At 56.3% G+C, this 54,490-nt stretch carries 64 protein-coding genes and 3 tRNA genes (2 of these 67 running past the window's edge); 17 read left to right on the top strand and 50 right to left on the bottom strand.

What is annotated here, in order from left to right:
• The 26 genes from CQ011_RS12175 to CQ011_RS17840 form a co-directional block, all read right to left on the bottom strand.
• Positions 1 to 740, bottom strand: partial view of a hypothetical protein gene (locus CQ011_RS12175; RefSeq protein ID WP_105677979.1) — the 5' portion only. The gene continues 31 nt to the left of window position 1, outside the view; 740 of the gene's 771 nt are visible here — the first part of the coding sequence; it begins with the start codon at positions 738 to 740; the stop codon falls past the left edge of the window.
• Positions 740 to 1,111, bottom strand: coding sequence for a hypothetical protein (locus CQ011_RS12170; protein WP_105677978.1), 372 nt, complete (start codon positions 1,109 to 1,111; stop codon positions 740 to 742). Before CQ011_RS12170 ends, CQ011_RS12175 begins: the two co-directional genes overlap by 1 nt.
• Positions 1,112 to 1,200: 89 nt before the next feature.
• Positions 1,201 to 2,412 (bottom strand): phage major capsid protein, encoded by a 1,212-nt coding sequence (locus CQ011_RS12165; protein ID WP_105677977.1) that lies wholly within the window; start codon positions 2,410 to 2,412, stop codon positions 1,201 to 1,203.
• 95 nt (positions 2,413 to 2,507) lie between these two features.
• Positions 2,508 to 3,227, bottom strand: coding sequence for an HK97 family phage prohead protease (locus tag CQ011_RS12160; RefSeq protein WP_181148098.1), 720 nt, complete (start codon positions 3,225 to 3,227; stop codon positions 2,508 to 2,510).
• Positions 3,224 to 4,381 carry a phage portal protein gene (locus CQ011_RS12155; RefSeq protein WP_105677975.1) on the bottom strand — a complete coding sequence of 386 codons (1,158 nt, stop codon included), beginning with the start codon at positions 4,379 to 4,381 and terminating at the stop codon, positions 3,224 to 3,226. Before CQ011_RS12155 ends, CQ011_RS12160 begins: the two co-directional genes overlap by 4 nt.
• A complete protein-coding gene (locus CQ011_RS12150) occupies positions 4,378 to 4,569 on the bottom strand; it encodes a hypothetical protein (protein ID WP_105677974.1) in 192 nt (63 codons plus the stop codon). Before CQ011_RS12150 ends, CQ011_RS12155 begins: the two co-directional genes overlap by 4 nt.
• The gene (locus tag CQ011_RS12145; protein ID WP_105677973.1) at positions 4,547 to 5,992 is read right to left on the bottom strand and encodes a terminase large subunit domain-containing protein; all 1,446 of its coding nucleotides are present in this window, start codon (positions 5,990 to 5,992) and stop codon (positions 4,547 to 4,549) included. The genes CQ011_RS12150 and CQ011_RS12145 overlap by 23 nt, the downstream gene beginning before the upstream one ends.
• A gap of 17 nt (positions 5,993 to 6,009) precedes the next feature.
• The gene (locus CQ011_RS12140) at positions 6,010 to 6,531 is read right to left on the bottom strand and encodes a hypothetical protein (RefSeq protein ID WP_146112611.1); all 522 of its coding nucleotides are present in this window, start codon (positions 6,529 to 6,531) and stop codon (positions 6,010 to 6,012) included.
• 613 nt (positions 6,532 to 7,144) lie between these two features.
• Positions 7,145 to 7,825 (bottom strand): hypothetical protein, encoded by a 681-nt coding sequence (locus CQ011_RS12135; protein WP_105677971.1) that lies wholly within the window; start codon positions 7,823 to 7,825, stop codon positions 7,145 to 7,147.
• 77 nt (positions 7,826 to 7,902) lie between these two features.
• Complete coding sequence (locus tag CQ011_RS12130) at positions 7,903 to 9,300, bottom strand: HNH endonuclease (protein ID WP_105677970.1); 1,398 nt, start codon at positions 9,298 to 9,300, stop codon at positions 7,903 to 7,905.
• A gap of 81 nt (positions 9,301 to 9,381) precedes the next feature.
• Entirely contained in the window at positions 9,382 to 9,666 is a 285-nt protein-coding gene (locus CQ011_RS12125) for a hypothetical protein (protein WP_105677969.1), read from the bottom strand.
• Positions 9,663 to 9,950, bottom strand: coding sequence for a hypothetical protein (locus tag CQ011_RS12120; protein WP_105677968.1), 288 nt, complete (start codon positions 9,948 to 9,950; stop codon positions 9,663 to 9,665). The genes CQ011_RS12125 and CQ011_RS12120 overlap by 4 nt, the downstream gene beginning before the upstream one ends.
• Entirely contained in the window at positions 9,943 to 10,077 is a 135-nt protein-coding gene (locus CQ011_RS18070; RefSeq protein ID WP_286161180.1) for a hypothetical protein, read from the bottom strand. Before CQ011_RS18070 ends, CQ011_RS12120 begins: the two co-directional genes overlap by 8 nt.
• Positions 10,074 to 10,352 carry a hypothetical protein gene (locus CQ011_RS12115; RefSeq protein WP_105677967.1) on the bottom strand — a complete coding sequence of 93 codons (279 nt, stop codon included), beginning with the start codon at positions 10,350 to 10,352 and terminating at the stop codon, positions 10,074 to 10,076. Before CQ011_RS12115 ends, CQ011_RS18070 begins: the two co-directional genes overlap by 4 nt.
• Before the next feature lie 85 nt (positions 10,353 to 10,437).
• Entirely contained in the window at positions 10,438 to 10,695 is a 258-nt protein-coding gene (locus CQ011_RS12110) for a hypothetical protein (protein WP_105677966.1), read from the bottom strand.
• Positions 10,692 to 10,916: a hypothetical protein gene (locus CQ011_RS12105; RefSeq protein ID WP_105677965.1), complete on the bottom strand. Its 225-nt coding sequence runs from the start codon at positions 10,914 to 10,916 to the stop codon at positions 10,692 to 10,694. The genes CQ011_RS12110 and CQ011_RS12105 overlap by 4 nt, the downstream gene beginning before the upstream one ends.
• The gene (locus tag CQ011_RS12100; protein WP_105677964.1) at positions 10,913 to 11,206 is read right to left on the bottom strand and encodes a hypothetical protein; all 294 of its coding nucleotides are present in this window, start codon (positions 11,204 to 11,206) and stop codon (positions 10,913 to 10,915) included. Before CQ011_RS12100 ends, CQ011_RS12105 begins: the two co-directional genes overlap by 4 nt.
• Positions 11,203 to 11,646: a hypothetical protein gene (locus CQ011_RS12095; protein WP_105677963.1), complete on the bottom strand. Its 444-nt coding sequence runs from the start codon at positions 11,644 to 11,646 to the stop codon at positions 11,203 to 11,205. Before CQ011_RS12095 ends, CQ011_RS12100 begins: the two co-directional genes overlap by 4 nt.
• A complete protein-coding gene (locus CQ011_RS12090; RefSeq protein WP_105677962.1) occupies positions 11,643 to 12,455 on the bottom strand; it encodes a Rha family transcriptional regulator in 813 nt (270 codons plus the stop codon). The genes CQ011_RS12095 and CQ011_RS12090 overlap by 4 nt, the downstream gene beginning before the upstream one ends.
• Before the next feature lie 52 nt (positions 12,456 to 12,507).
• Positions 12,508 to 13,245, bottom strand: coding sequence for a hypothetical protein (locus tag CQ011_RS12085; RefSeq protein WP_105677961.1), 738 nt, complete (start codon positions 13,243 to 13,245; stop codon positions 12,508 to 12,510).
• 1 nt (position 13,246) lies between these two features.
• Complete coding sequence (locus CQ011_RS12080) at positions 13,247 to 13,567, bottom strand: WhiB family transcriptional regulator (protein ID WP_105677960.1); 321 nt, start codon at positions 13,565 to 13,567, stop codon at positions 13,247 to 13,249.
• Positions 13,561 to 14,004, bottom strand: coding sequence for a hypothetical protein (locus CQ011_RS12075; RefSeq protein ID WP_105677959.1), 444 nt, complete (start codon positions 14,002 to 14,004; stop codon positions 13,561 to 13,563). The genes CQ011_RS12080 and CQ011_RS12075 overlap by 7 nt, the downstream gene beginning before the upstream one ends.
• Complete coding sequence (locus CQ011_RS12070; protein ID WP_181148097.1) at positions 14,004 to 15,512, bottom strand: ParB/RepB/Spo0J family partition protein; 1,509 nt, start codon at positions 15,510 to 15,512, stop codon at positions 14,004 to 14,006. Before CQ011_RS12070 ends, CQ011_RS12075 begins: the two co-directional genes overlap by 1 nt.
• A 44-nt stretch (positions 15,513 to 15,556) precedes the next feature.
• Positions 15,557 to 15,784, bottom strand: coding sequence for a hypothetical protein (locus CQ011_RS12065; RefSeq protein ID WP_105677957.1), 228 nt, complete (start codon positions 15,782 to 15,784; stop codon positions 15,557 to 15,559).
• Entirely contained in the window at positions 15,784 to 16,092 is a 309-nt protein-coding gene (locus CQ011_RS12060) for a hypothetical protein (protein ID WP_105677956.1), read from the bottom strand. The genes CQ011_RS12065 and CQ011_RS12060 overlap by 1 nt, the downstream gene beginning before the upstream one ends.
• Positions 16,089 to 16,235, bottom strand: coding sequence for a hypothetical protein (locus CQ011_RS17840; RefSeq protein WP_181148096.1), 147 nt, complete (start codon positions 16,233 to 16,235; stop codon positions 16,089 to 16,091). The genes CQ011_RS12060 and CQ011_RS17840 overlap by 4 nt, the downstream gene beginning before the upstream one ends.
• 155 nt (positions 16,236 to 16,390) lie before the next feature.
• Here CQ011_RS17840 and CQ011_RS12055 point away from each other — a divergent pair, with 155 nt between their 5' ends.
• On the top strand, positions 16,391 to 16,972 hold the full coding sequence (locus tag CQ011_RS12055; RefSeq protein WP_105677955.1) for a hypothetical protein: 582 nt from the start codon (positions 16,391 to 16,393) through the stop codon (positions 16,970 to 16,972).
• Positions 16,973 to 16,983: 11 nt separating this feature from the next.
• Here the strand turns inward: CQ011_RS12055 and CQ011_RS12050 are convergent, their stop codons facing one another.
• From CQ011_RS12050 to CQ011_RS12040, 3 genes are all read right to left on the bottom strand, one after another.
• Positions 16,984 to 17,169 carry a hypothetical protein gene (locus tag CQ011_RS12050; RefSeq protein WP_105677954.1) on the bottom strand — a complete coding sequence of 62 codons (186 nt, stop codon included), beginning with the start codon at positions 17,167 to 17,169 and terminating at the stop codon, positions 16,984 to 16,986.
• Positions 17,169 to 17,375, bottom strand: coding sequence for a hypothetical protein (locus CQ011_RS12045; protein WP_105677953.1), 207 nt, complete (start codon positions 17,373 to 17,375; stop codon positions 17,169 to 17,171). Before CQ011_RS12045 ends, CQ011_RS12050 begins: the two co-directional genes overlap by 1 nt.
• Positions 17,376 to 17,474: 99 nt before the next feature.
• A complete protein-coding gene (locus CQ011_RS12040) occupies positions 17,475 to 17,738 on the bottom strand; it encodes a helix-turn-helix domain-containing protein (protein ID WP_105678053.1) in 264 nt (87 codons plus the stop codon).
• A gap of 248 nt (positions 17,739 to 17,986) precedes the next feature.
• On the opposite strand from CQ011_RS12040, the gene CQ011_RS12035 reads away from it, so the two are divergent.
• The 6 genes from CQ011_RS12035 (at position 17,987) to CQ011_RS12010 (ending at position 22,930) form a co-directional block, all read left to right on the top strand.
• The gene (locus tag CQ011_RS12035; protein WP_105677952.1) at positions 17,987 to 18,625 is read left to right on the top strand and encodes a hypothetical protein; all 639 of its coding nucleotides are present in this window, start codon (positions 17,987 to 17,989) and stop codon (positions 18,623 to 18,625) included.
• Positions 18,625 to 19,167 carry a DUF6932 family protein gene (locus tag CQ011_RS12030; RefSeq protein WP_105677951.1) on the top strand — a complete coding sequence of 181 codons (543 nt, stop codon included), beginning with the start codon at positions 18,625 to 18,627 and terminating at the stop codon, positions 19,165 to 19,167. Before CQ011_RS12035 ends, CQ011_RS12030 begins: the two co-directional genes overlap by 1 nt.
• Complete coding sequence (locus CQ011_RS12025) at positions 19,164 to 20,147, top strand: hypothetical protein (RefSeq protein ID WP_105677950.1); 984 nt, start codon at positions 19,164 to 19,166, stop codon at positions 20,145 to 20,147. The genes CQ011_RS12030 and CQ011_RS12025 overlap by 4 nt, the downstream gene beginning before the upstream one ends.
• A 93-nt stretch (positions 20,148 to 20,240) precedes the next feature.
• Positions 20,241 to 20,642 (top strand): ImmA/IrrE family metallo-endopeptidase, encoded by a 402-nt coding sequence (locus CQ011_RS12020; RefSeq protein WP_105677949.1) that lies wholly within the window; start codon positions 20,241 to 20,243, stop codon positions 20,640 to 20,642.
• Between the two features lie 69 nt (positions 20,643 to 20,711).
• Complete coding sequence (locus CQ011_RS12015; protein WP_105677948.1) at positions 20,712 to 22,157, top strand: recombinase family protein; 1,446 nt, start codon at positions 20,712 to 20,714, stop codon at positions 22,155 to 22,157.
• A gap of 17 nt (positions 22,158 to 22,174) precedes the next feature.
• The gene (locus CQ011_RS12010; protein WP_105677947.1) at positions 22,175 to 22,930 is read left to right on the top strand and encodes an MFS transporter; all 756 of its coding nucleotides are present in this window, start codon (positions 22,175 to 22,177) and stop codon (positions 22,928 to 22,930) included.
• A 70-nt stretch (positions 22,931 to 23,000) separates the two neighbouring features.
• Here the strand turns inward: CQ011_RS12010 and CQ011_RS12005 are convergent, their stop codons facing one another.
• On the bottom strand, positions 23,001 to 24,833 hold the full coding sequence (locus tag CQ011_RS12005) for a phosphoenolpyruvate carboxykinase (GTP) (RefSeq protein ID WP_105677946.1): 1,833 nt from the start codon (positions 24,831 to 24,833) through the stop codon (positions 23,001 to 23,003).
• 319 nt (positions 24,834 to 25,152) lie between these two features.
• Here CQ011_RS12005 and CQ011_RS12000 point away from each other — a divergent pair.
• Positions 25,153 to 25,226, top strand: a tRNA-Arg gene (locus tag CQ011_RS12000).
• A gap of 277 nt (positions 25,227 to 25,503) precedes the next feature.
• Positions 25,504 to 25,580, top strand: a tRNA-Arg gene (locus tag CQ011_RS11995).
• A 53-nt stretch (positions 25,581 to 25,633) separates the two neighbouring features.
• Here the strand turns inward: CQ011_RS11995 and CQ011_RS11990 are convergent.
• The 6 genes from CQ011_RS11990 to CQ011_RS11965 all read right to left on the bottom strand — a co-directional run bounded on the left by CQ011_RS11990 (position 25,634) and on the right by CQ011_RS11965 (position 33,891).
• Entirely contained in the window at positions 25,634 to 26,653 is a 1,020-nt protein-coding gene (locus CQ011_RS11990; RefSeq protein WP_105677945.1) for a LacI family DNA-binding transcriptional regulator, read from the bottom strand.
• A gap of 82 nt (positions 26,654 to 26,735) precedes the next feature.
• Positions 26,736 to 28,154: a GH1 family beta-glucosidase gene (locus CQ011_RS11985; protein ID WP_105677944.1), complete on the bottom strand. Its 1,419-nt coding sequence runs from the start codon at positions 28,152 to 28,154 to the stop codon at positions 26,736 to 26,738.
• Positions 28,154 to 28,969 carry a carbohydrate ABC transporter permease gene (locus tag CQ011_RS11980; RefSeq protein WP_286161187.1) on the bottom strand — a complete coding sequence of 272 codons (816 nt, stop codon included), beginning with the start codon at positions 28,967 to 28,969 and terminating at the stop codon, positions 28,154 to 28,156. The genes CQ011_RS11985 and CQ011_RS11980 overlap by 1 nt, the downstream gene beginning before the upstream one ends.
• A gap of 61 nt (positions 28,970 to 29,030) precedes the next feature.
• Positions 29,031 to 30,080: a carbohydrate ABC transporter permease gene (locus CQ011_RS11975; RefSeq protein ID WP_105678052.1), complete on the bottom strand. Its 1,050-nt coding sequence runs from the start codon at positions 30,078 to 30,080 to the stop codon at positions 29,031 to 29,033.
• Between the two features lie 169 nt (positions 30,081 to 30,249).
• Positions 30,250 to 31,581, bottom strand: a complete 1,332-nt coding sequence (locus CQ011_RS11970; RefSeq protein WP_105677942.1) for an ABC transporter substrate-binding protein — start codon at positions 31,579 to 31,581, stop codon at positions 30,250 to 30,252.
• 384 nt (positions 31,582 to 31,965) lie between these two features.
• Complete coding sequence (locus tag CQ011_RS11965) at positions 31,966 to 33,891, bottom strand: ExeM/NucH family extracellular endonuclease (RefSeq protein WP_105677941.1); 1,926 nt, start codon at positions 33,889 to 33,891, stop codon at positions 31,966 to 31,968.
• Between the two features lie 219 nt (positions 33,892 to 34,110).
• On the opposite strand from CQ011_RS11965, the gene CQ011_RS11960 reads away from it, so the two are divergent.
• Genes CQ011_RS11960 through CQ011_RS11950 form a run of 3 tightly spaced genes read left to right on the top strand, consistent with a single transcriptional unit; the run spans position 34,111 to position 38,021 of the window.
• A complete protein-coding gene (locus tag CQ011_RS11960; protein ID WP_105677940.1) occupies positions 34,111 to 35,076 on the top strand; it encodes an ABC transporter ATP-binding protein in 966 nt (321 codons plus the stop codon).
• A gap of 3 nt (positions 35,077 to 35,079) precedes the next feature.
• Positions 35,080 to 37,410: a YhgE/Pip domain-containing protein gene (locus CQ011_RS11955; protein ID WP_105677939.1), complete on the top strand. Its 2,331-nt coding sequence runs from the start codon at positions 35,080 to 35,082 to the stop codon at positions 37,408 to 37,410.
• The gene (locus CQ011_RS11950; protein WP_105677938.1) at positions 37,407 to 38,021 is read left to right on the top strand and encodes a TetR/AcrR family transcriptional regulator; all 615 of its coding nucleotides are present in this window, start codon (positions 37,407 to 37,409) and stop codon (positions 38,019 to 38,021) included. Before CQ011_RS11955 ends, CQ011_RS11950 begins: the two co-directional genes overlap by 4 nt.
• A gap of 27 nt (positions 38,022 to 38,048) precedes the next feature.
• Here CQ011_RS11950 and CQ011_RS11945 read toward each other — a convergent pair whose 3' ends face one another.
• From CQ011_RS11945 to CQ011_RS11930, 4 genes are all read right to left on the bottom strand, one after another.
• Complete coding sequence (locus tag CQ011_RS11945; RefSeq protein WP_105677937.1) at positions 38,049 to 39,704, bottom strand: ABC transporter transmembrane domain-containing protein; 1,656 nt, start codon at positions 39,702 to 39,704, stop codon at positions 38,049 to 38,051.
• Between the two features lie 8 nt (positions 39,705 to 39,712).
• Positions 39,713 to 40,849: a DUF1611 domain-containing protein gene (locus tag CQ011_RS11940; RefSeq protein WP_146112608.1), complete on the bottom strand. Its 1,137-nt coding sequence runs from the start codon at positions 40,847 to 40,849 to the stop codon at positions 39,713 to 39,715.
• A 235-nt stretch (positions 40,850 to 41,084) separates the two neighbouring features.
• A complete protein-coding gene (locus CQ011_RS11935; protein WP_105677936.1) occupies positions 41,085 to 41,606 on the bottom strand; it encodes a SixA phosphatase family protein in 522 nt (173 codons plus the stop codon).
• Positions 41,607 to 41,689: 83 nt separating this feature from the next.
• Entirely contained in the window at positions 41,690 to 42,481 is a 792-nt protein-coding gene (locus CQ011_RS11930) for a winged helix-turn-helix domain-containing protein (protein ID WP_105677935.1), read from the bottom strand.
• Positions 42,482 to 43,094: 613 nt separating this feature from the next.
• Here CQ011_RS11930 and CQ011_RS11925 point away from each other — a divergent pair.
• Both CQ011_RS11925 and CQ011_RS11920 read left to right on the top strand, forming a co-directional pair.
• Complete coding sequence (locus CQ011_RS11925; protein WP_105677934.1) at positions 43,095 to 43,835, top strand: response regulator transcription factor; 741 nt, start codon at positions 43,095 to 43,097, stop codon at positions 43,833 to 43,835.
• Positions 43,832 to 45,334 carry a sensor histidine kinase gene (locus CQ011_RS11920; protein ID WP_105677933.1) on the top strand — a complete coding sequence of 501 codons (1,503 nt, stop codon included), beginning with the start codon at positions 43,832 to 43,834 and terminating at the stop codon, positions 45,332 to 45,334. Before CQ011_RS11925 ends, CQ011_RS11920 begins: the two co-directional genes overlap by 4 nt.
• On the opposite strand, the gene upp is transcribed toward CQ011_RS11920, so the two are convergent.
• Positions 45,331 to 45,978: a uracil phosphoribosyltransferase gene (upp, locus tag CQ011_RS11915; RefSeq protein WP_105677932.1), complete on the bottom strand. Its 648-nt coding sequence runs from the start codon at positions 45,976 to 45,978 to the stop codon at positions 45,331 to 45,333. The two genes, CQ011_RS11920 and upp, sit on opposite strands and share 4 nt — an antisense overlap.
• A 199-nt stretch (positions 45,979 to 46,177) precedes the next feature.
• Here upp and tadA point away from each other — a divergent pair, with 199 nt between their 5' ends.
• Together tadA and CQ011_RS11905 are read left to right on the top strand one after the other, a co-directional pair.
• A complete protein-coding gene (gene tadA, locus CQ011_RS11910; RefSeq protein WP_105677931.1) occupies positions 46,178 to 46,654 on the top strand; it encodes a tRNA adenosine(34) deaminase TadA in 477 nt (158 codons plus the stop codon).
• 94 nt (positions 46,655 to 46,748) lie between these two features.
• Positions 46,749 to 46,839: transfer RNA gene (locus tag CQ011_RS11905), tRNA-Ser, on the top strand.
• A gap of 150 nt (positions 46,840 to 46,989) precedes the next feature.
• On the opposite strand, the gene CQ011_RS11900 is transcribed toward CQ011_RS11905, so the two are convergent.
• The 7 genes from CQ011_RS11900 to modA form a co-directional block, all read right to left on the bottom strand.
• The gene (locus CQ011_RS11900; protein ID WP_105677930.1) at positions 46,990 to 47,532 is read right to left on the bottom strand and encodes a YaeQ family protein; all 543 of its coding nucleotides are present in this window, start codon (positions 47,530 to 47,532) and stop codon (positions 46,990 to 46,992) included.
• A 170-nt stretch (positions 47,533 to 47,702) separates the two neighbouring features.
• A complete protein-coding gene (locus CQ011_RS11895; protein WP_286161179.1) occupies positions 47,703 to 48,221 on the bottom strand; it encodes an NUDIX domain-containing protein in 519 nt (172 codons plus the stop codon).
• Between the two features lie 69 nt (positions 48,222 to 48,290).
• Positions 48,291 to 49,169 carry an NTP transferase domain-containing protein gene (locus CQ011_RS11890; RefSeq protein WP_105677929.1) on the bottom strand — a complete coding sequence of 293 codons (879 nt, stop codon included), beginning with the start codon at positions 49,167 to 49,169 and terminating at the stop codon, positions 48,291 to 48,293.
• Positions 49,166 to 50,413 (bottom strand): molybdopterin molybdotransferase MoeA, encoded by a 1,248-nt coding sequence (locus CQ011_RS11885; protein WP_105677928.1) that lies wholly within the window; start codon positions 50,411 to 50,413, stop codon positions 49,166 to 49,168. The genes CQ011_RS11890 and CQ011_RS11885 overlap by 4 nt, the downstream gene beginning before the upstream one ends.
• A complete protein-coding gene (locus CQ011_RS11880; RefSeq protein ID WP_105677927.1) occupies positions 50,410 to 51,159 on the bottom strand; it encodes an ATP-binding cassette domain-containing protein in 750 nt (249 codons plus the stop codon). Before CQ011_RS11880 ends, CQ011_RS11885 begins: the two co-directional genes overlap by 4 nt.
• The gene (locus tag CQ011_RS11875) at positions 51,156 to 51,962 is read right to left on the bottom strand and encodes an ABC transporter permease (protein WP_105677926.1); all 807 of its coding nucleotides are present in this window, start codon (positions 51,960 to 51,962) and stop codon (positions 51,156 to 51,158) included. The genes CQ011_RS11880 and CQ011_RS11875 overlap by 4 nt, the downstream gene beginning before the upstream one ends.
• Complete coding sequence (gene modA / locus CQ011_RS11870; RefSeq protein ID WP_105677925.1) at positions 51,955 to 52,719, bottom strand: molybdate ABC transporter substrate-binding protein; 765 nt, start codon at positions 52,717 to 52,719, stop codon at positions 51,955 to 51,957. The genes CQ011_RS11875 and modA overlap by 8 nt, the downstream gene beginning before the upstream one ends.
• A 133-nt stretch (positions 52,720 to 52,852) precedes the next feature.
• Between modA and moaA the strand changes: the two genes are divergently transcribed.
• Positions 52,853 to 53,893: a GTP 3',8-cyclase MoaA gene (gene moaA / locus CQ011_RS11865; protein ID WP_105677924.1), complete on the top strand. Its 1,041-nt coding sequence runs from the start codon at positions 52,853 to 52,855 to the stop codon at positions 53,891 to 53,893.
• On the opposite strand, the gene CQ011_RS11860 is transcribed toward moaA, so the two are convergent.
• Positions 53,890 to 54,450, bottom strand: coding sequence for a DUF6036 family nucleotidyltransferase (locus tag CQ011_RS11860; protein ID WP_105677923.1), 561 nt, complete (start codon positions 54,448 to 54,450; stop codon positions 53,890 to 53,892). The genes moaA and CQ011_RS11860 overlap by 4 nt on opposite strands.
• Positions 54,447 to 54,490, bottom strand: the 3' portion of a protein-coding gene (locus CQ011_RS11855; RefSeq protein ID WP_105677922.1) for a helix-turn-helix domain-containing protein. 553 nt of this gene lie beyond the right edge of the window; the window shows 44 of its 597 coding nt (coding positions 554-597); its start codon lies off the right edge, out of view — the gene reads right to left on this strand; the stop codon is at positions 54,447 to 54,449. Before CQ011_RS11855 ends, CQ011_RS11860 begins: the two co-directional genes overlap by 4 nt.

The following is a 54,490-nucleotide window of genomic DNA, read 5'->3' as shown; positions in this document are numbered from 1 at the left end:
GCGCACAGCTCGACGACGCGTCGCGGTACTGCGAACCCTGACGGGGTGAACACCTCATCGGCGGGATCTTGACGGACGGAGGAACCGCCGCCGTTCTGCTTACCTATCTGAACCCAGTGACGCACCAGCTCGCGAGCGGCCAAACGGACGTTGGGCGGGATCGCCCGGAACCCGGTTTGAATGGTTGCGGTCAGCGTGCCCGATGGGAAGATGCCCGGTGACTGGCGAGTGCCGGCGTAGAGAATCCCATGCTCGACATACCATTCGGTCACAGGCACGCCATCGACTTCAACCAGTGCCACGTCCTGCGTCGCCCACGAGAGGACTACCGAAGCAGTACCGCCGCCGGCTTGGGTGGTGTTTGTCGAGAGCAGCATCGGACCGGTGATGTCTTCGATGACCGGAGTCGCCGCGGCAATGTATAAGCGAAGATCATCGATGTACTGGGAGTTAGCGCGGGAAGCGCTGAGCCCTTCGATTGCGTCATCGATGCTGATGATGAACCGCGGATCAGCTGGCCACACGTCGAAGATATCCGTGTAGTTCACTTGCTCGGCAGACCAAGAGATAAGCCAGCGACCAGCCATGTCGGCCAGCACTGTCGCTTCTCCCCGAGCCTGATCGACTTCTGCGGTTCCGGGGGTGCCATCGGGGCGGGTGACCTCGGCCGTCAGCGGTACACCTTCGGGGCGAGTTTTCCATTCGATGGTGTGCATTGAGCCGAGATCAACCGATGACATTAGTCAGCCTTACCCTTCGGCGCTGGCTTAGCCTTAGCTACTTCGGCCCTGGCTTTAGCTTCTGCTTCCTCGACTTCGGCCTTAGCCTTAGCTTCTACTTCCTCAGCGTCAGCCTGCTTCTTAGCATCCTCAGCTTCGGCCTTGGCCTGTCGAGCTGCAGCTAGCGAAACATTCCCGGCCGGCACAGTGGCAGTCTCAGTCACGGTCTCATCCGTGGCTTTCTGCGCAGCGGTAGCCAGTTCCGCGATGCCCTGGGCAATGAGCTGATTAGCTTCCGCTGCCGGAACCTTGAGAGTCTGCCCGGGCTTAGGCCACTTCTTACCGTCACGCGATCCGGAGATCAACGCTCGCATACGAATTGTTGGTGCCATGATCATTCCTTCCAAACAAAGATTCGAAGATGGGACCTGATGGCCGTCCCCGCTTGGGGTCAAGGACGGCCATCAGGAGTATCTGACTGCTAAGCAGCAGGCAGGAGAAGGTGCTTCACAGCACCGGACTGATCCATCAGCAGACCGTCACCACGCACTAGCGCACGGAAGGTCACCACATCGCGGTTGAATGCGAAGTGCTCCGAGGATTCGAAGCGGATCCCGTTGACCAGGCGAACCACGTATGATGCCAGATCACCGAACAGCAACGGCTTGGTGCTCGCACCCATGACCGGCATGTACGGATCGGTACGCACTGGCTTGCCTTCGATCATGTCCGGAGTACCGGCGATGACCGATGACTGCCAGATGTAGTTGTTGTTGGCATCCTTCAGCTTGCGAAGGTAACCAGCGGTGGTGTCTTCCATGAGCCAGGAAGCGGCTGGACGGTTACGGTACGGGCCGGTCACCGAGTAGAACAGATCGATGACGTCATCGAAGGTCGGAGTCAACGTTGCCGCAGTCTTGCCCAAGGTCGAGCTACCCACGATGCCAGCAGGCTCGCTGGTACCGGTACCGGAGATCAGCTTCTGACCCAGTGCGTTACCGATAGCCCAACCGGCAGCACGTGCCAGGTAGCCTTCCAGATCCACACCGGTGTCGGTGAGCAGCTCGTTCGGTACCTCGATCAGGTCGCCGTACTTGTACGAACCCAGAGTCCGCTTGCCGAAGACCGGATCAGACTGCGGGATCACGCCACCCTCGGACACCTGAGCGCCCGTAGGGTGAGTGATCGTCACCGGTACTTCGATGTTCTCGCCGCTGGTGGTGGTCCAGGTGGTGGCTCCACCTGCCAGCATGGTGGCTACCTCGATGGCGTGTTCCATGAGCTTGCCGTAGAAGGTCGTTGGCACCGTTGCGCCACCGGCTCCCAGAGTGCCCTTAGACAGGGCACGGGTCTCTGACTCGGAACCCTTGGCTTCGAAATCCTTCGACTTGCCGGTCAGGAAGTTACGGAGTTGAACCTCAACATCGGAGGTCTCACCACGCTTCTCCTGATGACCGGTCACTCCGGCCTTTTCGAGGGCATCGCCCGCGGCGCGGTTACGCTCCTCGGCTTCCACCAGCTTGTCCGCCCGTGAACGCAACGAGTCCATGTCGGAGCTCATCTTGTCGAACTGGACGGTTTCCTCGGCGTTGAGCATACGCTCTTCCTTCTCCGCCGAATCCAAGAGGGCGCGCATTTGGCCCTCAACGTTCTTGCGCTGCTCCATGAGCAACTGGGCCATAGTCTTGGCCATCTAAATCATTCCTTTCAAGAAATGACGAAAGCCCGGCAGGTGCCAGGCTTTGGTGACATTCGGAATGCGGGTGGTTTGCTACCTGCCCACGGTGTTTAGAGCCAATGCTCTGAGAGAGAAGCTCGACGCGACTGCGCATCGAGCTTCGCCCGAAGTTCGCTAATCGAAGGATGGGTTTCGCCCTGTCCCTCAACTTGCGATTCCTCGTGCCCGTGGGCGCGGGAAGATTCTTTGTCGTGCAAGAACGTGGCCAGCTTGTTCGCCTCGGCTGCCTTGCGCGTCTCGTCCAGATCCAACTCGAACCGATCAGCCAAAGAACGCAGGCCGGTCGTGGTGTCCCGATAAGCAGGAGACACCACCGGAGCTACATCGACCAGCTGAACGGCCTTGAGCGTGCGAAGCGGGAAGTCCTCGTTGGTATATCCCCAGTCATCCTCCATCGTGCGGAACGCGAAGGAACTGAACCGAAGATCACCACGCTCGGCGAGCGCTTTGACGTCGCGTCCGTGGGTAGTGTCTGGGAGGTCTACTTCGTAGGCGAGGCCGGTGCCGTCTACGAGCAGTCGCAGGGTCTCTGCGCTGAGGGTTCCGAGCAGTGCTCCGTCTGAGTGGTTGAAGCGGGCGAGTACTTCGGTGCCGTCTGCGATGGATTTGTTGAAGGCGGTCGGATCGACTTGTTCTACGAAGCCACCGAGGTTCTGGGAGTAGCGGTTGAATACCGCCGCGTAGCCGAACAGTATGCCGATGCCGTTGGTTGATGCGCGGAGCTCGATCTTCGAGGTGTGGAAGCGGCGTTCGATGTCTTTGACGGTCACGATGTTTCCTCCTTTGCCGGGGTTGGTTTGTTCTTGCCGTAGTGCTTCTGCCATTCCTGCTTTTGTTTGTCTGTCAGGATTGGTCGTTCTTCCAACTCGCGGCCTTCGTCCTGGGTGAGCAAACCAATTTCTATGTTGGTCTTGTTCACTTCGGTGCGGGTCTTGATGTCGGTTCGAACTAGGGCATCCGGGTTGAACTTCATGTAGTGGGATTCCGGAAGGAGCCGTGTGATGTGGTGTTCCAGCCGGGTGAAGATTGGTTGCAACGCCCGGGTCTGGAATTTGATCTGGTTCATTTCCAGAGTGGAGTAGGTCAGTGAGTTACCGGCTTCGCCACCAATGTCTGATGGGTCTACGCGGTAGATCGCGGCGATCTGGTTGGCGGTTGCTTTGATGGTTTCGAGGAACTGGGCTTCATCCGGTGCGACGGATAGTGCTGCCCAATCCCAGTCGCTACCGGAGACGAAGATATCGTTGCCGGCCACGGCCTGTTTGAACCTGCTCTTGACCTTCGCAGCGTCACTGGCTTCCAGCGATCCCTTGTTGTATTTCAGGTGGCCGGACGGCGTGCTCCCGTTGCTGAACCATTCCTTGCCGTAGCGTTCGGCCATGCTCCCGGTTTCCAGCATCTGCCGGAACTGGGATATAGGAGAGAGCCCCACGACTGTGCCGGGCATCGGATACCAGGGAATGTGTATAACGGTGGTGGAATCCAGCGCTTCACCTTTGTACCGGTACACCGGGAAGAAGCCTGACTCGTCTACCTGCACCGAGTCAGGATGCAACCAGGCGATCTTAGACGGCGTGCCAGCGTCGTCGATTGCGGTGATCAGCCCGTATGAATTACCTCGCAAGAGGAAGCTACTAGTGAACTGATGCAACCATTCGATTCGGGTCATCGTCGGCGCGGGATGCGGATCCAGCAACAGCGTTGACTGTTGCTTCGCTTTCATCGTCGAACCGCCAGCGGATTCGTACTCATTGACCGGCATGATCGAAATCGAGTCGGCGATTAAGCTGGTCGCTGCATAGAGCGGAACCAGTCGGAGCGCTGACTTCATCGACCCGTCCAGGCCTTTGCCGGTACCGAAGACGCTGAGCCAGCCATCGGAACTAGATCGCGTTTCCATGCTGGAGCGTCGGAATAGGCTCATGTGCGAGACCTCCGATCAACCAGCCAGGACAGGCCGAGTAGCAGGATGCCGGCCGAAGCGATCGCGCCCGGGAGCGTGTAGACCGCCACGGCCAGCACGATAGCCACGATGACCAGCAGAGAACCGAGTAAATCAAGCAAACTTGTCAGCCCTACAGGGCGTAGGTCAGAGGAAGGTTTCTGACGCATTGTAGTCATCCTCTCGTTTCTCGATGTATAGCCAGCGCGCGAATGTCACCGCGTACAGCGCGGTGATGTCTTTCAACTCCCGGCCACGCGCAAACACGAAGGCCTTATCGCCGATGATGCGTTTCACTGCGTTCCCCATGGACTCGTTGAGTAACGAGTCGTCTATGAATCGGAGATCTCCAACGAGTGCTTTGTCGTAGAAGTCGCCACAGGCAGCCACTCGGTTAGGACCAGTCACCGTGATGACTTCAAAGCCTTCATCTTCCAGCTCCTGCTTGAGAGACACAGCGGAACCGTTACCGTCGATTGCGACGAGGTTGCCGCCTAGTCCATCGCGAAGATTACGAAGCTCTGAGACGACGTTCCTGGTGCCTTCCATCCGGTCGAACACCTCGACGTAAGCATTAGCTTTCGTATCAACAGTTCGGCCGGCCATGGCTATCGTGGCGAAGTCACGTTCCGGTGATACGTCGATCGCCCAGAATGGCGTCCCGGTCCAAGACTCCTCGTCGGACGAAACGAAGTTCTTCTTCCAAGCACCCTCGGGGATGATCTTCGGAGGCCCCTTGGCAGCAGGCCACCAGCCCAACCAGGCACGTTCCCAACCGGTCTTGTCTGTGGTGTTCGCTCGCTGGCTCATCACACGGTCAGCGGGGATTGTGTAACCCACCGCGGGGTGCGTGCCAAGTAGCGTCTCTGGGTCATCAGGATCAGCGTCAGTCGGTGCGGAGTACTCGATGTAGCAGGTCCGTGATTCCACACCTGCGTCAATCAGAGCACGGCCGATATCTACCTTGTCCCGAAGATACGTCGAGGACGTATCCCCCGCAGCGGACAGCACCCACATCTGCGAGCCCATGATCGTGATCATCGTCGGCTGCACACCGTCTTCCAGCGTGCTGTCCCGGTGAACGTATGCCTCGTCAATGTGAACCTCGTGGTTCGCGTCGCCGTGACCCGATTCGCGCTTCACCGCATCGATGGCCAGCTCGGCACCATTGATGAAACGTAGAGCTTCCTCGCCACCACGCCAACGCGGTTTGCTCAGGAACATTTCCAACGGCGAGCGCTTGAGTGGAATGTAGTAATCATCCTTCAAACGCTTGAGTGCCTTGATGCGGTTCTGAGCGGTGTAAATCATTCGTGCGTCCTGAGTGAGCAGGGCGCGGTGTGCGAGCTTGCCACGGCTGATTGTGGTCTTCCCAGCACGACGCAACACCACGATGATGACTGTGTCGTAGTAGTAGTCGCCGGTGCGGGGATCGATCTCGCATGCAATGTCTAGCGCGTCCTGTTGCCAAGGCATCGGGGTGTTGCCCATGACGGTCATGATCTTGCCAACCTGCCGGCCACGAGTGGCTCGTTGAAGGTTGCGTTTTGTTCCGTACAGGGGCGGTGGGTTGCGGGGCGCTAGGTCAAGCATTCAACACCTCCGGAGGACTACGAGCTGGACGCGCCTGGCTCGTCATCTAGCAGGCCAGCGAGGAACGCCTCGGGGGTCTCGACCGGACCACCAGCACCATCGGTGACCTTGCGTAGGCGGTCGAAGACGTTGAACAGTCTGGACTCCATGCCACTGATCAGATCGGGGCGATCGATGCGCGGGATCTGATCCAACACTCGGGCGTTGTACTTGGCCAGTACTAGGAGAGTCTTCTTGAACGGCGGCTCACCAATGAGCTTGGACAGCTCGCCATCAAGCACCGTCTCAATATGACCAGGCTCTGCGTGCCAGTCCAACGAGACACTGGACGGCTCAATCTCCGGAGCGGTCTCGGGAACCTCTGAGAGCTCAACCTCGCCACCATCTTCTCGGAGCTTACGGCGAGCGCGATAGGCTGCCATGTCCTCACGCTTGGCCTTCCTACAACCTGCGCAGCGGCAACCTTTACGGTAACCACCGAGCCCGGCACCGGCGCCACCATGACGATAAGGAATTGATGGGATCTGAGTGTCTTCCATACTCTCTACCGCCTCTCAATCTGACTCGTGAAAATTCGGCCAATTCGTCGGTTGACCTGCCTACATGTGTAGGGCGCTACCCGGGAAATCGGGGAGAGAGAAAAAATGGAACATGCGAGGGTCGCCCGTACGCGGGTTGTCTAAAAAACCGGGCTTCGTTTGGGACGAATGATGCTCAACGGCGACGAAATGAAGATAATTTCGTATGAGGTCTTGGCTTGGGCTTGTTCTTGAGCCGACGCCTTACTGCTTCCTTCTTGGAGTTGCATCCAAGGTGCATCGGCTGAAGGTTCCATGGTGCGGTGGGATGACCGCCATCTATCAGCGCGATGATGTGGTCCAATGACGGGCCGAGTGAATGTCGAGGACGAAGACCGAAGATGATCTCTTGATTGCACCAGGCACAGATGGAACCTGGTGGGCAATGCTGAGCAACCAGCCTGCGCCATGGCCTGCCATTCCTGCCACGCTTGGGGTCCCACTCGCTGAGCATGTCCACCTCACCGCGTCTGGATACGACGAAGCCCCGAACCGATGGGGCGGTCCGGGGCTTCATCTCGACACGAATGTCATTACACCAATAATTTAATCATGCTATGTCAAACATCTAGATTCACCCGAGTTTCCGGGGCCTTGCTCGTCTAGGCTTACGGGCTGCCATCTGCTTCTGCCAATTCGCGAACGGCATCCAATGCGAGGAATCCTTGACGCACTGTACGACAGCATCACCGCGACCATCCAATTGGCGTACTGCCTTCACCTCACCACCACACACTGCCTGCCCTTGTCCCTCGGTGTTGATGACTGCACGGCACTGATCAGGAGCAACCACTGTCACCGTTGCTCCTTCGGTTACTTCACAGATCTCTTCCACCGCCTCAGCCACCCACCAGTAACAGCGCAGTACTTCCTCAGCCGATGGGATGCTGGCCAGCTTTGGAACCATCCACATGCTCAGCCATTCAGCTAAGCCCGGGGTGGTCTGGTCATCAGGTAGCCGGACGTCCGCATAATGATCCACCACGGCCACCACCAACTTCCACACCCGATCACTCGTGACCTTCAACGCATCCACCACTTCAAGACGAACAGGCGCCGGCGGATCAAGCCGTGGAGTACGGCGCTCACTGCCGCCTCCACCACTTCCCGGATGCAATGCCTCCTGAGCCTCAGCCCACCGATTCACCACTGTACGCAAATCACTCTGGATCCTGTCCTGGCATTCCAAGCAAATCAGCGAACCCGAACCAACTGTCGGCGCAGCCAAATCACCACGAGCCACAGCATGCACCACGCACACTCCAACCCGCTGAGCATCCATCGAGACGCAACCCCAACAAACGCAATCCGAAGAATCAACATGATCAGGCACTATCTCACTTCTCCATCCAAGTACTCGGCACTGTCCTGGCATTTCCGGCAAGGCAGCTGCAATCCATGAATCTGGCATGACGTGTTCGGTTCATCGACCTGTTGACCCTTGACCCCGTAGTACCTCGATCCATAACGGCCACCAGTAGATACTTCTGGAGCTTCCCCTGCATCGTGAGAGACAGAAGAGTTACAACCAGAGCTTTGATTGTTAGGTACCTGGTTCAAGTCAGGATTCCTCTTTCCTCGTTTACGTCTGGATCTGGATCTTCGAGGCTTAGAGGGATCAGTGGTTACTTCGGGCTGACCTTGGCCAGACCCTGCCCCTAACCCATCCCTGCCCTGCCCTGCCCTGCCAGCCCGTGCACGCGTAGGCGCGCGCCCGTAGATAGCGTTTTGCTCTTTGACCATCGATGCTGGACTCTGCTGACCATCGATGGTCAGCATTTTGGTCATTGCCGCCGGAATATCGGGGTTTTCCTCGGACAGCCAGGCGGGCAGCGATTCCTCATCGTCAGCTGGCTCATCGGCTTCTACAGCTGGTTCCGGAGCGACGTTCTGCAAACCCGAAGGTGAGATCGTCGAGCTCAACGGAGCCGAGGTAGCTGGAGCTGAGATGCTAGCGAGATTGAGCCCAAAGCTTGAGGCAAGATCCTGCGACCCCTGCTCAACAGTCGGTGCCACTGGTTCAGCGTCCGGAGCGACGGTCTGCAAACCCGAAGGTGAGATCGTCGAGCTCAACGGAGCTGATGCAGTTTCACGGACCGGAGCGGGACGCAGGGTCTTGCCTGCTTGCTCTGGGTTTCGTCTGCCCTTTTCCCGGTTGCACTCGGCACAGGACAACACAATATTCCTGACGCCAACAGCAAGGGTTGGGTCGATATGATCCATTTCAGGGCGTTTGTCGCCCTTGCTGGTCTTCTTGAAGACCATATCGCCGCAGTAGCGGCACTTTCCTCTGGAACACTTCGGGAAGTCCTCGGCGTCACGTGCCCACACGGCAGCTCTGATCTTTGGATCGTTGAGCTCCTTGCGTTTGGCTCTCGCCAGGCGCACGTCTTTGCCTTGGTCATAATCGAATTGGAACCAGTCGTGGAAAAGATAATGCCCTTCCTTGACGGGTGGACATTGCTCGCAAGTATGCCCAGAAGCATGCCAGAGATTCACCTCTACCAGCTGACGGGCCAAGAGATCCACTGCTTTATCGTTCAGCAGGATTTTCATTAGCCCGATGCGAGAGATAACTCCATCTGACAACGCCGACTGGCACACACTTCCGGCCATCGTCCACAAACCCAGCGCAGCCACACCTAGCAGGTCATCACTCAGCGCACGCTCGGCGAGCGCGGTGGCTTTCTGATTGACGTGGAGCTGGTCGTCTATTTGGAAAAACGGCATTTCTTTCCCTCCTTTCATGGATCATTAGCAACTTGGTCGGGGCAGGGTTGGCTGGTGGGGCTCTGGGTTGGTGTGTGGTGGTCATGCGGTGACCTCGATGCGGATGATCTGGTCGGGGTGTGCGGAGCGTTCTTCGTATTGGCCGTGCCAGCGGACGCCGATTTTCGTGACGTTGTCGTGGTGGGAGGTGAAGACGATTTGTCCGTAAGCTTTTTTGCTTTTGTTTGCGACGTTCATTTCAACGTGGAGCCCGCGGTGGTCGTAGCAGATCTGACCCATGCGGATCGGTTCCATGTCCCGGACCGGGTCCAGGCGTTGAGGTGCCCCGGTGTAATCGAGTGGACGTACGTTAGGCTGCTCGGTCATTCCGACACCGCTTCGTAAGTTGCTTCGAAAATGTCAGGCTTGCACGGGTAGAACTCACCTTGCACCCCTCGAATGATCCAATCTCCAACCTCTGCTTTCATAGTGCCTTCGAGTGTATGGATGAGCATTCGAGCAGCGGTACCGTCTTCTGGGACGCAGGGAATTACACGGGCAAGTGGCGTGCAAGCCTTTGCCCAGTTGAAAATGTCGTTTCGGTTGGCAACGGATAGCTGCTTGGCTTCAATTTCAACGGGCAGCTTGCGGAACATCTTTGGGTTACTCATGGTTCCTCATCATTTCTTGGTGTCTGGTTTCGGTGTAGCGGAAGAATCGGCCGAGGCCGAGCGCGAAGAGAACGATGATCGCGCAGTACACGGCGACGATGAACGCGATGATTGCTAGGTTGCTCATGGTTTACTCCCATCAACGCCCAAGGCTTCGAGAATGTCTCCAACGGTGTTCACAGTTTCCTCGTTGTCGAGATAGTCGCCGTCAGTGGTCATGCAGAGCGCCCGCACCTTATGCAAGATGGTTGCAGCGGCCATCGTGAGTACGCGCTCATCCTTTAGTTCCTGCTCCGCTACTTCCAACCGTTCAATCAGTGACTCGCTGGTCACGAAAGCGAGCGGGATATTCTTCGCGAGCTGCTCTTTCAAACGAGCTAACGGAATGTCACCGATGATCATTACAAACCCCCAAGAAGTGCTTGAGTGAGTAGCCAAACTGCTGTCAGGCCAGCGAGTACTAGGTCAAATTTCAGGTAGTGGACTTTCATCGTCCGGCCCGGCAGTCTTCGGCAGCCTGGTACTGCTCGGCTATGTGGTGTTGGAAGGACTCTGGGACGTCTTTACCGTCTACCCATGCTTCGCCAGCGATACGGACTGCTGAGTCTGTCCAGTCCATTGCGGTGAGGCAGGATGCTGGTGGCGGGTTGGTGGTGTCCTGGTAGATCACGCCACCGAGGAAACCGCCGGCTATCGCACCGAGGGCTAGCATCGCGGTGGTGATGTGTTTGCTGAGCTTGCTCATGGCTTGCTTTCCTTTCCGGTGATGGTGACTTTGTCGCTTGGTTCGAGGACCTGATTCTCGCCGTCTACGATGACGCAGACATACCGGTTGACGAAGGTCTCGGTCTTGTGGCCGAAGTAGCCGTGGATTACTCCGCACAGGACGCCTTCGGTCTCCGGGAAGCTGATCGTCTTGCCTAGGTCGGTGTTATTTAGCCGACGGGCTTCAATCACCGTGCTCATGCTGCACTCACCAGGTAGCCAGCGAATTTGATTCGAGACCCGCTGTACTCACGGTGGACAAGTAACTTTTCTCCATGCTGTATGGAGACCCACGCCCAGTCCGTACGGTGTTGGAATGCGAATTCGACCAGCTCGTCTGCATCCGTCAGAGCCTCAATGGTTTCTCCGGACTCATGCTCGACATGCTGGCGTACAGCTTCATCAGCACTGTGAGCGTCGGTGGTGCCGGTGACTAGCCACTGGTCGCCGTCTTCGCCCATGGTTTGAACGGTGATGGTTTCGGTGCTCATGATGCGCCTCCTTGCGAGTTAGTGATCTTGCCTCTGAGCTCCCGGATCTTGTCCGGCAGATACCCGAACCAGGTGTCGGTGTCCTCGGTGTTCGGATCGTAGACTTCCACGCAAGGCAGCTGCACTTTCACGCCAAGTTCCGCGGCCGCAAGTTTGAACTCGGCCGGGAGTACTCCCTGCCCGGAGACAACCTCGACGATCCTGTGCGAGATGTCCATGCGTTTCAGTGCACGGAGTGTGTCCGCTGATTCAGCGTTTCTCAGTGGTTCGACGTAGACCCACACTTGGATCGGATCGACCGGCGCCACGACTACTTCCTCCGGTTCGTGGCAGTTGCACTGGCACTCCCCCTCGGAATCCGTGGCGTCGTTCCAGGCACGGCCGTAGCAGGTCTGGTGCTTCATTTCCCGGCAGTCTGCCGAAGTTTCGAAGATGCTCATGATGTTGGCCCCTTTGCCAGTTGGATTGAGTGCATGTCTCTTCTGAGGCCGTTGAGCAGCCTGGTGATGGCCACGGCACCCTGCGCGGTGGCTTTGAGTGTGTGCATCACTTCGCCCTTGAACCGTGGAGCATCATGAGCGAGTACTGCATGGAAGTACTTCTTCTTGTCCGCGGTGGCGCTGTACCGGTAGACCGGCACCGTGCGCCCCTTCTTCTCCGAATACCGTGAAGACTCCTGCTTGTAAATCCACTTCTTATCCACAAGCAGCGCGCGGAGCTGGGTCTCACCGATCTTCAAATCAGATGCGAGCGTGCGCAGACTGATCAGGTCCTCGTCGGCGACGAAGGTATCCACGTAATCAACCTTCGGCGCGTCCTGCTCCACCTTGGACTCCAACGCTTTGACTCGCGCACTGGTGATCTGCAAAGCCTGCGCGACAATGTCATCCTCAGACATCGGCGAGCGCTGGTCGGTGAGCTGCTCGGCCATCTCGTAGAACGCTTGGACGAGTGCGACCTTGAAGTTGACTACTTGTGCCGTGTTCTTCATGAAAGTCATGATGAGTGTTGCCTGTGGTTCATTCAGGAGCGCGACGTTCTTCGATTGTGGTCCTCCGGCGGTTTCGAAGGTACGCACTTCAAATGCGACCCTTCCGAACCTCTCGATTCCATTGGTATGCGTTTTGAGCAGTTGGAGCACTGCGCGGTGCTCGATGCCTGCGCCTTGGGCGATGGTTTCTGATGTGACTGCTAGACCGGAGCCTCTGCTTTCGATGACTGGTCTTCTTGTTTCAAGGGCGTTGTCCATGGTTTCCTCTCACAACGTGGTGGGTTTGTTTTGGGATTAACAAGGTTCGGGTTTAGCTGACGGTGGTCATGCGTGCCGGCAACTCGGCAGCCCAATGCTTTTTGCTCGCCTGGTACTGTTTGGAACTCGCGTTGTCCACGTCCACTGGTTCCGCGTACATGAAGCCGATGAAATATGCCCCGCAGATGACCAGCAGTGAACCTCCGGAGGGAACCGCGGATGCCACGGCCAACTGCTCGCCATAGGTGGTTTGAGCAGACTTGAAAGCACCGAGGCGTTTCAAGTCGAACTTCGTCGGTGGCAACTTCATTGACTCGCGCCGGGCAGACAGTGAGACGCGCTGCCAGATCGCGTCGATATCCTTGCGGATCTGCACCGGAGTGGTGACGCGGAGCGAGTCACCTCCAAAGAGTTGGCCGAGACGGCGGAAGTTGATCGTCGCGACGGTGATATCCTTTTCGCCTGGGCGTTGCTCGGTGGTGAAGCTGACCGAGATTTCAAGCCAGACCTCAATGTCAGCCTTGCCAGGGGCGAACATGCTGATGACGTTGGAAGCGATCTCCGGAGTGAGCGAGAACCGGCCAAGCTCACCGAGCCAATCGTCACGGTCAATCGGGACCCTTGCGATACCGATAGTCAGGCCATCGGATGCAGTGCAGAGCACTTCGCCCTGCTCAAGGATTGACAGGTCGATCGATCTCCCAATCTCGTCATCCTTAGAAGTGACGGTGTGCGTCTTCGTTGCGGCCAACGCTGACCGGAACAAATCCATGGGGACTTTGAATTGCATGTCACGCTGCTTTCTTCTTCTTGAGCATTGCTCTTCGCTGACTCGGGGTAGTTCCCCCGTAGATGCCGTCCTTGAGTTCACGCTTTTCGAGCGCCCAGACCAGACAGTCCAGAGCGACCGGGCAGGCAGCGCAGTACTTCATGCCCTCACTGGTGACGTCCTGAGCCTTACCCGTCTTCGGGAACCACGGGTTGAACACTTCGCCCTTGTCGTCACGCTGGAACTTGTAGTCACGACACTGCGCCTGCTCATGCCAGTCATCCACCTTGGACACCGTGTCCGGCTGATGCTTCACCGTGCTCTCAGAGCTACGAGTTAGCACGGCGGTTCATACTGCGGTCTGCCCTCCAACCGGAGCCGAGCAAGGTTAGACCAACGCATCGCCTCCACCCGCTCACGCGCCTCGTCGATCGCCTCATCACGGTCGTGCATCGTGAACGCGTTCAACATGCCTGCACGATTACGAGCTGGTACCTCGGCCGACTCCCAGATCTTCACCGCCCACACATGCTCACCACGAGCCATGCCAGGCATCATCCTGATCACCGCACGAGGCCACGAAACACTGCCAGCGTCGGCATGCTCGAACGGTTCATAAGCTCGGCTACGATCCAGAAGACGCGGAGACGACGGCACTGAGGTGGGATGCGCGGCCATGGTGGTCTGCCGGCGGATCTCTTCACCGGACAGATGACGCTTGCGCATCACTGCCGTGGCGCCACCGTTGACCGGACCGAGATCAGTTTTTAGGAACGGCATTAGTCGTCACCGCCATCGCAGGTAGGGCACGGTGTGGACTCGTCAGCCGCGATCACCTGATGCTGACCGCAACCACCACAGACCACCTCGGCGCCGACCGGCAGTTCAACATCAATCTCACGGTCTGACTGCTTCGCAGCGAGGCGCATAGCGTCTACTTCGTCGCGATCCGGAATGTAACCGAAGAAGTTGATGAGACGTCGGTACCAGGTGGCCATCGGAGCCCACCGAGCCTGCTTCTCATGCGAGTCACGCTGGTACAGGTTGAATTTATTTGACATGTCCTCGGACACGGCCGCCTGAATCAACGCGTACAAGCGGACTTGCTGACCGAGAGTCAGCCTGAAGACGATGTCATAAGCATTGTTATCCCACTTCTTGCGTCGGTCACTCAGCGTTCCGGACCACTCTCGCTCTTCGCCCTCGGGCTCAGGGAACTCCAACGAGATCACCTCGGCGATCAACCGACGCTGTTCGTGCCGAAGATCCCCCGATTCAAAAATGATCGACGCGAACAGCTCGCGATCCTCGTTATCCGTGAGCGCTTTCTTGTCGCGGATCTTCGACAAAGCGAATACTTGCCGGACTCGCTTTGACTCCGGCAGAGTTCCAGTGAGCCGCCGGAGTAGTTCCTTCTCGGCCTTCTCCGCATCGGAGAGTGCTGCTCGCTTCGGCTTCAACGTCTTAGCCCACCAGGTCACCCCATCGGCATCAACGTCATACAGGTGGCCGGCGGCCACATGCTCCTCGGCCGTCGAATCGGTCGGATCTGTCGTGATCTTGGAGTACTTCCCCGAGTAGCGGTGCTCGTTGTCCAGCTCCACCGCCCCAACCTTGGAAAGCACACCACGGAGTTTCTCACGCTTAGATGCCGCCTGTTCCTGGACGATGACCCGCTCCACCGTGGCTTCGTTGAATCTGTTCCAGTCCTGCGCCGTAGCGATCTGCTCGGTCACCTTCTCGACCAGAGTGGTATCACCGGTTGACTCTTCGAAGTCCTGGAGCTTCTTCATGGCCAGCAAATCCAGCTTGCCGTTGTCGAAGCGTTCCGCCAGCTTCGGCTTCGACGCGAACCCGGCGCGCGGCTTCACTTCGGCCTTCGGAATTGAGAAGTTCCGGGCAATCCATGCCTCGGACTTCCCCTCCGTTAGGAGTCCCTGAATGTTGGTTCCCTGCTCAGCCGTCGTCAGCTTCTTGTGGTTTGTTCCCGTGGTCAAAGCCTCCGAGAACAGTGCTACCTTGGCATCCTTCGGGGTCTCGATGACCCGGCAGATAATGGTTCCCATATCCCCGCGAAGTGCTGCCTGGTATCTTCTGTGCCCACCGAGGATGCGGTACTGACCATCCAACTCAGGATGCGGGTACACGGTGATCGGGTCCATCTGACCCACCGACTTCATTTCCTTCGCCAACGATTCCAAATCACCCATGTCTTCACGCGGGTTAAGTTCGTCCGGATGGACCGCCGATAACGGCAAATCTTGAATGTCTCCCAGATTTTTAGACAAGAGAGCTCTCCCTACTACTTGAAAAGAATGTGAACTGCCAGCGCTCAGCTGGCAGGAGTACGACGTGTGGCGCGGTTAGCTGCGGTCTCGGCGCTGAACCAGTCCAGGCAAGCCACGAGGACCAGCGCCCCGGCGATGATTGCGGTCAGTCCGCTCACGCCGTTACTGAACTGCGCAGTGATACCTGAAACCAAAAGTGCGAAGCCGATCAGTGGAGCCCAGAGAAGCCACATGCGACGGGATGCCAGGCGAAGAATCAGTTCGGCGCTCATCAGCGTCCACCCCCAAGGTGGGACGTTGCTGGCACCGGTGCCGGAATCTCCACGGCAGTGAAGTACGCGCGGTCCGTGCCATCGACATTCAAAAGACCGCGGCCTGCCTCACCCAAATCGCGGAGGTTACCCTTGTCCGCGACGAGCTTCTCCGTCTTATACACCCGACGCATCACTCTGAGCACTGCTTCTGCAGCGACTCTCGGACGGTCAGACTTCGGATACCGAGCCCACTCGACATCGATGACTTCCGATGCACGCAACTGCTTTACCGGGTAAACGCTGACGCGACCCTTCACCTTGCTCACGCTGCCACCTCGGATACATCTGGCTGGGCGACGGTCAACCGCGCACGGGCATAGGCATACTGTTTCCCGGCCTTGTTGATGCAGTCGTCCTTGATCTTCTGCGCCTCGGCGCTGAGTTCTACAGGGTTAGATACACTGGACATTGAAATCACTTCCTTGCTTACCGTTTGATTTGGTTTCACCGCACCCAGCAGCTGTAACTGCTGGGTGCTTCTTATTTGCCCGAAATACGGGACGTAGACCCTCCGCCGATAGGATTCGAGTACCCCTACACGAACCACCTACTAACGGAGGAAACTTGATATTCGCTGCCACGCCAGAGAAGCCCGACGACAGCTGGGTTATCCCAGACTTCGTTCTCCCGATATTCATCGCGTTGCTCATCAGCTTCCTAGTTCCGGCCTTTGTCTCCTGGCTAGGCGAGAGAGCAAAGGGCAAGGCAGATTCCCGAAAAATCCGAATGGAACTCGTCCGAGACTTCATCCGCTCGCTTGCCGAGTACGAAGCCGCGTTCACCCTCGACTCAATGGAAAATGACAAGGCGTCTGAGGAGGCATTCAATTCTGGAGCAAAAAGGTTCAAGGGATACTTCTTCAAGCGTGTTCCTGCGCAAGCCAACGTAAGATCCTGTTGGCGAAGCATCCTGGCACAGACGCAAAATCTAGAAACTGACGTTGTCGAACGCAAAGAACAACTCGCCCTGTTCAGTCGATCCATAGCTTTCATGGACAAGATCACGAGAGAATTAGACCCTAGGGATGTTGAGCATTTCCCAGACGTACTGGGAGATTGGATCAAGAAGGGCCACATGGACTTTGCCCGGCTCGAAGCAAACCTCGACGCCATTACTCCGACTTCGTCTATCCAGCCTGTTGTTTGAGTTCGCATGGGCTACTTTCCCGCCAACCATAGGAAATAAAAGCCAAGCCCAAGGATTGTTAGCAGTAACCCAGACGCGAAGACGGTCAAAATCCAGATGGTCGGAACCAACGTAGCGACCCATGCTGATCCACCGATGCCTACGGCGACGATCACTACCGCTCCAAGAAAACCGAAGAACGCTTCCAAACCACTCACTACGCCACCTCCTTTTCTATTTCTTCGTTCCATGCGTCGTACGCCTTTTCATAGGCCTCGGCCGCTTCCCATCGAGCTTCGAAGAGTTCTCCGTAGCCCGGATCACCGCGCTTAGTGCCATCGAGCTTGGCTATAGCCGTGTCGAATTCCTCTAAGCGGAGTTTCATAGCTGCGTGGAGACCGGCGAGCGCTGGTTGTTGGGTCATGGTGTTCTTTCTTCTTTTTGTCTTTGGTGTTGCTGGTTTGGTGCACCCCCAGTTGGTTGGACCGTTTGGGGAGTTGTTGTTTTTTGCGACCCTCTCGGGTCAAGCAACCTCCAAGTTGCCAGTAATACTTTCCATGCGTACTGGAATATCTTCCACCTTGGTCAAAAAAAGATCGTCAACCCCGACGCCCAAGAATTTTGCAATCCTTAGTGCTGGCTCCGGCTTCAACGTGTCTACATCTCCATTACAGAGACGATTCATGTAACTGTGAGATCTCCATCCAGCCGCATGCGCTACATCCCTACGGGACTTTTCCTGAATCTCCATGATCGTCAGGAGCTTCTTTCGATCTTTGAGTTTCATCCAAAGATCTCCTAACTGCGTTGGGAACTTTACGACCTTCACTGTACTTCCTTTCTTTCCAAGTGTCCAGACAATCATTACATTAAGTGTTCTCTAGTGTCCACTTATCTTTTACAGTTTTCTCATATTCCGCGTGGACTCGGGAATAAGTGGAAGAAAAAAGCTAGAGTTCTTAGTGTCCACGCCTCCTGTTGTCCAAGTGTCCGCGACAGTTGCACTCCGAGTACTCATCCCGAAGGATTACCTCCGTGAACGAATTGCATCCGCTCGGCGAAATGATCCAGGCCGCACAAATGAAGAATGGCTGGTCCACTCGCGATCTGGAACGTGAAGCTGAACGGCATGGCTTGCCGATGAAGCATTCAAACTTCTCGCGGTTGAAGCTTGAACCAGTGATTGCCATCAAGGCGAGCCAGATTCAAGTGCTTTCAAAGGTGCTCAGGCGATCCCCTCAGCTGGTTGCGAAGGCAGCAATGGCCAGCATGGGCGTCGACATGGACAGTCCTGCGATTGATGTGCCGGATGCAATACGTTCCTCAGGTAAATTCAGCGCTCGCGACCAACGGATACTCCTATCCGTAATTGACGTGATGCGCGGGGACGAAAGCGAACACATTGACAGCACAACGATTCTCCACAGCATCCGAGAGCAAGGCCTCGCCAAAGCAGGCGACTGGCATAAAGCCGTACGCCCAGTGGCGCCCACGAGTGACACTAGCCAGGGACAGAAGATCGAGCCCGAGGGCAGCATCACTGAACTCCACGGTGCCGACGCTGAGAAGTACCCGGCGCCACCTATTGAATCTTTAGCAGCACACCCGAAGGTAAAGACCGTCCGTGAACAGCTCGACGAAGAAACCAACGAACGCGACGGTGGGGATCAATAATGTCATTCGGCCTCACTAGCGAATCACTCCGCGACCTGCTCAATGACTACGACGAGCTCCCAGCTGATGACTCCCCCTACACTTCGACACTGGATCAGCTGGAGAAGGCGTTCGTACTCGATGCACCATTCGAAGAAAAGCGACGCTTAATTTTCAAAGCTCTCGCTCTTTACTGCGAGCTGCTCTGGCTGTCCTTCCCCCACGCTAAGCTGTGGGTTAACGGTGGATTCACAACTCATAAAAGATGGGGAGCTCCTGACGATGTAGATGTTTTGGTAGTAATCCCAAATGAAGATTTGGAATTTCTCTCAACTAAATCAATCGCGCCTTTCCTCACACTTGAGAATGCGTCCGCCCCTGGTCTCGAAAAAAGAGTCGACGTCGTTCGCCCTTTTGGTGGTTATGTAGATGGGTATTTCGCGATTGAGTCGAATTCGTACTCGATCAACCAGTGGCATAATCAGTGGAGCCAAGTGAAGATGCCAGACGGTTCGATTCATCCGATCAGGAAAAAAGGATTTGTGGAGGTTGTAAAGCGATGAAGCACAGCGTTGATGAAATCGAGCAGCTCCGCGCTGCCTTGCGATTCTCTTCTGGCAATGAACTCGCCGATTCTATGGCGCGGGGCAGCCTCCTGTCTGGCGTCATACGTGATGATGAAGAACTCCTGAATGTATACGTCCAGGAAGTTGGCCCTCCCCAAGCAGTTCTTGATCTTCATTTGGAAGGATCTGGAGTTAGCGGACACACGACAAACGCTTTGAGCTTTGGCAAATTTGTTTCCGGTATAGCGGAGGCCGTCAAAGAAACAGTGAAAGCCTCTCTCGGTAAACAACGCTTAGCCAGTGACTTACTAATAGAAGGTCCAGGACAGGGCTCAGTCCGCCTGGTATTGCGAGTCCCTAATCCTGACGATGTCCCATCAAATAAGTCCGATAACCACGAGGACCAAGACGCGCTAGACGCTCCAAGTACAGTCCAGTCAGAAGCACTGCGGACGATTAGCCAACTATTGAACCTAGCTTCTGTCGATGATGATGCCGTTGATACTGCTTTGGACATCCGAGTTAGCAAGTTACCTGTAGCCGCTCGCACCAAACTCAACGGCGCCATGGAACAGGCATTGGCAGCTAACTGGGATATCCAAGGGAACATCGAACAACGTGTCCATGGCAAGCAAAATGTAACCCTCCCCAAACGTGGCGCAGCTAGGTTGAAAGTCGCACTCACGGCGAATGAGAAAAAGACTGATGTGATGACTATGCTAGGCAACTTCGACGGGTTCAAGTACTCCACTGGCACGGTTTGGTTCATCCCCCAAGAAGGACCGAAATTTTCAGCTGCAGTCGACAACGACGATCTTTTGCACCGAGTTGCCGCGGCGGCTGCCGATTCCAACTTCCTTGTTTCAGCACAGTTTGAAGTCATCACAATCCTCAACTCCACTAAGTCTTCTGAGCTACGCAAAAGCCGTCGGTTGCTCTCCATTGACAGAGCTCCCGAAACGAACACTCTATTCTGATAAGTTTTTGCTCTTGTATCAGAGGCAACAGACAATTTATAGATTCGGATTGTCACATTAGGTCTAGCTTTCAATCAAACATATGTTCTAGGAATGCAGAATGTATGGGGCATGCTGCGCTCACTCGCGCACGTAGCAATTATTTGGACTAGACCACACCCGGAAGTAGTGGCAGCGACGGACGGTCGTCGGATCTGGATTGATCCAGCGCTGACGACCGCCGAGCAACGATGCTTCCTGGCACACGAAGCAATCCACATCAAACACGGGCATTCCGACTGTCAATCGCCAGCCGTCGAACGGCAGGTCTGTCTTGAAGTTGCGCGTTTTCTCGTCACCTTTGAGGACCTACAAGCGGTAGCTGGTTGGTCGACCTGCCCGATCGTCATGGCCGAAGAACTTGGCGTCACCGAGCAAGTACTTCTTGACCGCTTCGCCACACTAGATGGCCAGCAGATCATGACTCTCTGGCCACCAAGTGAGCACATCGCCTAACCACTGATCCACATTCCGTGATCAGTCGCGCCCAAAGTAGAAGACATCTCCACCACAGGAGTGATTCCGATGAATCCACAAACCACCCCACGGCCGCGCGCCGTCCTCTACCTACGCCAATCCGTGGCCAAGGAAGAATCAATCAGCCTCGAGGTCCAAGAGGATGCAGGCCGACGCTACGCCGCCCAGGCAGGCTATACCGTCGTCGCTGTCGAAGCAGATCACGGCATCAGCGGACGCACCTGGAACCGGCCAGCAGTGCAGCGCGTCATGACCATGATCGAGTCACAGCAAGCCGACGTGATCATTCTCTGGAAATGGTCGCGCCTCTCCCGTGCACGCCTTGACTGGGCTGTGGCCATCGACAAAGTAGAAACCGCCGGCGGCCGTATCGAATCAGCAACCGAGCAAGTAGACGTGAGCACTTCCACCGGACGCTTCGCCCGCGGGATGCTCGCAGAATTTGCGGCGTTCGAATCCGAGAGGATCGGTGACACCTGGAAAGAAGCCCAAGCACGCCGAGTCACCCAAGGTCTACCCACCCACGGTAAGCGCAAACTCGGGTACGACTACGACCGGAACGCCGGCTACACCATCAACACTGGCGAAGCCGCGATCATCCGAGAATGCTACCGACGGTTCATCGCCGGAGACAGCGTTCAAGTACTCTGCGACTACCTAGAGACCACAGACATGGCGCCAGTAAAAGCGAGCAAGCCCAACACCACCGGACTATGGCACACCAAGTCCCTACGCTCCGCGCTGGACTCCCCCTTCATGACCGGCCACATCATCTACAAAGGTGAAGTCCACGCCGGAGCCCATGAACCGCTCGTGGATCCAGAACTGTTCGAGGCTTACCAGGTTGCACGCAAACGACGACACCGGGCACCGAACAAATCAATGACCGATTATCCCTACTCTGGAATGCTGTACTGCGGAATCTGCGGGCACAAGTACTCCGGAGGACGAGTCGGAGACGACACAGTCTCGGCCTACCGGTGCGATGGCTACGGAAGCTACCGGCTACACAAAGGCGGGTATGTCTCCACCCAAACTCTGAACCAAGCAGTCCTTCCATGGATCACCGAGCTGGCCACGCAAATCAATCAGGCAGCCGAAGCCAACCACACCGAGCTACCCCACCACGACCCCACACCCAAACTACGGCGAGCGCTGATGAAGGTGGAGGGTCGGCGTGATTCTTTGACCACCAGGTTGTTGGATGGGTTGGTGCCTGGGGATGTGTATGAGCGGATGCGTGATCAGCTGGCCGGTGAGAAGGCTCGGTTGGAGGATCAGTTGCGAGATGCTCGGGTTGCTTCGGTTGCTCGGCCGGCCGCGATGGACGCGGATCTGCTGGGTCAGTGGGAGGTGTTGCCGGTTGAGCGTCGTAAGGCTATTCTTCGGGAGCTGGTGAAGGGTATTGTGGTGACTCCGCAGCGTCCGCGTTCTTTGGTTCGGATTATTGCGAAGTGGGATTCTGAGGAGCTACCAACCAAGAGTATGGGTTAGGACTTTTCGCCCCAGCCGTGGCACCCCTTCTAGGGGCCAATTTGGGCGCACTGGGAGGATTCCGTCTGGTGTTATGGGTGTTGGCCGCGGCAGCACTACTGATGGTTGTCGGCGCACTGGTGATCTATCGCGAAACACACGCTATTTCGGCGCGCTCCACCGGCAACTTTTTTGCACCACTGAAGGTAGCTCTGAGTCGCCGACGTTTTGTCGGTTATTTGGTCCAGTTCGGCTTCGCATTTGGTGCCATGATGGCCTATGTTTCCGCATCACCCTTCCTTTATCAGACGGTGATGGGGTTGCGCGCTCAAGACTATGCGCTGTGCTTTGGTATCAACGCGGTGGGACTAATCCTCTCCGGGCTAGTTTCCGCACGCCTGGTGGGTCGCGTTCCGCTGCGCCGGACCATTACGGTGGCCTTGAGCGTACTGCTCAGTTCCGCTGTCCTGCTGTTAGTACTGGCGCTGCTCCAGGTGCGTAGCCTGCTTCTCGCTGCGGTAATTTTTGTGTTCGTCTCTGCCATCGGTTTCACCATGGGCAATACCACCGGGCTGGCGCTAAATGAGGTCCGCGAAGTTTCTGGCTCTGGCTCTGCTCTGCTAGGTGCCGCGCAGTTCCTCATTGGCGCTTTAGCCACGCCGCTAGTGGGTCTGTCCGGGGCCGGTTCGGCGCTAGCCTTTGCACTGACCGCCCTGGTCAGCGCTTTGATCGCATTTGGCGCACTAATTTACACCTCGGACCGGTTCCATCCCGGCAGCACGGCATCCGCTTAGTTCTTAACGACAAAAAAGATCCTTTGGGTACCGAAAGTGCGGTTCCCAAAGGATCTTTAGTGAGTCAGGCTTAGTCGTTCAGTCGAGCCTTCAAACCATCAAGCTCTGCACGCAGCGAGGTTGGTAGCGCGTCACCGAAGTTTGCGTACCATTCTTCGATGCCCTCGACCTCGGTGGCCCATTCGTCCTTGTTGACCGCTACTGCGGCTTCAACGTCTGCCGGGGTGAAGTTCTCCAGACCACTGATGTCCAGGGAATCACCGGTCGGCACGTTGCCGATGATGGTTTCCTTGGCATCTGCGGTGCCTTCGATACGCTCGATGGCCCACTTTAGTACGCGCGAGTTATCGCCGAACCCTGGCCATGCGAATCCACCTTCTGCATTGCGACGGAACCAGTTGACCAAGAAGATTTTTGGCATTTGCTCTGGGTTGAGCTTCGCCGAAATCTTGTCCCAGTGGTTGAGGTAATCGCCAGCGTTGTAACCAATGAATGGCAACATTGCCATTGGGTCGCGGCGGATCACACCGGTAGCACCGGAGGCGGCAGCGGTGGTCTCCGAGGACAGGGTTGAGCCCATGAAGATACCGTTGGTCCAGCTGCGTGCCTCGGTGACCAATGGAATGGTGGTCTTACGACGTCCACCGAAGAGGATCGCGTCGATCTTCACACCGTTAGGCGAGAAGTAATCCTCGGAGAGCATGTCGACCTGGTCGATTGGGGTGCAGAAGCGCGAGTTAGGGTGCGCTGCCGGACGGCCGGACTCAGGAGTCCAGTCATTGCCCAACCAGTCGATAAGGTGTGCCGGAGTCTCATCGGTCATACCTTCCCACCACACGCCGCCTTCGTCGGTCAACGCAACGTTGGTGAAGATTGAGTTGCCCTTGGTGATCGCACGCATGGCGTTCGGGTTGGTGGACCAACCGGTGCCAGGTGCAACACCGAATAGGCCGTACTCCGGGTTCACACCGCGCAGCTCGCCATCCTTGCCGATACGCATCCAGTTGATGTCATCGCCCAAAGTTTCGGTCTTCCAGCCGTCAATGGTTGGATCCAGCAGAGCCAGGTTGGTCTTGCCGCAAGCCGATGGGAAGGCCGCAGCAATATGGTAGGCCTTGTTCTGTGGGCTGATCAGCTTCAAGATGAGCATGTGCTCAGCAAGCCAGCCTTCATCACGAGCCATTACAGAGGCGATACGCAACGAGTAGCACTTCTTACCCAGTAGTGCGTTGCCGCCGTAGCCCGAACCGTAGGACATGATGGCGCGGTCTTCCGGGAAGTGCACGATCCATTTGTCTTCGTTGCATGGCCAGGTCACATCTTCCTGCCCTGGCTCAAGCGGCGCACCGACCGAGTGCAAGGCTGGAACGAAGAATGCTTCTTCGGCTTCCATCTTGCGCAGCACTTCATTACCGATCTTGGCCATGATGCGCATCGAAGCGACGACGTAAGCCGAGTCGCTGATTTCGACACCGTAGGCTGGCTCATCGGCGTTCAGTGGGCCCATGACGAATGGGATGACGTACATGGTGCGTCCGCGCATCGAACCGTCAAACAGTCCGTTGAGCATCGACTTCATCTTTTCTGGGTCTTCCCAGTTATTAGTGAAGCCTGCGTCTTCTTCCTTCTTCGAGCAGATGAAGGTGCGCTCTTCGACTCGGGCCACATCTTTGGGATCCGAGGCGCCAGCGTAAGAATTTGGGAAGTTCGGGTCGGTCAACTTGACCAGCGTGCCTGCCTCAACCAGTTCGGCGGTCAGACGGTCGTTCTCCTCAACGGACCCGTCGACCCAATAAACACGATCGGGCTTCGTCAGTGCGGCAACTTCTTCAACCCAGGCTGCCAACTTTGCGTGCGTGGTTGGTGCTGCGTTGATAACGTTCTGATCGGAGCTCGTGCTCATTATCCATTCCCTCCATTGGGCTGAATTTGTCAATAAATCAAGGCTAGGGGTTGAGAACCAATCAATTTGTGTGATCCAATCCTCAGCAACGAGCAAATGTGAGAATCGGTAAGATAAATTTCCCGAAATTTCGGGGGTTTTAGTATGAACAATACCCTTTTACTGTGACCAAGGACACGTATACCGGTACCCTTTTGAATTCTTCACATAACCTTCTGTTCATCTACCTTCGGTAGGTTCCGGTGTCGATTTGTCGGGATTGAAATTCCTCTGTATAGTTATTTGAGGTTCGTGAGAGCGAAACAAACTAACTAAATATGCGCCCATAGCTCAGCTGGATAGAGCGCCTGTCTACGGAACAGGAGGCCGGGGGTTCGAATCCCTCTGGGCGCACAAAAAAATCAAAGGCTCCACTTCGGTGGAGCCTTTGCTCGTTAACTTTCGCGCTCCAGGATATGCATTCTGGCAGCCGGCACCAATCCACCCAATGATGGCTAACTGTTGACCAAAAGTCACCGCACCACACTTCTCCCTTTGCCGGTCAGCCTCCATTTATAGAGCTAGAATGACGTTTTTGTGAATCACCGCACTTTGCCATCAAATGGTTTTTTCTGGCAGAAAATCTGGTGTAAAGTTACTGGAGTCGTCAAGGCGACAAACAATTGAATATGCGCCCATAGCTCAGCTGGATAGAGCGCCTGTCTACGGAACAGGAGGCCGGGGGTTCGAATCCCTCTGGGCGCACCAAAAAAATTCCCACTCAATCGAGTGGGATTTTTTGTTTAAGTACGTGCACTTATTTAGACGCCGTGGGATCCACGCAAAATAAGTTTTGTGGGCATGATGATTCGCTCGGGCACAGATTCCCCATTGATTCGTTGGACAACTACCTCTGCCATTTTCGCTCCCTGCTCCTCTGCATTCTGCGCCACGGTGGTCAGTGCAGGCGAAGCATTTCGCGCAAATGAGTCATCATCGATAGTCGAAATAGCAATGTCACTTGGCACCAACAGTCCGGCATCAGCGATTACCTTCATCGCGCCAAAGGCCATCTGCGCGCTGGCAGCGAATAGCGAATCGATTTTTGCTCCGCTTGCCAACAATTCTCGCATGGCACTTTCGCCACTATCGGGGGTGAAATCACCGACTGCTACTGGGCCAGCGGGCAAACCCGCTTCTTGGACCGCTTGTTCAAAACCTCGTTGGCGATCAATAGCGGCACCCATATTTTGTGGTCCGGAAATCGTTGCTGGATGTTTCCGCCCGGTTTTTAACATCGCGTCGGTTGCCTTGCGGGCAGCTGCAGCATTATCTACGTCGACAACAAAGACGTTTCCGTTTTCGTTACTCATCGGACGGCCACCGAAAACCAACGGCAATGAGCCGGCCAATTCGCTATAGGAACTATCGTCGGCGTGATGCGAAAGTATTAACGCACCATCAACATTTCCGCCACGCAAATACCTGCTGGTTTTTGCCGGATCTGATTCCGTGGCAATGAGCAAAGAAAGCGTGAATTCTGTAGTGCTCAGATACATTGCAGCACCTTGAATCACCGAGGCGAAATATGGGTCTGCGAAAAATTTGGCAGTGCTCTCCGGGATCACCAAAGCTATGGAATTAGTCCGCCCCTGCGCCAAAGAACGAGCCGCCCGGTTGGGAACGTAGTTTAGTTCCGCGATGGCTTTCTCCACCGCGCGCACGACATCTGCTTTGACCTTGTCAGAACCGTTGACCACGCGTGAAACGGTTGCTCGTGAAACTCCTGCGCGCTCGGCGACGAGTTCCAGCGTTGGCTGTTGTTTACGTGGTTCGGGCATCGTGACTTCTTCGCGGTAGCTGGGTTATTCCTTATTACTAGTGTGTGGTGCGTGGCGCTTGACTAAACGCCACGCACCGATGCTATGCCATTGTACGGTTGGCTGCGATCAGTCCTGCGTAGGCCCGACCACTGTCCTTAATAATGCGCTCCTGCGTTTCATAATCAACATAGATAATGCCGAATCTCTTCTGATACCCCCAAGCCCATTCGAAGTTATCCAACAATGACCATACGAAATACCCGCGGACGTTCACCCCGTCCTCGATTGCACCCGCGACGGCGTCCAGATGGTCAAAGATGTAGTCGCAGCGTTCGGTGTCTGCCACTATTCCATCCGACGACAACTCATCGGTGTAAGAGGCTCCGTTTTCGGTAATATACAGCGCTGGAAGATCCGCATAATCAGCATTCAACCGGTTCAACAGCACCCGCAGACCCTGCGGGTTGACCTCCCAACCCATAGCGGTACGCGGTAAGTCCCGGCTCGGGAAAGTCACGTATTCACTGCCCACAAAGGGTGAGGATTTAGGAGCGTCGGTGGGCACGACAGCCTCAGGAGCATCGCCTATCAACGGATGTCCCGAGACATTGTCATCGTGATAGTGGTTCACACCCAAAAAGTCGATGGGCTGGTGGATGATTTCCAAGTCACCTGGCTGGATAACTTCGGCCAGTCCCAGTCCGGCGACATCTTGTAAAAGATCCTCAGGATATGAACCGCGGAGCAACGGATCTAAGAACATCCGGTTCCATAGTGCGTCAATCCGTCGTGCCGCTTCTAAATCCACGGGATCAGTAGGGTCGTTGGGCACCGCATTGGTGAGGTTCAGGGTGATACCAAGTTCTTGCGCACCAAGTTCACGCAATCGCTGCGTCGCAAGCCCATGGCCCAGATGCTGATGGTGCACCGCTGCCAAAGCCGCCGCCGGTTCTTGGCGTCCAGGTGCGTGCTCGCCTGCGGCATATCCAATAAGTGAAGAGCATAAAGGTTCATTAAACGTCGTCCAGTGATTCACCCGGTCACCGAGCTTTGCATAGACCGCTTCGGCATACTCGGCAAACTTATAGGCGGTGTCTCGGTTGGTCCAGCCACCTTGTTCTTCAAGTGCTTGGGGCATATCCCAGTGGTAAAGAGTCAGCCACGGCAGGATCCCGTTCTCCAACAGTTCGTCTACCAACCGTGAATAGAAATCGAGACCTTCGCTGTTAACGCTTCGCCCTCCTGGAACGATGCGGGCCCAGCTGGTGGAGAATCGGTAGGAGTCTAGGCCGAGCTCGCGCATCAGCCCCACATCTTCCTGATACCGGTGGTAATGATCCACTGCTACTTTGAGATTATCTCCTCCTGCAATGACCCCTTCTTTTCGTGCGAATGCGTCCCAGACGGAGTCTTCTTTACCGTAGCTGTGGCTCGCTCCTTCGATTTGCGCGGCCGCGGTGGCCGAGCCCCAAAGAAATTCTTTAGGCCAAGCAAAGTTTTCAGATAGATGTTTCGTCATTAGCCCTTTACAGCTCCTGCCATAATTCCAGATACAAGTTGTTTGCCCGCCACTACGAATAGCAATAACAGCGGGATGGTGGCCATCAAGGCTCCGGACATCACAATCGTGTAGTCCACGTATTTTGCAGATTGCAGTTGGCTCAGGGCCACCTGCAGGGTGGGGTTTTGTGGTGCTACCAGCATTGGCCAGAGATAGTCTGTCCATGCGGTCATGAAAGTGAAGAGCGCCAGAATAGCCATTGCTGGGCGCGCCGCCGGCACTCCCACATGCCAGAAGGTTCCGATCATGCTCGCCCCGTCAATACGGGCGGCCTCGATCAGTTCATCGGGCACTACGTCCACCAAATATTGGCGCATGAAGAACACACCGAAAGCGGTAACCAAGGTGGGGACCATAACCGCCCCTAGCGAACCGGTCCAACCGAATTCCTTCATGACCATGAACAGCGGAATAATACCCAGTTGCGTTGGGACGGCCAGAGTCGCGATCACGAAAACCAGTAACCCCTGTCGCCCACGGAAACGCAGCTTAGCGAATGCGTATCCGGCCAAGGTGGAAAACGTGACCACCGAAAGGGTGATGACCGAGGAGACGAGGATGCTATTTGCTAGAGCTCCCCAGAAATCAATGGTGTTAAAAACCTCGGCAACATTTTTCCAGAACGCGCCGCCAGGTAACAGCGGTGGGTAAGTTGAGGCGAACACCGCTCCTGTATTTGAACCGATCAACAGCGAATACCACAATGGGTAGGTGCTGCCCAGGAAAAATGCGATCAATAAGCCATAGGTAAGAAATCCAGGACGTCGGTCCATCGAGAAATTTTTACCTTTGGCGCCAAACTTTTTAGCTGCCGTAGTTTTAGCTAACGTTGCGCTACTCATGGGATTCTCCGCCCTTTTCGCCAGCTGTTCCATTTGAGCCGGGCATACCGTTTGAAGCAATCTTTGACTGAGCCATTTGCACCGCGTGTTTGTGCGCTATGCGTTGTTGGCGACGGTTTTTACGACTTCCTCCTTCGGCAGATGAAGCAATGGAACCCGACAGGAAGAAGTTGATCAATCCGATCAGGATAATGATCAAGAACAACATCCATGCAACCGCAGAGGCCCTTCCAAAGTCGCCGCGGTTGAATGCTAGATCCCATAGGTAGAGCACTGTGGTCTGGTATTCGCGTTCGGGGCCGCCAGGCACCGAACTGCTGGGATTGAACAGTTTTGGTTCGGTGAAAATCTGTAGTCCACCGATGGTTGCGGTGATGACGACAAAGATCATTGTGGGCCTGATACTTGGCAAAGTAATTGCGAAGAACCTACGCAGTGAACCGGCCCCGTCGATTGCTGCCGATTCGTGCAGTTCGCGGGGAACTGCCTGCATGGCGGCCAAGAGAATCAGTGCGTTATACCCAGTCCAACGCCAGTTCACCATGGTCGCGATGGCTAGATGGGATGGAATTACTTCACTCTTCCAGGCCACCGGATCAATATTGATGGTTTGGAGCAGGTTGTTGATTAGCCCGTATTTCTCATCAAAAGCCGAGGAGAAGATTAGCGTGACAGCTACAGGAGTGACTACGTAGGGAATCAGTACGCTCATCCGCCAGAACGTTTTCGCGCGGATATTCTGATCCAGAATGGCCGCGATGAACGTTGCTACGAGCAACTGCGGAATGGCCGAGAGTAGGAAGATACTGAACGTGTTGAACAGTGAGTTCCAAAAGAGCGGAGAGCTAATTTCGGCTACGTAGTTATCTAGGCCCACCCATTCGCCGGCTCCTCCGAGAAGATCCCAGTCATTGATGGAAACCACGAAGGTGTAGATCAGCGGAAAGAGTCCGACCAGCGCGAACAGAATAAAGAACGGTGAGACATAAAGATACGGCGAGTATTTGAAATCAATTTGTCCCCAGCGGTGCCGGCGACGCATTTTCTTCTCCTGCACCGGATCACCGGCGCGATGAACCGCGTCAGGGGTTGGCTCCCCTGGTGGCACAGCAGCTCCTGTGGCGTCCGAAGCATTGTTGGTCATGATGCTCATTATCGATTTCTCTTTCCCAATAGGCCGGCCGATGGTTCAGCCGGCTTACCGGTGGTGATTACTTGATGTCCAAGTTCTTCATGGTCGACATAGCTTCATCCCATGCGGCTTGTCCATCCTTGCCACCATCCAAAGCGATCGTCGCTGGACCAAAAACCTGCTCTTGGATGACCGAATCATCGGCTCCCTTGAACTGTGCTTTCACACCCTCTGCACGTTCGGCCAGTAGTTGACCGATCGGAGCATCATTGAAAAATTTGGTCAGTTCATTGCTTCCAGTAACCTGCTCGGAGCTCTGGGCTTCAAGGTTGCTTGGGAACGTTCCGGCTGCTTCGAATGCTGCCGCCTGAGGCTGTGCGCTGGTCAGCCACGTAGCGAGTTTGGCTGCTTCGGCTGGATTTTTCGAGGTGGTAGGAACGGTGAGGAAGGTTCCTCCCCAGTTCGCTGGTCCACCTGGGAAGACGCCGGCGAAGTCCCAACCCGAGGTTGCGTCGCCACCTGCACCTTCAACCTGCCCCTTGACGTTGCCTAGCATCCAACCTGGGCATGGCATGGTGGCGAAGGAACCATCCAAGAAAGCTTGCCCTTTGCCCCAGTCCCATTGGGTCTGTCCGGACGACAATCCTGCTTCGGTAGCATCCGCCAACATCTTCCAGCGGTTACTCAGTTCGGCGTTGCCGTCAATATTCAACGACCCGTCCTTTTTGTAATACCCTTCGGTGAGTTGGTTGACCATGGCGTTCCAGACAAACCCGGACTGATCAAACCATGCCTTTCCGGTTTTTTCTTCGTATTTTTTACCAGCGGCAAAGTAGTCTTCCCAAGTGGAATCCTGTCCACCGATGAATTCAGCAAATTCCCCACGCTCGGATGGCATACCGGCTTTTTCAAGGAGTTTCGAGTTATAGCAAATTCCTTCCGGGCCAATATCTGTGCCGTAGCCGATGATGCGTCCGTCTTTGTCAGTTGCCTGCTCAACTTTCCAGTCGACCCACTGGGACTTGAGATCTTCTATTCCGTAGTCACGCAGATCGCTAAAGGAATCAGAGACGGCCATAACCTGTCCTAGCCACCCCTCTTCGACTGCCTGGATGTCAGGAAGACCGGCACCTGAAGCCTGCTTGGTTTTCCAATCGACCAACGCGTTGCCACCGGTATCGATGTTAGTTGCTTCGATAGTGACGCCGGGGTTTTCCTTTTCATACTTTTCGTACAAGCCGTCCAGGCCCATCGCGCCGAAAGTCGTGACCGTCAGGGTGACCGGGTTGTCTGTCGATGCCGCGTCCGCCTTCGGGGCATTGCCGGCGTTGCTGCAACCTGTCGCCAACAAGGCAAGAGTGCCTAACAGTGCGACCGATTGCGCGAGCTTTGTTTTGCTCGAGGTTTTCATGATGTCTCCAGGTGTCAGTGCGGGTATAAGAGGTCGAGAGGCTCTGTCACATCCAAAATGAGAGCGCTCTCAGAGTAGAACAGGTATCCACCTTTTCAAGTTTCTACCGGGCCATGAAGCATAAAAGCGCCTAAAGCAAACACCGTGTGAGCGCTCTCACAAATCATCTTCCCAATATTCTGCCCGATCACAAACCGTTGTCAAGACCGAACCTCAAATCACTGCGCAACCCTTACCCTTTGGAGGTTCTTTATTTTCAACCAACGGCTAAAAGAAGACAGGTCAAATGGTTTATTCGATCCGGGACTTCGTCAGTGGGCGGTAAATAATTTTTCTCCAAAGAAAATCCGGCGAATCAACGTTGATCCGCCGGATTCACCACCTCTACTTCTTGTTCAGCTGAAGTCCAACAAGCACCGGATCATGATCCGAGGAGCGGAATTGGTCAGGGGAGAACAACTGAGCCACGTTGTTGTTATAGCGGCTGTATTCATAGGCCACGGACTCCGTCGCGTTGATATTCCAGATTGTTTCTCCGGTCACCGACGGTGCAATTTCTGCCGACCCGAGCACATGGTCCAGGGACCCAGTTCGACCTCCAAAGAGGTAGCTTTGAGTACTCGCCTTCGCGCCCAAATCAACATAGCCAGCCCGAGTCATCACCTTAATAGGGTCCTCGGCCGAATAGGAATTGAAGTCACCGGCCAACAGCACCTTGTTGGTGTTTCGTTTCTTCTTCAGCCCTTCAGCGAAATCCACTAAGGCTTCGGCTTGTTCGACGCGTGCGGCGTTCCACGCTCCTGCACCATCACCCTGATCTGCGTTCTCGGAGCCATCCTTGGGGTCAGAACCTTTGGATTTGAAGTGATTCGCCACTACAAGGAAACGAGTCTTAGAGTTACCACCTACACGCTGGAATGCCTGGGCTAGCGGATCACGTGCATTATCAAAGGCAGCGTCGTCAAGCACTACCGATTCATCAATGAGCTTCACCGCATCACGCTGGTAAATCATGGCAGTACGAATGACATCCTCGTCAGCCGGAAGTTCCGCTGGACTAGGGACGAAGCTCCAGCGTTTTGTGCCGGCAGCCTGATTCAACGCATCCACTAAGATTTGCAAGGCGGCGTCACGGTCTTGGCCAAGACGGGCCGAATTTTCAATTTCTTCAAGAACCACCACATCTGCATCAAATTTGTTCAATGCCGTAACGATCTTGGACTGCTGGCGTGCTAGGTTTTCGGCGTCTGCAGCACCACGAGCATCACAACCACTGCGCACCGAAATCGGGTTCCCCTCACGATCGGTGTAGTAATTGCACCCCTGAAGCTGGTCTCCGGTGGTGGTGAAGAAATTCAATACGTTGAAGCTACCCACACTGACGTTTCCGCCAACCTCAGCAGGGGCTTCGTTCGCTACCTGCTCAAAGCTCACCGGAATGTCGGAATCCTGAGCACCTACTACCTGCCCCTGTGGTTGCAGCCGCCACAGGTCGTAGCGGTAATCCATGATGACCGGAGCGGTGAAGGTCGCACTTTTGCCTACCGTGACATGCTCCGACGCCGAAATGTAGGGTACTTCAACGAGTTTGTTCGCCGCGGCACCCAAGAAATTCAAGGTGGCACCGTCATCTAAAATCAATGCGCGAGATTCATTTTCGGCTTCCAAGGCCTTGGCTTCATCGCTTCCGGGCGCGAAGACGTCGGTGGCCTGACGCAGGGTGCGCTCTCCGTCGAGTATCGAACTGGTGCCTTCGGCCAGGGTAATCTCCCCATACTGATTCAGACTGTAGTTATCAGCAACGGTCCATTGACCTTGTGGGTCAATCAGCATTCCTTCAAATCGTTCACGTGCAGCATCCGTGTCAGGAATATCGATAGCCAGCGGCTTGATCGCTTCCGCCGGCTCGGTGAGCACTTCAACATCCTGAGTCGTAGCGCTAATTTGAGTCATTCCGTAGTATTCAGCAACTTCACCAGAGACCTGAACATGATCACCTACCGCCACCTTCGCGACACCAGCCGAATACACAAAAATCGCTGAGCTGCCAGCCGAAGAGATCTCACTTCCCGAACCAGCCGTCTGGATGTAGAAGCCTCGGATTCCACCTTCTGCGTAGGCCCCGGTGACCACCCCTCGAACACTTACCTGCATGCCGGCCATTTCTGTGGCGCTTCCGGTGCCCTGGATCTCTTCGATCTCGGTCAGTTCATTACCGGTTCCAGCCGCCGAGGCAGGCGCCATCATTCCAGCAACCAATGCGGTTCCTAGACAGGTCGCCACAAAGGCTGTCGTGGTGCGTTTCTTCATGGATAGTCCTAGTTCGTTGTAAGTACCCCAGCGCGGTAGCGCTCGGTTGACCCGCAATCGATTCAATCAGCCACTAATGAATTCAGGATGAATCATCGGATGGTTTCCGGTTGTCGGTCCATGAACCATCCAAGACCATGACGCGCGTCACGTCTACTGGTGAGTAAATAAACTTTCACACTAATTGAACTGACCGGTCAGTTCAATTAGTATTAAAGTGTGTTAATTGCTAATTCATTGAGCTTCAAAGGGCGCCACGGCCAGCTCGTCGACAAAACCTCCCTGGCAGTCGAGCGAGGTGCGCTATTGCTTGTGGTTGCCGATGCGCAGCTTGAGCGCACCGCTCTCGCCCTGATGCTTTCTGGGCGAATGAGCCCTAGTTCGGGGACTGTCCAGTGGTCTACGGCGCCTGGCATGAAAACGCTACGCGCACACAGTGCGCTCGTTGACTCCCCGCAAGTCAACGAGCCCGAGGCCCACCTGAAGGTCCGAGACGTCGTTAGCGAGGATCTATCTCTAGTTCCCGGACCTTTCTGGCGCCGCCCGCAAAGCAAGAAGTGGTTAGCCAAACACGGTTTTGAGCACCTCGCCGGAGACTGGATCGACGCTATCGACCCACAGACCCGCTTAGACCTGCTTACGCAGCTTGCCTTAGAAAACCACGACACCGATTGTCTGGTTTTTGATTCTCCGGACCGCCACGGCATCGACGAACCGACATGGCTGGAATCGTTGGAAGAACTAACCCATACACGTCGTCAGCTCACCGTCATCGCCGTAGTTTCTAGAATCCCTGATAGTTGGCAGGGCCCCGTCGTATTCGCCGGACAAACAGCCACCATCGACGACTCGGCATTACAAACCGCGACCGTCCCACAGATTGAAAATGATCCGGAGGCCCACGAGGTCGATGTCGAGCCGGCACCGGAACTACCGACGGACGAACCCACGGACACCGAGTTCGTAGAAACAACCAGCTCAGCGGAGCCTGCGGCGCTTGAGGATTACACCCCTCCAACGGATACCACCTCTGAAATGGTCAAAGAATCCGAGCCGCAAAATACTGCCGAGCTCTTGGAATCTTCACCGCTTCACCGCGAAGCTCCCGAAGCACCCGAAGTACCTGAACCTCCTGCGCAAGAAGAAGCCGAGCTTGCAGCAAAATCATCCACCCCAAAGGACTAACTCATGACGACTCTGGGACTTGCTCTCTCTGAGCTCAAGCGCATGACCCGTGGAACCTTGCCCAAATTGGCGCTGATCGCGGTAACCTGCGTACCGCTGCTCTACGGGGCTCTCTACCTCTATGGCAACTGGGACCCACAATCAAACCTCAGTGGCATCAAAACTGCTTTGGTGAACCTCGATGATGGAGCCGAGCGAGACGGGAAAGCCACGAAGGTGGGTGACGAGGTAGTCGAATCCCTCTTGAAAGACTCCACCTTCGACTGGGAAGTAGTTGACTCACAGCAGGCTGCCGCTGATGGTGTTGCCCATGGCGACTATGCCTTCGCGATGACCATCCCCCAAGACTTTTCAGCTTCCCTCACCTCCCCCGCCGAGATGAAAAAAGCCAATGCGGCAAACCTCGAGCTGACCACAAATGATGCCAATAACTTCATGGCCAGTAACTTCGCCAAAACCCTGGCCACCGAGGTACGAGATTCGGTGTCAAAAGAAGTTGGAACCGAAACTGCTGAAGGCATGATTGCTGGCTTTGTCGACATCCACAAATCAATGGGCGAAGCCGCCGATGGGGCCAAGAAACTCTATGATGGCACCATTACGCTCTCCGATGGTGTGGTCACCGTACAAGATGGCACCGCGCAGTTAGTCACCGGCGGAGCCAAACTTGAAGACGGCGCACAGGCGCTCCATGATGGTACCGGCACCCTGTCCACTGGCTTAGGAAAGTTGACCGACGGCCAAGACAAGCTAGTCTCTGGTACCCACGAGCTCTCCAAGGGCAGCACCGAGCTAAATTCAGGAGCCCAGACACTGAGCAAGGGTCTAAACACCTTAGAATCAAAAACATCTACCCTGCCTAGCTCGGTCTCTAAGCTTAACGACGGAACCCAGAAGGCAGCCTCCTCGGCTGACCAATTAGCCACAGGTTCTCGGCAGGTAGCCGATGGCAACGCGAAACTCAGCGCCACCGCGGACGACGCTATGAGCGTGATCCAAGAATTGCAGACCGATGCCGAAACGCGGCTGAATCAAGTAGAGAAGAACACCGCTGACTTCCTGAATGCTCAAGTCACCGCAGGCACTCTGACGCAAGAGCAAGCAGATCAGATCTCCGCGCAGCTGAAATCCACCGTACAAAATTCAACGGTTACCCAGCAGCTCAATAGCAAGGTCAAAGATGTCAACGCAAAACTTAGCTCTACGCAAGAAGACCTGAACCAGCTCGCGGAAGGTTCGGAAAAAGTTGCCGACGGCAATAAACAGTTAGCCAGCGGATTACACACCCTCGCGCAGGGCACCAAAAAATTGGACGCCTCGGTGCCAGCTCTTGTGGACGGAATCTCCTCGGCAGCAAATGGTGGTAGCCAGCTTGCCGATGGCTCGCAAAAATTGGCCGCTGGCACCTCGACCCTAGAAGACGGGCAAAAATCTGCTCTGTCGGGAACCAAGGAAGCCGCACAAGGCAGCAAAAAACTAAATGCAGGTGCCCAGGAACTCGCTACCGGAACAGGTACCTTGCATGACTCGTTGATCAGTCTTGATGAAGGTGTCGGTAAGCTCGGCGACGGCGCTCACGAGCTTAAGGATGGTTCCGGCGACCTGTCCAAGGGACTAGACGACGGCGTAGATCAGGTACCAAATCCGGATTCGACTGCTTCTGATCAATTAGCAGACGTGATCGGTGACCCGCTGCGAGTGAACTCGAACGCCCAAACCAAAGCGGGCGCATACGGTGCAGGGTTGGCACCGTTCTTCATGACCCTAGCCACCTGGATTGGCACATTCATCCTTACCCAGGTCATGCGCCCGGTCAATAATCGCGCGTTGGCTTCTAATGGTAGAAGCTGGAAGATCGCTCTCGGGGCGTGGCTTCCCTTTGCCTTCATCTCCGTTATTCAGTGCACCGCCTTATATGCGGTGGTAGTTTTCGCTATCGGATTGGATCCGGTACACCCGTGGCTGACCTGGGCCCTACTACTGCTAGCTTCGCTTTGCTTCAGTGCATTGATTCAAGGCATCTGTGCTCTGATGGGTGCCGCAGGTAAATTTGTGGTGCTGCTGCTGATGGTTCTCCAGTTGGTGACTGCCGGAGGCACGTTCCCGTGGGAAACACTTCCGGCCCCCTTACAGTTCTTGCACCAAATCCTCCCGATGAGCAATGTGGTGGCAGCGCTAAGGCACGTGATCTATGGTGCTGATCTGAGTATGCTTGTTAGTACTATCCTCCCGGTGATCGGATACATGGTGCTGGGGCTACTGTTGAGTTTCTTGGCAGTGCGCAAGCATAAGACCTGGACACTAAAGACGTTACAACCGGAGCTGACGGTATGACCGCATCACCTAACTCGCGCCCCCGTACCCGGGTTACTGATTCCAAGGAGCGACTGTTCGCGGCATCAATGCAGCTGCTCGGGGCACGCGGACCCAACGCAGTTTCGGTAGACGAAATCGCACAAATTGCTGGGGTATCCAAGGGCACCGTGTATTACAACTTTGGTTCCAAAGACAAGATGATTGGTCAAGTCTTGGAGTTCGGTGCTGACATGCTAGTTGCCCAGCTAGACGAGGCGTCCACACTCGCCGAACCTCGGGATGCCTTACGCACCATGGCAACAATCGCCATTGATTTTGTCGAGAAATATCCTTCATTCGCACAAATCTGGATCAGTGAACAGCTAAGCCCCGAAAGTGACTGGGGAGAACAGATCACCCCGGTCTATACCCGGGTGACCTCAACAATTATTGAAGTCATAGACCGGATAGTTGTTTTAGGCCAAGAAGAAAAAGAACCGGTGGCTACCGCGCTCTTTGGTGCGGCGCTATTCTCGGCGCGGCTACGTGCCGCCTCGATGAACCCAGAGGACCGCGAAACCATCTTAAACTCCGTGCTATTCATCGTTGATGGATTGTTAGCAACACACGAACCGGTCACCGATCACTAGCCAGCCCTTGTACTGCACTGGTCCGTTCTATTCTTCGTCAGCCCCGGCCGGCTGCAATACCGCCACGTCCTGTGTCGCCGTTGGTTCCCACGTGCGAGTGGCTTTAATCCCGGTCATTTCACCGTGGAAAATTACCACGCCTGGGTAATCGTTAAGCCGCGCAGCCAAGTCGGTCTGTGCTTCATGCGGCAACCGGTTGATGACCGAATCGACAATGAGAACTGCCGGTTGTCGCAACAGGGCACGCGCCATGATCAACGAGGCTCGCTGAGCGGAGTCCAAAGGTTCTCCTCCACGACGCAACATGGTGCTTTCGCCCTCGGGAAGACTAGTCACTTCAAGCCCACACTCATCGGCCAAACGCAGTGCCCGTTTGGTCGAGGAGCCGGGATGGCGATACGTCAGTGCACGAAGTATCGTGCCGCGTTCGAGGGCCATCGTGTTCAAGGCCGCGCCTACCAGCTTGCGCCGTTCGGTAGCCGGCAAATCCTCGCTTCGACCTTCGGCAATCCACAGTCCGCCTAAGCGCTGAACGTCTGTTCCGACCCGTCCGGTCGCTAGTGCTTCAAGTAGGGCATTTGATTGTGCCCCAGTGCCCAGAAGCTGTATTCGCGCTCCGCCTTGTGCCCGCAATGAGGGCCAGCCTTCTAGCCCTTCGGCGGTGGGGCGAATCCGCACCGCCAACTCCTCAAGGTTCAAGTCTTTGGACACTCGGGTAGAGGTTAGTTGTTGTTCGGCTTCACGCCAAGATTTTTCCTGTTCAAGCAGTGGAGCAATGATCCGCCGGCCGGCTCGATAGTTTTGCCGATATTCAACAATCCGGCCCCACTCCCCCATGGTTCCAGCACAGATCCCCATCAGCGTTAGTGCGCTAGCCAATAATCCTGCGCCTAATCCAGCCCATGAGCCAGCTGCAACGACCAGCGCGGTGCCCACCAGCGGGACGCTCAATGCGCCGGCTCGCAGCGCTCCGGCATATTTTGCCCGGTGCACCGAGGCGTGCACAACCTTTTGCGCGCTCTGATCTACACGTTGCACCTCGCGGTGCACCCCGCCAGCCGCGCTAATGGTGGTGGACGCTGACACCGTGTCGGCGATGCGCGCGGCAAGATTGCCCCGGTGCCGACGTAGTACTCGCGCGGTGCGCAGGGCCCCTCGGGCCAAGCCGGCGAGCAAACTTACCTCCAACAACACTGGAATCACTAGGGCTACAGCCAAGAGCGGATGTAAAAGCCCTAAACCGAAAGCACCAAAAATAATCAGCGGGATTCCGGCAATCAATGGCACAATCCCCTGAGTGACCCAATTCCGAATGGAGGACAAATCATTGCTGGAGCGAGCTACGGTAATTCCAACCGATGGCCCGCGGCTCGCCTTGAGCGCGTGGGATATCAAGGACACTCGTAGCTGAGCCACGTAGTGCTGACCGAGTTTTTCTGCCAATACTCTCTCGGCAAACTTTCCACCGAAGAAGACCGCAGACAACACGATCACCCACAGCAGGGCTCCCAAGGAGAAAGCTGCCGCGAGTTGCCCTACCTGCCATGCAATGATCACCGAGAGCACCCCGACTGCTAAGGCCAGTAGCAGTAGTGTCGCCAGCAGCATGCGCCGTCCGGGTGCAATCAGCGCTGGCAGCGCTGGTTCACGTACCATTGGGTGTTCGGAATATATGCCTGACATGGATGCTCCTAACGAGTTGGCAGCAGTGCGCTAGCCACCTGGGGGTCACACAGGTCGAAGGTGTCGATGATTTCACTGTCCATATGCGCACGAGCTTCCGCGGCAGCCAATGGGGATGCGGTGAGCACACCGGAGACTGCGGCGAGGTCAAGGCCTGCGTCGAGAAGAATTCTCTCTCCAGCTTTAGCGCCAAGCGCGTCCTGGGCGCTGAATAGTACCCGGTCAACGTGTTCCTTGAAGATTTGGTCGCCTAAGAGACGGGAGGTTTCACCCTGGAACAGTCCATCGGCGATCTCGATGATCACCGCGTCGGCGCCGGTGGCGCTTTGCTCTTGGATCATGCAGACCAGCAGCTCACGCACCGTGTCATAGTCCAGACGGTAGGTGGTTGGGTAACCGAAGTCGGTGAAATCGCAGACGCTGAAAGCTCCGGCATCGGTGAACAGATTGGGGTCGTTCCCGGCTCCGGTACCGGTGGCTTTACCGGCAGCAACGCGCAGCCCCGCGTTATTCAAACCATTAACCAGGCAGCCTAGAGTCGTTGATTTTCCGGAGTTCATGGAGGTGCCGAGGACCGCGATCACCGGCACACGGTGTCCTTGGCCTTGTGCGCTGGCATTGACCGAAGGGTTCTCGATGCTCAGTGGGGCGAAGTCTCGCAGGGTCACGACTTTACCGCCGCGCATCAGCAGTCCAACCGGCTCTAGCTCGGTAGCGCGATCGATGGACGCGTGCTGCTGCTCGACCAGCGAGGCGACACCGCCGCCGGCCACCAACTGGCATGGTCCGAGGTTTTTTGGAACGTGGGCGAGGAACTGATCCGGAGCATATCGATCCCCGTACGCGACCATGACTTCTTGACCAACAAAGAGCTTTTGACGACGCGAGTGTGGTGACTGCAACGCAGTGTGCTTGCCAATTTCGGTGACTTTCGCGATGACCACGTCCCCGGCGCGGGGAGCCATCGTTGAGCTGGCCACGATGTGGAAGTCCTGGGGGTTGCGGTTTAGTTCGGCCGAAACAAAGCGAGTGGTGTAGGCCGCCTTGATGGTTGCTGCACGCAAAGTGTCGAGCGTGAGCCGGGTATCGCCGACGGTGTAGCTCTCTGCGTTTTCATTCGAGATGATCTGTGTGTCAATGCCCATGGTCTTAGCCTTTCTCGCAAAGGTTCCCCCGGGAGGAAACCGTGATCTTCATGCGGCACTGTGCCGCGATGAATCTCAGTCAAGCGAGTGAAGATGAACCAAAGATGAACCATTCCTGAGCCAATGAGGAGAATTTGATGAGGAGACTCTCATCAGCAATTCATAAGACCAGACCAACACGGATTATGCAGATGACTTGGAACTTTGAAAATACTTGATGAGAATGTTCTCATGCTTAGCGGGGGACATGAAAGTGTGTGACCCGCGCATCACGTGCGTCCAAATGTGAGTAAGAAAGTTCGGTCTCTAACACCGTGGTACCTAAAGTGGGATAGTTCATTGCCAATTCATACACCGCTTCTTCATCGGATTGCACCGAGGCTAAACGCAGGGCAAGCTCTTGCAAAATTGGCTGATGCCCAATGACTAACAACGTCGAGACGGTATCTGGCACCTCATTGATGATGGAGCAGAGCGCCGAGGCTCCTGCACCATAAACTCGTGAGTCGACATATGGGGTGGGCCCCTTTTCGCCTAGCTCCGACAGTACCCAGGCGCAGGTCGAGCGTGCACGCAAGGCATCTGAAGAAATAATGTAGTCAGGTATCAGGTCATTTTCCACCAACCACGCTCCAGCCAACGGTGCTTCCCGGTGACCGCGAGCCGCCAGCGGTCGGTCATGATCGCTGATGCCCAAAGGGTAATCAGACTTTCCGTGACGCATGAGTATCAGTCGACGCCGCTGCACAGTATTCATAGCTCAAGCTTAGACGTGTTGCGGTTAAACGACCGAGGCGAGTAAACCCTGCGGTTCACTCGCCTCGGCGACAAAAGCTCTACTTAGATGGAGTACTCCGGGGCTGCCCAGACGACAACCTCTGGGTGCTCGTAGAAACGGTAACCCTGGCCGCGTACGGTGCGTACGGTGTTAGCCAAGCGGCCCAGCTTCGAACGCAGGCGACGGATGTGCACGTCAATGGTTCGCTCGTTGGGAATCTCCTCGGCATTGCGCCACAGGTTTTCCAACAGTTCTTCACGTCCCACGGTGCGGGTCCCATTTTCCACCAAGAAGTTCAGCAGTTCGAACTCCTTGAAGGTCAGGTTCAGCGTTTCACCGTCGAGGTAAACCTCGCGACGGGACAGGTCGATCAATACGCCAGATGGGCGAGGTGCGCTTGGGCGCGCTTCGGCACGAGGGCGGCGCGACAACGTCGGATCACCTAGTGCTTGACGAACTACGTCGATTGGCTCACCCTGTGCACTGGTCGGTGCCAACGCTACTGCAGCGTGGGTCTGTGCCTGTGGAGACAAGGTAGCTAAGAATGCGCGAACCTGAGTTGCGAGCTTGCCTAGTGAAGTTCCCTGCGCCTGAGCTGCAGCTTCGTCGAGTCCAACGTAAAGGACAAAGCCACGAGCGCTAGTGTCCACGCTTGGCGTACCCGCGGTCTGCACTGGCGCACTGGCGGCCTGATGCATCGGTTCACGTGTCTCATGAACGTTGTTTACCGCGCGCAGTGGACGGTAGCCCGCAGGGGCATAGCTTCCGCTACCGGCGGCTGCGCGTTGCGCCGCCGCAGCTCGGTTCTGAGCGTTGCGAATTGAAACGTGTACGTATCCGGATCCAGCCGACATGATGACTTCCTTTTTGTGCGAAGGCCAAGTGATTTGGCGTTAATGCTTCGGGTTTTGCTTGCGCCGCCCATGACCTTCATTCACGAACAGCAGTTGGGTTTCCCGTCGATGACCCTGAGTTAGACAGCTTTTCTCGTTAGCTTTCCCACTCAACTCCACCGACGCCGAGCATTCGACAACAGCACGCAAGCGTACCGTCAGGGCCTTGATCCTGACTGCTGTTGTTGATCTGCGCCGTACTCACACAACAAGTATTCCCCGTAACATTCGAAACTTGCAAGTAACAAAGGTCACCGCTGTTCACCATGTGAGACGAATGTGTCCAAAAGTGACGGAGCACACTTTAGTCATTTCTCGGAAATCTAAACGCTTAACTAAGCGTATTGATCAACCTAAACGCAGGGATGCAGCAGTTTGACTATGCCATTCATGACTGTGAATAATCATTCAGCAGGTACGGCCGTCCACGGTTCAAACATTCGCAGAAGGTGCCCCTTGACCAAATTAACCGTTTACTGAATGGGTTTTTCCTGCATAAACTCGACTTGGAAGCATAGGAATTGCACAGCTAAAACATAAAGAAGCCCTATGGCAATAGGAGAAGCTGGTTAACATGAACGATTCACGATTTTCTCCCGCCCAACTACCTCGGCTCACCCACCCAGATGGCACTCCCATCAAAGTCCTCGTGGTGGACGATGAACCGTCCTTGGCGGAACTAGTTGCCATGGGCACTCGCATGCTCGGCTGGGAAGCAACGATGGCTCATGACGGCCCCGAAGCTGTGGCTACCGCGCGCTCGCTATCCCCCGATGTGTTGGTCTTAGACTGGATGCTCCCAGGCTACGACGGACCGGAGGTTCTGCGTAAGGTACGCACCTACCTCCCCGAGGTTCCGGTCTTATTCCTCACCGCCAAAGACGCTGTAGAAGATCGCATCGAGGGCCTTGGCGCTGGCGCCGACGACTATGTGGCCAAACCCTTCAGCCTCGAAGAAGTTCTGATCCGCCTGCACCGTCTGGTGGAGCGCTCTGGCGCTTCGACCGCAGACTCTGCAGAGCTGGTAGTAGGAGACCTGGTGCTAAATCTTGACTCCCACGATGTTTCTCGCGCCGGGCGTGCCATCTCTCTCACCGCCACCGAGTTTGACCTACTTAGCTACCTCATGAATAACGCCCGCCGAGTCGTTTCCAAATCGCAGATCTTAGATAACGTCTGGCACTACGATTTTGACGGCCAGGCAAATATTGTCGAGCTGTACATCTCCTACTTGCGCAAGAAGATCGATGTTGATGCCGAATCAATGATCCACACGGTGCGCGGCGTGGGCTACGTCCTCAAGCCTGCTGCATGAGTTCGTTTCCCACGGGACTAAGGCCCAGCTCTCCTCACGCTTTACAGCGAAAGCTGCTGATTATTCTGCTCGGTTCGCTGACTGCCGTCTGCGTGCTGCTTGGTCTGCTCTACAACGCCGGCATGCGCCAAACGCTCATGGACCAGCTGCATGAACAACTCAACGCCTCGGTCGAACGCGCCAGCAGCTACTCGGTCGGACTGGCTCGGCCCGATCAACGCCTGTATGCCCCCGGCCAAGCTGCGGGTACGCTCACCGCCCGCTTTGTGGACCGCTATGTATTTTCCGGCGATGTGCTCGATCAACATGGCGAACGAGTGATGCTCACCCAGGATGATGCGATTCATCTGGTGACCATCGATGTGAACTCAGAGCCTGTACGCCGTTCCTTATCCGTAGGTGACTATCTACTTTCTGCTGTTCCCGATCCCGGTTCCGGCGGGGTGCTGATCGTTGGCCTACCGCTGGATTCCACCGATCGCACGTTGCTTGAAATGGCCTGGCTGACGTTGTTCATCGCGATTAGCTTAGTGCTGGGTACCGGCCTAGTAGGGACCTGGCTGATTAGCCGCTCCTTCGCACCATTAAAGCGTGTAGCCGCGGTAGCTTCCTCCGTAGCAGCCGAAGAGCTTGATTCAGGCAAGGTGGAGCTGACTCAGCGTGTGGACTTAGCCGATGCGGTGCCAGGCACCGAAGTCGGGAATGTGGGACGCGCGCTCAATGCGATGCTCGATAACGTATCCACCGCACTGACTGCGCGTGAAAAATCCCAAGATCAAATGCGCCAATTTGTGGCAGATGCATCCCACGAGCTGCGCACCCCGCTGTCGGCAATTCGGGGATACACCGAGTTACTCTCCGCCACCGAACATTTCTCGCCGGACGGCCGTCGCTCCGTGGACCGGGTTCTGCAGCAAAGCCACCGCATGGGTTCCTTAGTGGAAAACCTGTTGCTGTTGGCTCGTTTGGATGAAGAAAACTCATTCACTATGAAACGTTTAGATCTCTGCGTGCTGACCGCCGACATCACCGAGGATTTTAAAGCCACCGCGGATGATCATCAATGGGAATTTGAGTGCCAAGCGCCAGGAACTTTTGTTGACGCCGACTCGTCGTCGCTCCGTAGGGTGATTACAAACCTGCTGGCCAACGCCCGCAAACACACTTCGGCGGGTAACAGCGTGACCGTTAGCGTGGGACAAGACCTGGAAAATAACGAAGCCGTCTTGCAGGTACACGACACCGGTGAGGGGATCTCTGAAGACTTCCTACCCAAGGTGTTTGAACGGTTTACCCGCGCAGATAAGGCGCGTTCGGGTTCCGACGGCACCACTGGACTGGGTTTGCCGATTGCTAAAAGTATTGTCGAAGCGCACCGCGGCACCATTACGGTGACATCTCAGCCCGGTCATACGCTCTTCGAGGTGCGGTTGCCGCTGGCCGACAAAGTGCCAGCCAGCGACAAACCAGAAACCCTCGAATCAAGGGATATCGCCTAGGCGATGGGCGCGGTGACGCCGTAGAGGCGGTCACCGGCATCTCCCAGACCCGGGATGATGTAAGACTTCTCGTCGAGCTTCTCATCCATGGCTGCCAGCACGATGTGAATGCGATCGTCGCCGCCGTGGATTTCCTTCAGACGTTCAACGCCTTCCGGAGCTGCGATCAGGCAGATGCAGGTCACCGATTCGGCACCGCGGGCGAAGATGAACTTGATTGCCTCGGCCAGGGTACCGCCGGTGGCTAGCATTGGGTCCAGTACGAACACCTGACGACCGGTCAGGTCGTTTGGTACGCGGTCTGCGTAGGTGATGATATCCAGGGTTTCTTCGTTACGGGCCATGCCCAAGAAGCCAACCTCGGCGGTAGGGACCAAACGGGTCATACCTTCGAGCATGCCCAAACCTGCACGCAGAATTGGGACCACCAATGGGGTGGGCTTCGCAAAAGTAATACCCGTGGTGGTGGCTACCGGTGTGACGACCTGAACTTCCTCGGTTTTCACCTCGCGGGTTGCTTCATAGGCCAGCAGGGTGACCAGTTCGTCGGTCAGCTGACGAAAAATTGGGGACGGAGTGTTTTTGTCTCGAAGAACTGAAACCTTGTGTGCCACCAATGGGTGGTCGACTACCTGTACGCGCATAGGTAGAAATCTATCAGCCCACCGGGTCCGCAAACGAGAGAAAAGCCCGAAATTCCGGCGGAAAAACTCGTTGATGTGCCCAACTAAACAGGAAACAGCGAATATTTGCTTGCTCTAACGACTCTGCCGGCACGATTTCTTCGTCGCGAGCTGCCGAAGTGGGACCCGCGCCGTCCAGAGCACGTAGAGTAAAAGCACTATGGAGCACGTACATGACAGTTGGATGGATCTGGCCTTGGCGGAGGCACGAGCCGCGTTAGAGACCGATGATGTACCTATCGGCGCGATCATCATCTCCCCCGAAGGCAAGCTGCTCTCTACCGGCCGCAACGAACGCGAAGCGGGCGCGGATCCCACGGCGCATGCTGAGGTTCTTGCCATCCGAAATGCAGTGAAGGCACTGCAGGCAGAAGGCATCGCCGACGGGTGGCGACTAGAGGATTGCACCCTCGTAGTCACTTTAGAACCCTGTGCCATGTGTGCCGGGGCAATTGTGCTTGCGCGGATCCCGCGTTTGGTCTTCGGCGCCTGGGATGAGAAAGCCGGGGCATGCGGTTCCGTCTTTGACATCGTCAGAGAACCACGACTGAACCACTGGGTTGAGGTCTATCCTCGGGTGAAAGAAGAAGAATGTGCACAGCTATTGCGCGATTTTTTCCGTTCCAAACGCATCTAATCGCAACCGACAATGTGTTTCGAACCACTAACCGCGCATTGGAGCCCTTTCGTTTTGGTGTTCTCTAAAGGTTCGTTATAGAGTTATCAGGTCTGGTGACGTGTCCGAGCGGCCGAAGGTGCAACACTCGAAATGTTGTGTACGGTAACCCCGTACCGTGGGTTCAAATCCCACCGTCACCGCCACTAAGAAATACCCCGGTTCCCTTTAGAAATAAAGGAAACCGGGGTATTTTTTCGTTCAAAACCACTCAGTGAATTCGCCGGAACACTTAGACGCTGAAGGCTCGTTTCGATGCCCAGAGCAGGCACCGAAACGGAACGCTCCACCGGCAGTTAATCAATCTGGTGCTGGTGAATCTCAGTCTCAAGATTGGTGCCGTTGATTTCAAGATAAATCTGCCCTTCGGTCACCGAGACCGAAAGGGTATTGCGCCGAGTCAGCTCCTTGGCAGCCGAGTCAATGAATCGTGGGTCAAATGAACGAACCACAATGTCCTGCGCTTGGTAGATCGTTTTACCCTTCCACGAGGCCAACAATTTTGCTGGTTCGCGGTGGGTATATACGGCGGTCCGGTCGGCTTTTTTACTTCCCAAATGCAGACGAGCGGCATCCGGTGCACCGACCTCAATCCAAGCCAAAATGTCCCCGGTCAGATCCTTGACCATCACCGCTGGTTCTTCGCCGGTTGAGACTCCACCTGCGGAGAAGGTAATGCCCTCTTCAAACTCCAGTGCGTAGGCCAGAACACGGGTGATCAGATAGGCGTCGGTTTCCGAGGGGTGTTGTGCCACCCGCAATGAAAGATCCTCGTAAACACCGCGATCCACATCAGCCAGTTGGACTTCAAAAGTTTGTATTGTCGCGCCGATAGCCATAGTTCACGAGTTTACCGTGGGCGCGCAGCACCTCTTTACGCCCCAAAGACTAGCGTCCACAAGTTCTCATTAAAGGGATACGTTGCAAGAGCACGGGCCGCGACGATAGGAAGCGATTAAAACAGCCCTCAAAGACTCAAAAGATGTCTTTAACCTGATGAATAGGACACCTAGTGAGCAACTGGCAAATTCCCGTTCAACCCGCGCAGCCAATCAAGGAGGAGCTCTACCGAGTCAGGCATGTACCGCGCGGGGTCTCGGGTTATATCTGTAATCAATTCATTCTGAGCTACCCAAAATCCACAGGCGACTTCCTCGGCCTGCAGGCTCAAAGGTCCGTGGGCGATAGTCCAATATAGGAAGGCCCGATAGGTGGTGTTGGCGTCGCAATAATTCGCTTCGCCAAGCCCCACCAGCTCGCTGTCGACTCCCAGCTCTTCCTTGGCTTCACGCCGCGCTGATTCATCAGGGTCTTCGGCCACCTGAATCACCCCACCGGCGGTGAAATCATACAGCCCCGGATATACGTCCTTAATCTGAGTGCGCTGGTGAACGAAGATCTTTCCGTCGGCGTTGAACACCACAATTGAGCTGGCACCATGCCGCAAATTCTCCGCCCGCACCTGCGAACGCGGGGCTTGACCAACCACTTGGCCGTGCTCATTAAACAGTGCGACTTGTTCTTCCATGCCTATATTCCACCGCGGCATGCGGCGCAACGCAATATGCCAGAAAAGACCTGACATGCAAGAAATGGCTCAGCTGAGCTTTTCGGGGTTTTCATCCGCCCAACGATGAGCACGTGAGACAAGCTGTTCCGACAGACCCGCAAGGTCTCCCTTGCCGCTTCCCATAGCTAGGCCAAGCAAGAAGGTGCTCAACGGCGCCGCTGGGCGTGCAACCTCATGAGCTACATGCTTAGCAACATCCAGCACGGTGGCGATATCTACGTCACCGGAATCTAGGCCCAATTCTTTGGCTGCGGCTTCCAGCCATTCGTTCAACGCTTCGGGTGGCAGGTGCTGTGCCATGCGTGTCCTTTCATTGTGGCGGGCGCTTTCTAACGCCTGCGGGGTATCAATATCACTGCTGGTTTCATCATCCACCGCCACCTGTGCCAGGCGAAGCTGGTTCAATACGCGCCGTACCGGCGCGTCGATGAGCTTCTCGCCGAGTGCTTCGCAGGCCGAGGACAAAGCCGCGGTTCGGTAAATCCCGGCCAACCATTGGGTATGACCTTGGGCATCAACCAGCAGCAGGCCATCAGTGTCCCGCTGCTCGAAGTTTTTGGTCAATGCGGTGGCGACCGCGACCGGGCGTTGCAAATCGCAGGCCAAGACCATGGTCCATTTGCTCGCGGTTTCACCGCTTAGTTCCTTCAACCCCGCGGCAATGCCTGCCAAGGGGCCGGCAAACGGCGGGTCTTCACGCACCACCGCATCGGCTTTGGTCCCGGCAGTGTCCGGACCAACAACGACTACTCGGGCGGCTCCTGCCTTGCGGGTCGCTGCCACCACACGGTCAACTAGACGCTGTCCATGCAATTGCAGTTCTGCCTTGCCCGCACCGCCCAACCGGGCACCTCGACCCCCGGCAAGAACCAAGGCGTCGAAGCCGATCACTTTCGAAGCACTCATGGAACCATCCTCAGGACTTCAACCTCATCGCCGGGGTTGACCTGGGTGATTCCAGCCGGGACCAGGGCGTAGCCTTGGGCCGCACCGAAGCCGCCTACCGAGTGGGAAATACTCTGTGCTTGGACCGCGGGGGCACAGCGCAACTGCGCTCCATGCTCGAAAACGACCGGGATGACCTGGATGCGTCCTGCGGCGGCGCGCCAACCTACCGCGGCAACCGCACGCAGGGTGGGTCGCAGCACATCGCGGTGGCCCTGCATGGCACGCAGGCACGGACGGACGAACAGCTCGAAACTCACCGCGGCACTGACCGGATTACCCGGCAGGGCGAAGACCATCGCCCCGGCTGCCAACCGTCCGGCGCACTGCGGCTGGCCCGGACGGATCTTCACCCGCACCGCCTGCACTTCGGGTTCTGATTCCAGTGCTTGGCGCATGACGTCATAGGCGCCCGGTCCCACGCCCCCGGTGCTCAGCACCGCATCATGGGTCGCGCCAAGGATCGCCAGCTGCTCGCGCACTGCTTCAATGTCATCGACGCAGTGCACTACGGTAGCTGCTTGGATTCCTGACTCTGCCAGCAGCCCAGCCATCAGCAGGGAGTTGGTTTCCGGGATCTGCCCGCGCGTCAACGCTTGCCCGGGGGTACGCAATTCCGCTCCGGTGATCAGCACCGCCACCTTGGGCATGGTGCGCACTTCCAGCGTGCTGGATCCGGCTGCTGCCAACGCTGAAAGCCGGGCCGCGGTCAGTTCCTCGCCGGCGTAGGCCATCGGTTCCCCGGCATCTTTGTCTTCCCCGCTGCGGCGAATGTCCTTGCCGGCAGGCACCTGCACATTGACCTGCACGGTCTTCACCTCCCAGCCATCAACCGCGGCAGAGGTATCTTCGATGCGCACCACGGCATCAGCATCCGATGGGATCGGGGCGCCGGTCATGATCTTCACGCACTGGCCTGGCTCTAGGACCGGTTCCCAGCCGCTTCCGGCCGGCACTTCACCGATCACTGCCAGCGTCACCGGAGCTGCTACGATATCGACCGAGCGCACCGCATAGCCATCCATGGCCGAGTTATCCCACAGCGGTAGCGGGTGCGCGGAAGTGACATCCTGGGCCAGCACCGCGCCATGCAATGCGGTGAAACCGCCGGCCACCGCAATACGCTGCGGGGCCACGGGCACCACCTGCGAGAGTAGCCGCGTACGGTGTACTTCGAGTTCTAATGGTTCATTGGCGGTGTTCACGGTTGCTCTTCCTGAATGCTTTTCGGGTGGGCGGGCAGCGTAGCCACCACTGCGCGCACAAAGCGGCTGGCGGGGTCGGCAAAGACCTCGTCCACGGTGCCCTGCTGGATGATCTTGCCTCGCTCAAGCACCAGCAGATCATCGGCGAGCGCCAAGGTGTCGGCCGCCGAATGTGAGACCACGATGGCGCTGGTAGCGGTGCGAGCCAGCTCTTCGCGCACCAAGGCGCGCATGTCCATGGCGGCCTCAACATCCAGTGAGGCGAAGGGCTCGTCGATGAGCAGGATTTTCGGTTTGGCGGCGAGCGCACGCGCTAAGGCGATGCGTTGGCGTTGGCCGCCGGAGAGGGCTTCGGGCCGGTGTGTGGCAATTTCTTGAAGTCCCAGCCGTGCGATCCACTCGCTGGCGGCAGCCTTGGCCTCGGACTTCTCCAGTCCCCCCGCGCGGGCACCAAAAGCAATGTTCTTCAGCGCATCTAAGTGCGGGAACAGGTGTGGGTCCTGACCCAGCAGGCCAACTTCGCGCAGGTGCGGCGGACGGTGTTCCCTGGCATCGGCGAGGACATGTCCGGAGAGTTCAATTTTCCCGGCAATGATTTTCTGGATCCCTGCAATGGCATGGACAATCGTAGACTTACCCGATCCGCTCGGGCCCATGATCGCCAGCGTGCGTCCGGCTGGAACCTCGAATGTAACGTCCACGTCGAATCCGGTGCGCGGCACGCGCAGCTGGACCTTGAGCGTCATTTCAGCGCCCCCGGACGCCAGGCACGCACCAGCAGCAGTACCACCACTGCGGTGGCCAGCAAGAGCAGAGACAGCGCGACAGCCGAGTCGCGCCCGGTGCCTGCACCATTAAACGCGGTGTAGATGGCCAGCGGCATCGTCTGGGTGACACCCGGCGCATTGCCGGCAAACAGTGCGGTCGCACCGAACTCGCCAATGGCTCGGGCAAAGCACAAGATGATTCCGGCGACCAAGCCCGGTGCGGCCAGCGGCAAAGTGATCTTGGTGAGCACCATCCAGCGTCCGGCACCCAGGGTGGCGGCGGCCTGCTCATACCCGTTGCCAGCTGCGCGTAGCGAGCCTTCTACGGAGAGCACGAGGAATGGCAGTGCAACAAAACTTTGGGCAATGACCACCGCGGCGGTGGAGAAGGGCAAGGTGATCCCCCACAGCGAATCGATCACTTGGCCGATAGGGCTGGTGCGCCCAAATAAGAAGAGCAGCGCAACACCGCCAACCATCGGCGGAAGCACCAACGGCACCGCGATCAGCGCGCGAAGCAGCTGAGCCACCCGGGCCGAGCTGCGGGCCATCAGTACCGCCAGCGGCACACCGAGCAACACACACAGTGCGGTGGCAGCCACCCCGGTGCGCAGGCTCAGCCAGAGCGCGGACAGCGCTACCTCGCTGGTGGCATCGGCGATGAGTGTGGACCAGCTGGCGCGGCCCACCAAGGCCAGCAGCGGCAGCACTAAGAGAGCCACACCTAACAGTGCCGGGGCGATGGCAAACCCGGGAACTCGCACCCCGGTATCGCTAGCCATGTGCCTGACCGGTGCCGAAGCCGTGCTCGGCCATAATCGCTTGGCCGCGCTCGCCGACTACAAAGTCGACGAATGTCTGCGCTCCGGGGTTCTCTCCCAGAGTGGTAATCGGGTAGCTATTGACGATGTCTTCTGCCCCCTGGGGCACTATCGCTGCGACTCTTTGATCTTGCCCCACGTCGGTGGCGTAGACCAGTCCGGCATCTGCCTCACCCGCTGCTACCTTCTGCAGCACCGCAGTGACATTCTGTTCTTGGCTGGCCGGGGTGACCTCCACCCCGCTGGCCTTCAGTAGTCGTTGCGAAGCAGCGCCGCAAGGTACCTGTGGCGCGCAAAGTATGGTGGTGGCGTTGGCGAGGTCAGCTAGGGATTCAATGTTCGCCGGATTCTCTTGTGGCACCGCGATGACCAGGGTGTTGCTGGCGAAGGTGACCGGATTTTTGCCGAGGCCAGCCTTCGTCACCTCGGACATATTTCGTTCGTCAGCCGAGGCAAAGACGTCCACCTTGGCGCCTTCAAGGATTTGTGTGGCCAGCGTCGAGGAACCGTCGTAGTTGATGCTGGTGATCTGCACTTCCGGGTGTTCTGCAGCGAATTCTTCGGAGATCTGCTCGAAGGCACCCTGCAGGGAGGCCGCTGCGGCAATGCTGATGGAATCTCCGGCTGCCTTGTTGCTCGCCGAACAGCCGGTCAGGGCCAGCGAGGTCGCGGTGACGAGCACCGTGCATCGGAGGGCCAACGGCCAACGTACGCGCATGAATTCTCCAGAAATTGTGCTTTGAGCCCATGCTACAACCGTCCTCCGTGCTCCCGGTTAATTTTACGTGCTGATTTGCGCTTTCAGACGACTCCCTATCGCCTAAGACCCCAACCGGGTTAAGCTGGGAAGTATGAAATCTCCATTAGCAGGGGACATCCTCGATGCCCGTTCACGCCCCCTGCATGACTTGCGGATTTCGGTTACGGATCGTTGCAATTTCAGGTGCGTGTATTGCATGCCCAAGGAAATTTTTGGCCGTGATTTCCAATTCCGTGAGCGCTCGGAGCTACTCAGCTTCGAGGAAATTGAACGCTTGGCTCGGGTTTCGGTGTCCTTGGGCGTCACCAAGCTACGCCTGACCGGTGGCGAACCACTGCTGCGCCGCGGCATTGTGGATCTGGTGGCGATGCTCTCCAAGTTGCGCACCCCAGAGGGTCAGAGCGTTGATCTAGCGATGACTACCAATGGCTCAGCCTTGCCGGTGCTCGCACCTGCCCTGAAAGAGGCCGGGCTCAACCGTGTCACCATCTCCTTGGACTCGCTGGATGATGAAAAGTTCAAGGCCATTAATGATGTGAACTTCCCCGTCTCTAAGGTTCTGGAAGCTATCGAGGTGGCCCGCGATGTCGGTCTGGGACCGGTAAAGATCAATACCGTCATCAAGCGCGGCGTCAATGATAGCGAGATCCTTTCCCTAGCCGAGCATTTCCGTGGTACCGGGAACATCCTGCGCTTCATTGAATTCATGGATGTCGGCACCACCAATGGCTGGAAGCTTGACGAGGTGCTCCCTTCTGCTGAAGTGGTCTCCATGATCAACAAGCGGTGGGCGTTGGAACCGGTCACTAAAACCGAGCCGGGCGAGACAGCCAACCGTTGGCGCTATGCCGACGGTGCCGGTGAAATCGGCGTAATTTCCAGTGTCACCAATGCCTTCTGCGGCAATTGCTCACGGGCCCGAGTCTCGGCCGAAGGTCAGTTGTACACCTGCCTGTTCGCCGGCTCAGGTTATGATCTGCGCCAGCTGATGCGCGACGGAATCAGCGACGAAGACTTGGCCAAGGCGTTAACCGGCCACTGGCGCAAACGCGATGACAATTACTCGGAGCTGCGCGCGGCGCTGACGCCGGGCAATCGCAAGCGTATCGAAATGTCCTACATCGGCGGTTAGAGGTTTTTGTTGGCCTTGAAACGTCGCGCTGCACTTAGGGCTTCTTCTGCGACGATCTCATAATTGGCTCGTCCCTGGGATAAAGGGATCGAATCTTCTCCATATTTTTCGTAGGCGAGGTCGACTATTTCGCTTGGATTCTTGAGTCCTAAAGCGTTGACTAAATGTCCCAAATCAACAATGTCTTTGTCACGTTCGGCTGCCAGCTTCATAGCGGTCAATGTTGGTAAATCTGCTAACTTGACGTGGGCAAGAGCCGAATCTGGAGCAGCTGTCCAGCCGGCATTGTCGGGGATAAACGCAGCTGCACTCGAGTTCAGCCATTTCTTAGGCAGTCCCAACTCCTTAGCCATTGCTTCGATGATTTCTTCCACCTCGGCTTGATGCGAATAGTAGGCGTCGATATCTTCCGTAGCACGATCAATTAGACCGTGAAGAAGCAGTGCTGAGCCCCCGACGATCCTAATATTCAAAGTGAGTTCGCGTTCATCCATGCGCCTGTCGAGTTCTACAAGCAACTCAACGACTTGGAATCTTCTTATCCCTGCTCCACTCATGTTGTTCCTAAGCTTCGCTCACGTATCCAAACGTTCAGCT

It is taken from the genome of Arthrobacter sp. MYb213, assembly GCF_002979915.1.
GTDB lineage: Bacteria > Actinomycetota > Actinomycetes > Actinomycetales > Micrococcaceae > Glutamicibacter.
Note: the sequence above shows the minus strand (reverse complement) of the source record. Positions and strands in the feature narration are given on the sequence as shown.

Bases quoted from the DNA above. Each gene is read 5' to 3' on its own strand.
- CQ011_RS12145 (WP_105677973.1), bottom strand. From the start codon at position 5,992: ATGCTTGACCTAGCGCCCCGCAACCCACCGCCCCTGTACGGAACAAAA.
- CQ011_RS12085 (WP_105677961.1), bottom strand. From the start codon at position 13,245: ATGCAATTCAAAGTCCCCATGGATTTGTTCCGGTCAGCGTTGGCCGCA.
- CQ011_RS11925 (WP_105677934.1), top strand. From the start codon at position 43,095: ATGAACGATTCACGATTTTCTCCCGCCCAACTACCTCGGCTCACCCAC.
- CQ011_RS11985 (WP_105677944.1), bottom strand. From the start codon at position 28,154: ATGACGAAACATCTATCTGAAAACTTTGCTTGGCCTAAAGAATTTCTT.
- CQ011_RS12125 (WP_105677969.1), bottom strand. From the start codon at position 9,666: ATGACCGAGCAGCCTAACGTACGTCCACTCGATTACACCGGGGCACCT.
- CQ011_RS11875 (WP_105677926.1), bottom strand. From the start codon at position 51,962: ATGGCTAGCGATACCGGGGTGCGAGTTCCCGGGTTTGCCATCGCCCCG.
- CQ011_RS12105 (WP_105677965.1), bottom strand. From the start codon at position 10,916: ATGAGCACGGTGATTGAAGCCCGTCGGCTAAATAACACCGACCTAGGC.
- CQ011_RS12030 (WP_105677951.1), top strand. From the start codon at position 18,625: ATGTCATTCGGCCTCACTAGCGAATCACTCCGCGACCTGCTCAATGAC.
- CQ011_RS17840 (WP_181148096.1), bottom strand. From the start codon at position 16,235: ATGTCCAGTGTATCTAACCCTGTAGAACTCAGCGCCGAGGCGCAGAAG.
- CQ011_RS11965 (WP_105677941.1), bottom strand. From the start codon at position 33,891: ATGAAGAAACGCACCACGACAGCCTTTGTGGCGACCTGTCTAGGAACC.
- moaA (WP_105677924.1), top strand. From the start codon at position 52,853: ATGAAATCTCCATTAGCAGGGGACATCCTCGATGCCCGTTCACGCCCC.
- CQ011_RS11930 (WP_105677935.1), bottom strand. From the start codon at position 42,481: ATGTCGGCTGGATCCGGATACGTACACGTTTCAATTCGCAACGCTCAG.
- CQ011_RS12015 (WP_105677948.1), top strand. From the start codon at position 20,712: ATGAATCCACAAACCACCCCACGGCCGCGCGCCGTCCTCTACCTACGC.
- CQ011_RS11860 (WP_105677923.1), bottom strand. From the start codon at position 54,450: ATGAGTGGAGCAGGGATAAGAAGATTCCAAGTCGTTGAGTTGCTTGTA.
- CQ011_RS12130 (WP_105677970.1), bottom strand. From the start codon at position 9,300: ATGCCGTTTTTCCAAATAGACGACCAGCTCCACGTCAATCAGAAAGCC.
- CQ011_RS12110 (WP_105677966.1), bottom strand. From the start codon at position 10,695: ATGAGCAAGCTCAGCAAACACATCACCACCGCGATGCTAGCCCTCGGT.
- CQ011_RS11920 (WP_105677933.1), top strand. From the start codon at position 43,832: ATGAGTTCGTTTCCCACGGGACTAAGGCCCAGCTCTCCTCACGCTTTA.
- CQ011_RS12120 (WP_105677968.1), bottom strand. From the start codon at position 9,950: ATGAGTAACCCAAAGATGTTCCGCAAGCTGCCCGTTGAAATTGAAGCC.
- CQ011_RS11950 (WP_105677938.1), top strand. From the start codon at position 37,407: ATGACCGCATCACCTAACTCGCGCCCCCGTACCCGGGTTACTGATTCC.
- CQ011_RS12115 (WP_105677967.1), bottom strand. From the start codon at position 10,352: ATGATCATCGGTGACATTCCGTTAGCTCGTTTGAAAGAGCAGCTCGCG.
- CQ011_RS12090 (WP_105677962.1), bottom strand. From the start codon at position 12,455: ATGGACAACGCCCTTGAAACAAGAAGACCAGTCATCGAAAGCAGAGGC.
- upp (WP_105677932.1), bottom strand. From the start codon at position 45,978: ATGCGCGTACAGGTAGTCGACCACCCATTGGTGGCACACAAGGTTTCA.
- CQ011_RS18070 (WP_286161180.1), bottom strand. From the start codon at position 10,077: ATGAGCAACCTAGCAATCATCGCGTTCATCGTCGCCGTGTACTGCGCG.
- CQ011_RS11940 (WP_146112608.1), bottom strand. From the start codon at position 40,849: ATGGGCATTGACACACAGATCATCTCGAATGAAAACGCAGAGAGCTAC.
- tadA (WP_105677931.1), top strand. From the start codon at position 46,178: ATGGAGCACGTACATGACAGTTGGATGGATCTGGCCTTGGCGGAGGCA.
- CQ011_RS11880 (WP_105677927.1), bottom strand. From the start codon at position 51,159: ATGACGCTCAAGGTCCAGCTGCGCGTGCCGCGCACCGGATTCGACGTG.
- CQ011_RS12065 (WP_105677957.1), bottom strand. From the start codon at position 15,784: ATGAGCGCCGAACTGATTCTTCGCCTGGCATCCCGTCGCATGTGGCTT.
- CQ011_RS12155 (WP_105677975.1), bottom strand. From the start codon at position 4,381: ATGAGCCTATTCCGACGCTCCAGCATGGAAACGCGATCTAGTTCCGAT.
- CQ011_RS11895 (WP_286161179.1), bottom strand. From the start codon at position 48,221: ATGGAAGAACAAGTCGCACTGTTTAATGAGCACGGCCAAGTGGTTGGT.
- CQ011_RS12165 (WP_105677977.1), bottom strand. From the start codon at position 2,412: ATGGCCAAGACTATGGCCCAGTTGCTCATGGAGCAGCGCAAGAACGTT.
- CQ011_RS11935 (WP_105677936.1), bottom strand. From the start codon at position 41,606: ATGAATACTGTGCAGCGGCGTCGACTGATACTCATGCGTCACGGAAAG.
- modA (WP_105677925.1), bottom strand. From the start codon at position 52,719: ATGCGCGTACGTTGGCCGTTGGCCCTCCGATGCACGGTGCTCGTCACC.
- CQ011_RS11945 (WP_105677937.1), bottom strand. From the start codon at position 39,704: ATGTCAGGCATATATTCCGAACACCCAATGGTACGTGAACCAGCGCTG.
- CQ011_RS11975 (WP_105678052.1), bottom strand. From the start codon at position 30,080: ATGCGTCGCCGGCACCGCTGGGGACAAATTGATTTCAAATACTCGCCG.
- CQ011_RS11970 (WP_105677942.1), bottom strand. From the start codon at position 31,581: ATGAAAACCTCGAGCAAAACAAAGCTCGCGCAATCGGTCGCACTGTTA.
- CQ011_RS12040 (WP_105678053.1), bottom strand. From the start codon at position 17,738: ATGAAACTCAAAGATCGAAAGAAGCTCCTGACGATCATGGAGATTCAG.
- CQ011_RS11890 (WP_105677929.1), bottom strand. From the start codon at position 49,169: ATGAGTGCTTCGAAAGTGATCGGCTTCGACGCCTTGGTTCTTGCCGGG.
- CQ011_RS12100 (WP_105677964.1), bottom strand. From the start codon at position 11,206: ATGAGCACCGAAACCATCACCGTTCAAACCATGGGCGAAGACGGCGAC.
- CQ011_RS12150 (WP_105677974.1), bottom strand. From the start codon at position 4,569: ATGCGTCAGAAACCTTCCTCTGACCTACGCCCTGTAGGGCTGACAAGT.
- CQ011_RS11990 (WP_105677945.1), bottom strand. From the start codon at position 26,653: ATGCCCGAACCACGTAAACAACAGCCAACGCTGGAACTCGTCGCCGAG.
- CQ011_RS12020 (WP_105677949.1), top strand. From the start codon at position 20,241: ATGCAGAATGTATGGGGCATGCTGCGCTCACTCGCGCACGTAGCAATT.
- CQ011_RS12025 (WP_105677950.1), top strand. From the start codon at position 19,164: ATGAAGCACAGCGTTGATGAAATCGAGCAGCTCCGCGCTGCCTTGCGA.
- CQ011_RS11900 (WP_105677930.1), bottom strand. From the start codon at position 47,532: ATGGCTATCGGCGCGACAATACAAACTTTTGAAGTCCAACTGGCTGAT.
- CQ011_RS12005 (WP_105677946.1), bottom strand. From the start codon at position 24,833: ATGAGCACGAGCTCCGATCAGAACGTTATCAACGCAGCACCAACCACG.
- CQ011_RS11955 (WP_105677939.1), top strand. From the start codon at position 35,080: ATGACGACTCTGGGACTTGCTCTCTCTGAGCTCAAGCGCATGACCCGT.
- CQ011_RS12170 (WP_105677978.1), bottom strand. From the start codon at position 1,111: ATGGCACCAACAATTCGTATGCGAGCGTTGATCTCCGGATCGCGTGAC.
- CQ011_RS12075 (WP_105677959.1), bottom strand. From the start codon at position 14,004: ATGCCGTTCCTAAAAACTGATCTCGGTCCGGTCAACGGTGGCGCCACG.
- CQ011_RS12140 (WP_146112611.1), bottom strand. From the start codon at position 6,531: ATGGAAGACACTCAGATCCCATCAATTCCTTATCGTCATGGTGGCGCC.
- CQ011_RS12045 (WP_105677953.1), bottom strand. From the start codon at position 17,375: ATGACCCAACAACCAGCGCTCGCCGGTCTCCACGCAGCTATGAAACTC.
- CQ011_RS12095 (WP_105677963.1), bottom strand. From the start codon at position 11,646: ATGAGCATCTTCGAAACTTCGGCAGACTGCCGGGAAATGAAGCACCAG.
- CQ011_RS11980 (WP_286161187.1), bottom strand. From the start codon at position 28,969: ATGGACCGACGTCCTGGATTTCTTACCTATGGCTTATTGATCGCATTT.